At 56.3% G+C, this 57671-nt stretch carries 53 protein-coding genes and 2 pseudogenes (2 of these 55 only partly in view); 27 read left to right on the forward strand and 28 right to left on the reverse strand.

The genetic code is table 11. The annotated features are described in order from the left end of the window. Positions 1–328 carry the 3' end of a porin OmpC gene (ompC, locus tag L384_RS04830; protein WP_003857040.1) on the forward strand. 746 nt of this gene lie to the left of the window's left edge, so the window shows 328 of its 1074 coding nt (coding positions 747–1074); its start codon lies beyond the left edge, outside the window; it ends in the stop codon at positions 326–328. A 45-nt stretch (positions 329–373) separates the two neighbouring features. Here the strand turns inward: ompC and L384_RS04825 are convergent, their stop codons facing one another. After that, complete coding sequence (locus L384_RS04825; protein WP_003857038.1) at positions 374–1864, reverse strand: MFS transporter; 1491 nt, start codon at positions 1862–1864, stop codon at positions 374–376. A gap of 116 nt (positions 1865–1980) precedes the next feature. Between L384_RS04825 and L384_RS04820 the strand changes: the two genes are divergently transcribed. The 6 genes from L384_RS04820 (at position 1981) to narI (ending at position 10874) form a co-directional block, all read left to right on the forward strand. Beyond that, positions 1981–2556 (forward strand): TetR family transcriptional regulator, encoded by a 576-nt coding sequence (locus L384_RS04820; RefSeq protein ID WP_003857036.1) that lies wholly within the window; start codon positions 1981–1983, stop codon positions 2554–2556. 211 nt (positions 2557–2767) lie between these two features. Next, positions 2768–4153, forward strand: coding sequence for a NarK family nitrate/nitrite MFS transporter (locus L384_RS04815; protein WP_023324681.1), 1386 nt, complete (start codon positions 2768–2770; stop codon positions 4151–4153). Positions 4154–4220: 67 nt separating this feature from the next. Beyond that, positions 4221–7961, forward strand: a complete 3741-nt coding sequence (locus L384_RS04810) for a nitrate reductase subunit alpha (protein WP_023324682.1) — start codon at positions 4221–4223, stop codon at positions 7959–7961. Then, positions 7958–9502: a nitrate reductase subunit beta gene (gene narH / locus L384_RS04805; protein WP_022651229.1), complete on the forward strand. Its 1545-nt coding sequence runs from the start codon at positions 7958–7960 to the stop codon at positions 9500–9502. Before L384_RS04810 ends, narH begins: the two co-directional genes overlap by 4 nt. Next, a complete protein-coding gene (gene narW / locus L384_RS04800) occupies positions 9502–10197 on the forward strand; it encodes a nitrate reductase molybdenum cofactor assembly chaperone (RefSeq protein WP_023324683.1) in 696 nt (231 codons plus the stop codon). Before narH ends, narW begins: the two co-directional genes overlap by 1 nt. Beyond that, positions 10194–10874, forward strand: a complete 681-nt coding sequence (narI, locus tag L384_RS04795) for a respiratory nitrate reductase subunit gamma (RefSeq protein ID WP_003857027.1) — start codon at positions 10194–10196, stop codon at positions 10872–10874. Before narW ends, narI begins: the two co-directional genes overlap by 4 nt. Before the next feature lie 79 nt (positions 10875–10953). On the opposite strand, the gene nhoA is transcribed toward narI, so the two are convergent. Beyond that, on the reverse strand, positions 10954–11799 hold the full coding sequence (gene nhoA / locus L384_RS04790; RefSeq protein WP_003857025.1) for an N-hydroxyarylamine O-acetyltransferase: 846 nt from the start codon (positions 11797–11799) through the stop codon (positions 10954–10956). Positions 11800–11904: 105 nt separating this feature from the next. Between nhoA and L384_RS04785 the strand changes: the two genes are divergently transcribed. The 3 genes from L384_RS04785 (at position 11905) to L384_RS04775 (ending at position 13378) form a co-directional block, all read left to right on the forward strand. After that, positions 11905–12477 (forward strand): flavin reductase family protein, encoded by a 573-nt coding sequence (locus L384_RS04785; RefSeq protein ID WP_023324684.1) that lies wholly within the window; start codon positions 11905–11907, stop codon positions 12475–12477. 125 nt (positions 12478–12602) lie between these two features. Next, positions 12603–12953, forward strand: a complete 351-nt coding sequence (locus tag L384_RS22100) for a CHAP domain-containing protein (protein WP_071789851.1) — start codon at positions 12603–12605, stop codon at positions 12951–12953. Beyond that, complete coding sequence (locus L384_RS04775) at positions 12953–13378, forward strand: DUF3828 domain-containing protein (RefSeq protein WP_023324685.1); 426 nt, start codon at positions 12953–12955, stop codon at positions 13376–13378. The genes L384_RS22100 and L384_RS04775 overlap by 1 nt, the downstream gene beginning before the upstream one ends. A 67-nt stretch (positions 13379–13445) precedes the next feature. Here the strand turns inward: L384_RS04775 and fusA are convergent, their stop codons facing one another. Beyond that, positions 13446–15548, reverse strand: a complete 2103-nt coding sequence (fusA, locus tag L384_RS04770; protein WP_003857019.1) for an elongation factor G — start codon at positions 15546–15548, stop codon at positions 13446–13448. 161 nt (positions 15549–15709) lie between these two features. Here fusA and L384_RS04765 point away from each other — a divergent pair, with 161 nt between their 5' ends. Continuing rightward, a complete protein-coding gene (locus tag L384_RS04765; RefSeq protein ID WP_000612740.1) occupies positions 15710–16009 on the forward strand; it encodes an ArsR/SmtB family transcription factor in 300 nt (99 codons plus the stop codon). Here the strand turns inward: L384_RS04765 and L384_RS04760 are convergent. The 13 genes and pseudogenes from L384_RS04760 to L384_RS04695 all read right to left on the reverse strand — a co-directional run bounded on the left by L384_RS04760 (position 16002) and on the right by L384_RS04695 (position 27602). After that, on the reverse strand, positions 16002–16643 hold the full coding sequence (locus L384_RS04760) for an ECs1377 family protein (protein WP_023324686.1): 642 nt from the start codon (positions 16641–16643) through the stop codon (positions 16002–16004). The two genes, L384_RS04765 and L384_RS04760, sit on opposite strands and share 8 nt — an antisense overlap. Before the next feature lie 91 nt (positions 16644–16734). Further along, positions 16735–17736 carry a Kdo(2)-lipid IV(A) acyltransferase gene (locus tag L384_RS04755; protein ID WP_023314194.1) on the reverse strand — a complete coding sequence of 334 codons (1002 nt, stop codon included), beginning with the start codon at positions 17734–17736 and terminating at the stop codon, positions 16735–16737. Positions 17737–17922: 186 nt separating this feature from the next. Then, positions 17923–18153, reverse strand: a complete 231-nt coding sequence (pptA, locus tag L384_RS04750; RefSeq protein ID WP_003857012.1) for a tautomerase PptA — start codon at positions 18151–18153, stop codon at positions 17923–17925. 37 nt (positions 18154–18190) lie between these two features. Continuing rightward, a complete protein-coding gene (locus L384_RS04745) occupies positions 18191–18808 on the reverse strand; it encodes a glutathione S-transferase family protein (protein WP_022651235.1) in 618 nt (205 codons plus the stop codon). A 166-nt stretch (positions 18809–18974) separates the two neighbouring features. Then, the gene (locus tag L384_RS04740; RefSeq protein ID WP_023324687.1) at positions 18975–19862 is read right to left on the reverse strand and encodes a transporter substrate-binding domain-containing protein; all 888 of its coding nucleotides are present in this window, start codon (positions 19860–19862) and stop codon (positions 18975–18977) included. 9 nt (positions 19863–19871) lie between these two features. After that, on the reverse strand, positions 19872–20645 hold the full coding sequence (locus L384_RS04735; RefSeq protein ID WP_023324688.1) for an amino acid ABC transporter ATP-binding protein: 774 nt from the start codon (positions 20643–20645) through the stop codon (positions 19872–19874). Then, entirely contained in the window at positions 20629–21555 is a 927-nt protein-coding gene (locus L384_RS04730; RefSeq protein WP_023324689.1) for an amino acid ABC transporter permease, read from the reverse strand. Before L384_RS04730 ends, L384_RS04735 begins: the two co-directional genes overlap by 17 nt. A gap of 9 nt (positions 21556–21564) precedes the next feature. After that, a complete protein-coding gene (locus L384_RS04725) occupies positions 21565–22074 on the reverse strand; it encodes a GNAT family N-acetyltransferase (protein WP_023324690.1) in 510 nt (169 codons plus the stop codon). A gap of 9 nt (positions 22075–22083) precedes the next feature. Further along, positions 22084–24347, reverse strand: a pseudogene (locus tag L384_RS22805) (NtaA/DmoA family FMN-dependent monooxygenase). Between the two features lie 16 nt (positions 24348–24363). Continuing rightward, positions 24364–25485: an amidohydrolase gene (locus L384_RS04710; RefSeq protein WP_017382285.1), complete on the reverse strand. Its 1122-nt coding sequence runs from the start codon at positions 25483–25485 to the stop codon at positions 24364–24366. After that, on the reverse strand, positions 25482–26483 hold the full coding sequence (locus L384_RS04705) for an MsnO8 family LLM class oxidoreductase (RefSeq protein ID WP_023324692.1): 1002 nt from the start codon (positions 26481–26483) through the stop codon (positions 25482–25484). Before L384_RS04705 ends, L384_RS04710 begins: the two co-directional genes overlap by 4 nt. Positions 26484–26592: 109 nt before the next feature. Beyond that, positions 26593–27132, reverse strand: coding sequence for a shikimate kinase (locus tag L384_RS04700; protein WP_003856993.1), 540 nt, complete (start codon positions 27130–27132; stop codon positions 26593–26595). Between the two features lie 71 nt (positions 27133–27203). After that, the gene (locus tag L384_RS04695; RefSeq protein ID WP_023314200.1) at positions 27204–27602 is read right to left on the reverse strand and encodes a (R)-mandelonitrile lyase; all 399 of its coding nucleotides are present in this window, start codon (positions 27600–27602) and stop codon (positions 27204–27206) included. A gap of 126 nt (positions 27603–27728) precedes the next feature. On the opposite strand from L384_RS04695, the pseudogene L384_RS04690 reads away from it, so the two are divergent. Further along, positions 27729–28148, forward strand: a pseudogene (locus L384_RS04690) (LysR substrate-binding domain-containing protein); the annotation flags it as partial. 327 nt (positions 28149–28475) lie between these two features. Continuing rightward, positions 28476–29972: an L-asparagine permease gene (gene ansP / locus L384_RS04685; RefSeq protein WP_022648235.1), complete on the forward strand. Its 1497-nt coding sequence runs from the start codon at positions 28476–28478 to the stop codon at positions 29970–29972. A gap of 93 nt (positions 29973–30065) precedes the next feature. Here the strand turns inward: ansP and L384_RS04680 are convergent, their stop codons facing one another. After that, complete coding sequence (locus L384_RS04680; RefSeq protein ID WP_023324693.1) at positions 30066–31127, reverse strand: 7-bladed beta-propeller protein YncE; 1062 nt, start codon at positions 31125–31127, stop codon at positions 30066–30068. 246 nt (positions 31128–31373) lie between these two features. On the opposite strand from L384_RS04680, the gene pqqU reads away from it, so the two are divergent. Then, positions 31374–33491, forward strand: a complete 2118-nt coding sequence (pqqU, locus tag L384_RS04675; protein WP_023324694.1) for a TonB-dependent receptor PqqU — start codon at positions 31374–31376, stop codon at positions 33489–33491. Positions 33492–33614: 123 nt separating this feature from the next. On the opposite strand, the gene L384_RS04670 is transcribed toward pqqU, so the two are convergent. The 3 genes from L384_RS04670 to L384_RS04660 form a co-directional block, all read right to left on the reverse strand. Further along, a complete protein-coding gene (locus L384_RS04670; RefSeq protein ID WP_003856981.1) occupies positions 33615–34283 on the reverse strand; it encodes a GntR family transcriptional regulator in 669 nt (222 codons plus the stop codon). Between the two features lie 259 nt (positions 34284–34542). Next, complete coding sequence (locus L384_RS04665) at positions 34543–35577, reverse strand: NADP-dependent oxidoreductase (protein ID WP_023324695.1); 1035 nt, start codon at positions 35575–35577, stop codon at positions 34543–34545. Between the two features lie 66 nt (positions 35578–35643). Beyond that, positions 35644–36219 (reverse strand): helix-turn-helix domain-containing protein, encoded by a 576-nt coding sequence (locus tag L384_RS04660; RefSeq protein ID WP_003856978.1) that lies wholly within the window; start codon positions 36217–36219, stop codon positions 35644–35646. A gap of 148 nt (positions 36220–36367) precedes the next feature. Here L384_RS04660 and L384_RS04655 point away from each other — a divergent pair, with 148 nt between their 5' ends. Together L384_RS04655 and L384_RS04650 are read left to right on the forward strand one after the other, a co-directional pair. After that, on the forward strand, positions 36368–36886 hold the full coding sequence (locus L384_RS04655) for a GNAT family N-acetyltransferase (protein WP_003856975.1): 519 nt from the start codon (positions 36368–36370) through the stop codon (positions 36884–36886). Further along, the gene (locus L384_RS04650) at positions 36883–37332 is read left to right on the forward strand and encodes a DMT family transporter (protein WP_003856973.1); all 450 of its coding nucleotides are present in this window, start codon (positions 36883–36885) and stop codon (positions 37330–37332) included. The genes L384_RS04655 and L384_RS04650 overlap by 4 nt, the downstream gene beginning before the upstream one ends. 3 nt (positions 37333–37335) lie before the next feature. Here the strand turns inward: L384_RS04650 and L384_RS04645 are convergent, their stop codons facing one another. Both L384_RS04645 and L384_RS04640 read right to left on the reverse strand, forming a co-directional pair. Next, positions 37336–37569, reverse strand: coding sequence for a YdcY family protein (locus L384_RS04645; RefSeq protein ID WP_003856971.1), 234 nt, complete (start codon positions 37567–37569; stop codon positions 37336–37338). A 74-nt stretch (positions 37570–37643) separates the two neighbouring features. Further along, positions 37644–39242, reverse strand: coding sequence for an ABC transporter substrate-binding protein (locus tag L384_RS04640; protein ID WP_003856968.1), 1599 nt, complete (start codon positions 39240–39242; stop codon positions 37644–37646). Between the two features lie 282 nt (positions 39243–39524). Between L384_RS04640 and L384_RS04635 the strand changes: the two genes are divergently transcribed. Genes L384_RS04635 through L384_RS04625 form a run of 3 tightly spaced genes read left to right on the forward strand, consistent with a single transcriptional unit; the run spans position 39525 to position 46019 of the window. After that, positions 39525–40862: an SrfA family protein gene (locus tag L384_RS04635; protein ID WP_023324697.1), complete on the forward strand. Its 1338-nt coding sequence runs from the start codon at positions 39525–39527 to the stop codon at positions 40860–40862. A 4-nt stretch (positions 40863–40866) separates the two neighbouring features. After that, on the forward strand, positions 40867–43848 hold the full coding sequence (locus L384_RS04630; RefSeq protein ID WP_003856965.1) for a virulence factor SrfB: 2982 nt from the start codon (positions 40867–40869) through the stop codon (positions 43846–43848). Further along, a complete protein-coding gene (locus tag L384_RS04625) occupies positions 43845–46019 on the forward strand; it encodes a virulence factor SrfC family protein (RefSeq protein WP_023324698.1) in 2175 nt (724 codons plus the stop codon). Before L384_RS04630 ends, L384_RS04625 begins: the two co-directional genes overlap by 4 nt. Positions 46020–46052: 33 nt before the next feature. On the opposite strand, the gene L384_RS04620 is transcribed toward L384_RS04625, so the two are convergent. Then, a complete protein-coding gene (locus tag L384_RS04620; RefSeq protein WP_023324699.1) occupies positions 46053–46811 on the reverse strand; it encodes an alpha/beta fold hydrolase in 759 nt (252 codons plus the stop codon). 86 nt (positions 46812–46897) lie between these two features. Further along, positions 46898–47071, reverse strand: a complete 174-nt coding sequence (locus tag L384_RS04615) for a GhoT/OrtT family toxin (protein WP_003856960.1) — start codon at positions 47069–47071, stop codon at positions 46898–46900. A 243-nt stretch (positions 47072–47314) separates the two neighbouring features. On the opposite strand from L384_RS04615, the gene L384_RS04610 reads away from it, so the two are divergent. From L384_RS04610 to L384_RS04600, 3 genes are read left to right on the forward strand one after another with little or no spacing between them, the layout of a single operon-like run. Continuing rightward, the gene (locus L384_RS04610; protein ID WP_023303799.1) at positions 47315–47641 is read left to right on the forward strand and encodes a TehB family protein; all 327 of its coding nucleotides are present in this window, start codon (positions 47315–47317) and stop codon (positions 47639–47641) included. A 27-nt stretch (positions 47642–47668) separates the two neighbouring features. After that, the gene (locus tag L384_RS04605; RefSeq protein ID WP_003856958.1) at positions 47669–48022 is read left to right on the forward strand and encodes a TehB family protein; all 354 of its coding nucleotides are present in this window, start codon (positions 47669–47671) and stop codon (positions 48020–48022) included. A 3-nt stretch (positions 48023–48025) separates the two neighbouring features. Beyond that, a complete protein-coding gene (locus L384_RS04600; protein ID WP_003856955.1) occupies positions 48026–48208 on the forward strand; it encodes a DUF1869 domain-containing protein in 183 nt (60 codons plus the stop codon). Positions 48209–48243: 35 nt separating this feature from the next. On the opposite strand, the gene patD is transcribed toward L384_RS04600, so the two are convergent. From patD to L384_RS04585, 3 genes are all read right to left on the reverse strand, one after another. Beyond that, positions 48244–49668, reverse strand: a complete 1425-nt coding sequence (gene patD, locus L384_RS04595) for an aminobutyraldehyde dehydrogenase (protein ID WP_003856950.1) — start codon at positions 49666–49668, stop codon at positions 48244–48246. A gap of 139 nt (positions 49669–49807) precedes the next feature. Then, entirely contained in the window at positions 49808–51232 is a 1425-nt protein-coding gene (locus tag L384_RS04590; protein WP_003856948.1) for an aminotransferase-like domain-containing protein, read from the reverse strand. 82 nt (positions 51233–51314) lie between these two features. Next, positions 51315–51503, reverse strand: a complete 189-nt coding sequence (locus L384_RS04585) for a cold shock small protein YmcF (RefSeq protein ID WP_003856945.1) — start codon at positions 51501–51503, stop codon at positions 51315–51317. A 393-nt stretch (positions 51504–51896) separates the two neighbouring features. Here L384_RS04585 and L384_RS04580 point away from each other — a divergent pair, with 393 nt between their 5' ends. The 4 genes from L384_RS04580 to hslJ all read left to right on the forward strand — a co-directional run bounded on the left by L384_RS04580 (position 51897) and on the right by hslJ (position 54996). Further along, positions 51897–53291 carry a cytochrome ubiquinol oxidase subunit I gene (locus L384_RS04580; protein WP_023324700.1) on the forward strand — a complete coding sequence of 465 codons (1395 nt, stop codon included), beginning with the start codon at positions 51897–51899 and terminating at the stop codon, positions 53289–53291. A gap of 5 nt (positions 53292–53296) precedes the next feature. Continuing rightward, a complete protein-coding gene (gene cydB, locus L384_RS04575; protein WP_023324701.1) occupies positions 53297–54307 on the forward strand; it encodes a cytochrome d ubiquinol oxidase subunit II in 1011 nt (336 codons plus the stop codon). Next, positions 54307–54435, forward strand: coding sequence for a DUF2474 domain-containing protein (locus L384_RS04570; RefSeq protein WP_017693358.1), 129 nt, complete (start codon positions 54307–54309; stop codon positions 54433–54435). The genes cydB and L384_RS04570 overlap by 1 nt, the downstream gene beginning before the upstream one ends. Before the next feature lie 123 nt (positions 54436–54558). Next, positions 54559–54996, forward strand: coding sequence for a heat shock protein HslJ (gene hslJ, locus L384_RS04565; protein ID WP_003856937.1), 438 nt, complete (start codon positions 54559–54561; stop codon positions 54994–54996). A 1-nt stretch (position 54997) separates the two neighbouring features. Here hslJ and L384_RS04560 read toward each other — a convergent pair whose 3' ends face one another. Beyond that, positions 54998–55264: a putative hemolysin gene (locus L384_RS04560; RefSeq protein WP_003856935.1), complete on the reverse strand. Its 267-nt coding sequence runs from the start codon at positions 55262–55264 to the stop codon at positions 54998–55000. A 270-nt stretch (positions 55265–55534) separates the two neighbouring features. Here L384_RS04560 and nifJ point away from each other — a divergent pair, with 270 nt between their 5' ends. Further along, positions 55535–57671 carry the 5' portion of a pyruvate:ferredoxin (flavodoxin) oxidoreductase gene (gene nifJ, locus L384_RS04555; RefSeq protein WP_023324702.1) on the forward strand. It continues 1388 nt past the right edge of the window, so only the first 2137 of its 3525 coding nucleotides appear in the window; the start codon lies at positions 55535–55537; the stop codon falls past the right edge of the window.

The raw sequence follows: 57671 nt of genomic DNA on the forward strand, positions 1-57671 counted from the left end.
CTACTCTGAAACCCGCAACATGACGGCGTTCGGTAACGGTCACGTTGCCAACAAAGCGCAGAACTTCGAAGTTGTGGCGCAGTACCAGTTCGACTTCGGTCTGCGTCCATCCATCGCTTACCTGAAATCCAAAGGTAAAGACATCGGTTCTTATGGCGACCAGGATCTGGTTGAATACGTTGACGTTGGCGCGAGCTACTACTTCAACAAAAACATGTCCACCTACGTTGATTACAAAATCAACCTCGTGGATGACAGCCAGTTCACCAAAGATGCCAAAGTGGCTACCGACAACATCGTGGCTGTGGGTCTGACCTACCAGTTCTAAGATCTGTTAGTTCAAAAGGCCAGCCCTCGCGGCTGGCCTTTTTTATTACTGCTGCCCTCCGACCTTCGCCAGACTAAACCAGATCCCGACCGCCAGAATCAGCAGCATGCCTCCCGCACTGCCCAGGGCCACGCTGTGCGAGGTGATGAACGCAGTTTTCGCCGCCGTCATCACCGGCTCGGCCAGCGACGGCGTCAGCTCCTGCGCCACCTTCATCGCTTCACCGATGGACGACGAGGCTTTATCGGTCAGCGACGCGCTCAGCCCCTGCGGCAGTACAATAGACGCCGAAAAGCTGCGGGTTAACAGCAAACCGAAAATGGCGATCCCCAGACCAGCGCCCAGCTCGTAGGACATGGTTTCGATCGCGCCTGCGGCGGCCGCTTTCTCTTTCGGCGCGGCAGCCATGATCGCTGACGTCGATGCCAGCAGTGCGCTGGCGGCACTGAAGCCCAACAGCACCATCAGGCTCCACGCCTGCCACTGTTGGGTGCTGAAATCAAGCATCGACAGGCCGATAAAACTGACTGCGCTTAGCCCCATGCCTCCGGCCGCGACAATGCGCAGCCCCAGACGCCCGACCAGCACGCCCGCGATCGGCCCGCTAAATCCGCTCGCCACCATCACCGGCAGCATAAATATCCCTGCTTCAAACGGCGTAAAACCATGCACAAACTGCAACTCCTGCGCCATCAGCAGTTCAAAGCCCACCAGCGCAATCATGGCGGTCATCGCCATGACCACGCCGCTTAAAATAATGCGATGGCAAAACAGACGCATGTCGATCATCGGTACGCGCGCGCGCAGCTGGATACGGACGAAGATAAACAGCATCACCGCCCCGGTAAGCAGCGTAATGGTCACCATCCACGGCGACAGCACCCCTTTCAGGGCGGTTTTGGCGCTATAGACCAGCAGTAAAATCGCCACAATTAGCATAATGGCATGGCTGATATTGAGCGGCTGCTCGGGCCGCCCCTGCTGAGCAGGCACAAAGCGCGCAGCAAGCGAAACCACCATCAGCACGATCGGCACATTAATCAGGAAGACCGAACCCCAGTAAAAGTGCTCCAGCAGCATGCCGCCAATCAGCGGGCCAAACGCCGCGCCGCCCGACCCAACGGCAGCCCAGACGCCGAGGGCGATATTACGGTGCCGCGCATCAATAAACAGCGTGCGGATCCCTGCAAGCGTAGCCGGAATAATCATCGCCGCGCCAATCGCCAGCGACGCGCGGGCGGCAATCAGCCAGCCCGCGGACGGCGCAAAAGCCGCCGCTAACGATGACAGGCCAAACAGCACGCTGCCGATCATCAGCAGGCGCTTAAAACCTATGCGATCGCCCAGCGCGCCCATCGGCAGCACCATCCCCGCCATCACCAGCGAGTAAATATCAATAATCCACAACAATTCGTTGCCGCTGGCACCCAGCGTCATGCTCAATGTTGGCGCCGCCACGTGCAGCACCGTCGCGTCAATCGCCACCGGGATATATACCAGCACGATAATCACTAACGCTAACCACTGACGAAACATAAATTTCCTTTTCAGTTAAAAACTGGACACATGTCCAAATTGCGATCCTACGTAAAGTTGAACACTTGTCCAGCTCTTTGTTACACTCGTTTCGTTGCCATTGAGAGTGAGAAATTATGCGTTATCTGAGCAAGGACGAGCGGCGGGAAGAGATCCTCCAGGCCGCGATGCGCGTGGCGCTGACCGAAGGATTCGCTGCAATGACCGTGCGCCGCATCGCCACCGAAGCGGGCGTCGCTACCGGGCAGTTGCATCACCACTTTGCGTCGGCGGGCGAGCTTAAGTCGCTGGCGTTTGTCCGGCTAATCCGCGATTTGCTGGATGCTGAAATCGTTGGCGAAAACGCTGGCTGGCGCGAGCGCCTGCATGCCATGCTCGGCAGCGATGACGGCGGGTTTGAGCCCTACATTCGGCTGTGGCGAGAGGCGCAAATTCTCGCCAGCCGGGATAGCGATATTAAAGGCGCCTACGTTTTGACTATGGAGATGTGGCACCAGGAAACGGTTGCGATTATCAGGGCCGGGGCGGAGGCCAACGCCTTTACGCTTGCTGACCAGCCGGAAAATATCGCCTGGCGTTTAATTGGTCTGGTATGTGGCCTGGATGGCATATACGTATTAAATATGCCTGAAATGGACGACGCGGCCTTTAATAAGCATCTGGATAAACTTATCTCCCTCGAATTGTTTTAATACTCCCATCGGGGTATTAATTTCCGCAAAAAGTTACAATTAGTAACACATAAAGCGAACCCAGATTCCCATTCCAAACTCAGGGATTCGCTTTTTTATCTATCCTTTCAGATGTATCCCATAACATCCAATAATTCCTACAAGCTATCGACAGGTATCTTTCTGTTTTTATTTAATTTTTTCTCTCCACTTGGGTAAGCAAGAGGGTGATATGTCACATCAAAGCGAGAAGAGTAACCAGCATCTGTTGAGTAACTGGAAACCGGAAAATGCGCAATTTTGGGAGAATAAAGGGAAACATATCGCACGAAGAAACCTGTGGATTTCCGTGGCGTGTTTGCTCCTCGCGTTTTGTGTCTGGATGTTGTTTAGCGCTATTGCGGTAAACCTTAATAAGGTCGGATTTAATTTCAGCACCGATCAGCTTTTTATGCTAACGGCATTACCTTCTCTCTCCGGCGCGATATTGCGTGTCCCCTACTCTTTTATGGTGCCGATATTTGGCGGGCGTTACTGGACCGTGTTAAGCACCGTTATCCTGGTCGTACCCTGTGTCTGGCTTGGGATCGCCATCCAGAATACCGCCACGCCTTACTGGGTCTTTATCATCATTGCACTGCTGTGCGGTTTTGCCGGCGCCAACTTCGCTTCCAGCATGGGAAACATCAGCTTCTTCTTCCCGAAAGCCAGACAGGGCAGCGCGCTGGGCATTAACGGCGGGCTGGGTAACCTGGGTGTGAGCGTGATGCAGCTGGTTGCGCCGCTGGTGATTTTCCTGCCGATGTTTACCTTTCTCGGCGTTCATGGCGTCCCCCAGGAGGATGGCTCGACGATGTGGCTGGCGAACGCGGCGTGGATCTGGGCGCCGCTGCTGATTCTGGCCACCCTTGCGGCGTTTTTTGGCATGAACGACATCGCCAGCTCGAAAGCATCCATTGCCAGCCAGCTTCCGGTACTTAAGCGCTTTCACCTTTGGCTGCTGAGCCTGCTTTATCTGGCAACCTTCGGCTCGTTTATCGGTTTCTCGGCAGGCTTTGCCATGCTGTCGAAAACCCAGTTTCCGGACGTAAATATCCTCCACCTCGCCTTCTTTGGCCCGCTGATTGGCGCCCTGGCGCGTTCGGCTGGCGGGATGATTTCAGACAGGCTGGGCGGCGTACGGGTGACGCTGATCAACTTCGTCTTTATGGCCATCTTTAGCGCCCTGATTTTCCTGACACTCCCCGGGTCTGGTTCAGGCAGTTTTATCGCCTTCTATCTGGTCTTTATGGGCCTGTTTCTGACCGCAGGCCTGGGCAGCGGCTCGACCTTCCAGATGATCGCGATTATCTTTCGCCAAATCACCCTCGACCGCATAAAAAAACAGGGCGGGAGCGACGAACAGGCACAGCATGAAGCGGTGACCGAAACGGCTGCCGCGCTGGGCTTTATCTCTGCCATCGGTGCGGTAGGCGGGTTCTTTATTCCCAAAGCCTTTGGCACATCCCTGGCGATGACCGGATCCCCTGTGGGCGCCATGAAAGTCTTCCTCGTGTTTTACATCGTCTGCGTACTCGTCACCTGGCTGGTGTACGGCCGCAAATCCTCACAAAAATAATAACTACATCTTCGCCGGAGCGTGATGCCTCACCCTCCGGCCATGCTATCGAAGCAGGAGAAATGTCATGAGCAAACTGTTGGACCGCTTCCGTTACTTCAAAACAAAAGGCGACAGTTTCGCCGATGGGCACGGGCAGGTGTACCACACCAACCGCGACTGGGAGGACAGCTACCGTCAACGCTGGCAGTTCGATAAAATTGTGCGATCCACCCACGGCGTTAACTGCACCGGCTCCTGTAGCTGGAAGATTTATGTCAAAAATGGCCTGGTGACCTGGGAAACCCAGCAGACCGACTACCCGCGTACCCGCCCTGACCTGCCTAACCACGAACCACGCGGCTGCCCGCGCGGCGCAAGCTACTCCTGGTATCTCTACAGCGCCAACCGCCTGAAATACCCGCTGGTGCGCCGTCGGCTGATCGAACTCTGGCGCGAGGCGCTGGCGCAGCATACCGATCCGGTGCTGGCCTGGGACGCCATTCAGAACGATCCGCAGAAAGCGCAGAGCTACAGGAAGGCGCGCGGTAAAGGCGGTTTTATCCGCTCAAACTGGAAAGAGCTTAACCAGCTGATTGCTGCCGCCAACGTCTGGACCATCAAAAACTACGGCCCGGATCGGGTAGCCGGTTTTTCCCCCATCCCGGCCATGTCGATGGTCTCTTATGCCGCCGGTACGCGCTATCTCTCCCTGCTCGGCGGCACCTGCCTGAGCTTCTATGACTGGTATTGCGATCTGCCTCCGGCGTCGCCGATGACCTGGGGCGAACAGACCGACGTGCCGGAATCGGCGGACTGGTACAACTCCAGCTATATCATTGCCTGGGGCTCGAACGTGCCGCAGACGCGTACCCCGGACGCCCACTTCTTTACCGAAGTGCGTTACAAAGGCACCAAGACCGTCGCCATTACGCCGGACTTCTCGGAGGTGGCAAAGCTCAGCGACCAATGGCTGGCCCCCAAACAGGGTACCGACAGCGCCCTTGCCATGGCGATGGGGCATGTGATCCTCAAAGAGTTCCATCTTGATAACCCGAGCGATTACTTCCTCAACTATTGCCGCCGCTACACCGACATGCCGATGCTGGTTCTGCTGGATGAACAGGCTGACGGTCGCGTGGTGCCGGGCCGCATGCTGCGTGCATCGGATCTGGCCGACGGGCTGGGTGAAACCAATAATCCGGAGTGGAAAACCATCGCCTTTGACGTGGCCGGAAATCTGGTGGCGCCGAATGGTTCCATCGGCTTCCGCTGGGGTGAAAAAGGCAAATGGAACCTGGAGTCGCTGGCCGCGGGACAGGAAACCGAGCTGACGCTTTCCCTGCTCATCACCCACGACAGCGTGGCAGACGTGGCCTTCCCTTACTTCGGGGGCAACGAGAACCCGCATTTCCGCAGCGTGAAGCAGGAGCCGGTGCTGACGCGCCGAGTACCGAGTAAGACCCTGACGCTGGCCGACGGCAGCCAGAGACGCGTGGTTAGCGTGTACGATCTGGTGCTCGCAAACTACGGCCTCGATCGCGGTCTGGAAGACAGTAACGCGGCGACAAACTACGCCGAGATAAAAGCCTACACCCCGGCCTGGGGCGAACAAATTACCGGCGTCCCCGCTTATCTGATAGAAAAAATCGCCCGTGAATTTGCCGACACGGCGCATAAGACCCACGGACGGTCGATGATCATTCTCGGGGCCGGTGTGAACCACTGGTACCACATGGACATGAACTACCGCGGGATGATCAACATGCTGGTCTTCTGCGGCTGCGTCGGGCAGAGCGGCGGCGGCTGGTCGCACTATGTCGGCCAGGAAAAGCTGCGCCCGCAAACCGGCTGGCTGCCGCTGGCCTTCGCGCTGGACTGGAACCGTCCGCCGCGCCAGATGAACAGCACATCGTACTTTTACAACCACGCCAGCCAGTGGCGCTATGAGAAGCTCACCGCAAAGGAGTTGCTTTCTCCCCTTGCAGACGCATCGAAGTTTACCGGTCACCTGATTGATTTCAACGTCCGCGCCGAGCGTATGGGCTGGCTCCCTTCCGCGCCGCAGCTCAACCTCAACCCGCTGCACGTTAAAGCTCGCGCCAACGCCGCCGGGATGTCGCCGCAGGATTACACCGTGCAGGCGTTAAAATCGGGTGATATTCGCTTCGCCTGCGAACAGCCGGACAACGGCAAGAACCACCCGCGCAACCTGTTCGTCTGGCGTTCTAACCTGCTCGGTTCGTCCGGGAAAGGCCATGAATACATGCTGAAATACCTGCTTGGCACCGAGAGCGGTATTCAGGGTGAGGATTTAGGTTCAACGGACGACGTGAAGCCTGAGGAAGTAGAATGGCAAACCGCCGCCATTGAGGGCAAGCTGGATCTGCTGGTGACGCTTGATTTCCGTATGTCCAGCACCTGCCTGTTCTCGGATATCGTCCTGCCCACCGCCACCTGGTATGAAAAAGACGATATGAATACCTCGGACATGCATCCGTTTATTCACCCGCTCTCCGCCGCCGTTGACCCGGCGTGGGAGTCCCGCAGCGACTGGGAGATTTACAAGGGCATCGCTAAGGTGTTCTCTGAAGTGTGCGTAGGGCATCTCGGCACCGAAACTGACGTGGTGCTACAGCCGCTACAGCATGACTCCCCGGGGGAGCTGTCGCAGCCTTTTGATATTCTGGACTGGCGCAAAGGCGAGTGCGATCTGATCCCCGGCAAAACCGCGCCAAACATTGCAGTCGTCGAGCGCAACTATCCGGAAACCTACGAGCGCTTTACGGCGCTTGGCCAGCTGCTGGACACGCTCGGCAACGGCGGAAAAGGCATATCGTGGAACACCCAGAATGAGGTCGATTTCCTCGGCAAGCTCAACTACGTCAAGCTCGACGGCCCGGCCAAAGGCCGTCCGCGCATCGAGACCGCCATTGATGCTTCAGAGGTGATCCTCGCCCTTGCCCCGGAAACTAACGGTCAGGTCGCGGTCAAAGCCTGGGAAGCCCTCGGCGAACTGACCGGGCGCGATCACACCCATCTGGCGCTGAACAAAGAAGATGAGAAAATCCGCTTCCGCGATATTCAGGCGCAGCCGCGCAAAATTATCTCCAGCCCAACGTGGTCCGGCCTTGAGAGCGAGCACGTGTCGTATAACGCAGGCTATACCAACGTTCACGAGCTGATCCCGTGGCGCACGATTTCCGGCCGCCAGCAGCTGTATCAGGATCATGCCTGGATGCGCGCCTTCGGTGAAAGTCTGGTGGCCTATCGTCCACCGATTGATACCCGCAGCGTAACCCATATGCGCGAGATCCCGCCGAACGGCTTCCCTGAAAAAGCGCTTAACTTTCTGACGCCGCACCAGAAATGGGGCATTCACTCCACCTACAGCGAAAACCTGCTGATGCAGACCCTGTCGCGCGGCGGGCCCATCGTCTGGATCAGCGAAACCGACGCGCGCGAGTTGGGCATTGAGGACAACGACTGGATTGAAGCCTTCAACGCCAACGGCGCCCTCACCGCCCGCGCGGTGGTCAGCCAGCGCGTGCCACCGGGCATGACCATGATGTACCACGCTCAGGAGCGAATTCTGAACATTCCGGGTTCAGAAGTAACCGGACGGCGCGGCGGGATCCACAACTCGGTTACCCGCGTCTGCCCGAAACCGACCCACATGATCGGCGGCTACGCGCAGCTGGCGTACAGCTTCAACTATTACGGCACCGTCGGCTCGAACCGCGACGAGTTCATCATGATCCGCAAAATGAAAAACATTAACTGGCTGGACGGCGAAGGTCGGGATCAGGTACAGGAGGCGAAAAAATGAAAATACGCTCACAGGTTGGCATGGTACTGAATCTCGATAAATGCATTGGCTGCCACACCTGCTCGGTCACCTGTAAGAACGTCTGGACCGGGCGCGAAGGGATGGAGTACGCGTGGTTTAATAACGTCGAAACCAAACCCGGCATCGGCTATCCGAAAAACTGGGAAGATCAGGATGAGTGGCAAGGCGGCTGGATCCGCGGGATTCACGGCAAGCTGACCCCGCGCCTGGGCGGCAAAATGGGCGTGCTGTCGAAGATTTTCGCTAACCCCGTCCTGCCGCAGATTGACGATTACTATGAACCTTTCACCTTCGATTACCAGGATCTGCACCGCGCCCCGGAGGGAGACCACCTCCCCACCGCCCGCCCACGTTCGCTGATCGACGGCAAGCGAATGGATAAAATCAAATGGGGGCCCAACTGGGAGGAGCTGCTGGGCGGCGAGTTCGAAAAACGCGCCCGCGATCGAAACTTTCAGAAGATCCAGAAAGAGATGTACGGCCAGTTCGAAAACACCTTCATGATGTACCTGCCGCGCCTGTGCGAGCACTGCCTGAACCCGAGCTGCGTCGCCACCTGCCCGAGCGGTGCGATTTACAAACGCGAAGAGGACGGCATTGTGCTGATCGACCAGGACAAATGCCGCGGCTGGCGTCTGTGCATTAGCGGCTGTCCGTACAAAAAAATCTACTTCAACTGGAAAAGCGGCAAGTCAGAGAAGTGCATCTTCTGCTATCCGCGCATCGAGTCCGGCCAGCCGACTGTCTGCTCGGAAACCTGCGTCGGACGCATCCGCTATCTCGGGGTGCTGCTGTATGACGCAGACCGCATTGAAGAGGCGGCCAGCACCGAGCATGAAACCGATCTGTATGAGCGCCAGTGCGACGTGTTCCTTAACCCGAACGATCCGGCGGTGATTGAAGAAGCCCTGAAGCAGGGCATCCCGCAGAACGTCATCGACGCAGCGCAGCGTTCCCCGGTTTACAAAATGGCGATGGACTGGAAGCTCGCCCTGCCGCTACACCCGGAATACCGCACCCTGCCGATGGTCTGGTATGTGCCGCCGCTGTCACCGATTCAGTCCTACGCGGACGCGGGTGGTCTGCCGCAGAGCGACGGCGTACTGCCTGCGGTAGAAAGCCTGCGCATCCCGGTGCAATACCTGGCAAACATGCTCAGCGCGGGCGATACCGGCCCGGTGCTGCGCGCCCTGAAGCGCATGATGGCAATGCGTCACTACAAGCGCTCCCAGACCGTGGAAGGCGTGACCGATACCCGCGCCATTGAAGAGGTCGGCCTGACCGAAGCGCAGGTTGAAGAGATGTACCGCTATCTGGCGATTGCCAACTACGAAGACCGCTTCGTGATCCCCACCAGCCACCGCGAAATGGCACGCGACGCTTTCCCGGAGAAAAACGGCTGCGGCTTCACCTTCGGCGACGGCTGTCACGGCTCCGACACAAAATTCAACCTCTTCAACAGCAGCCGCATCGACGCGATCAACATCACCGAAGTGCGCGATCACGGGGAGGGAGAGTAATGCAAATCCTCAAAATCATCGCGCTGCTCATTGAGTATCCCGATGAGCTGCTGTGGGAAAACCGTGACGAAGCGCTTTCCCTGGTGGAACAGGATGCGCCCATGCTGCTGCCGTTTGCGCAGCAGCACCTGAGCGCCCCGCTGCTGGATAAGCAGGCCGAATGGTGTGAAGTCTTCGAGCGGGGACGCGCAACGTCGCTGCTGCTGTTCGAGCACGTTCACGCCGAGTCGCGCGATCGCGGTCAGGCGATGGTCGACCTGATGAGCCAGTATGAGAAAGCCGGGCTGGAGCTGGATTGCCGCGAGCTGCCGGACTATCTGCCGCTCTATCTGGAATATCTCAGTATCGTCAGCGACGACGAGGCACGTGAAGGGCTGCAAAACGTCGCGCCTATACTGGCGCTGATTGGAGGCCGCCTGAAACAGCGCGAGGTCGCGCATTACCAGCTGTTTGACGCCCTGCTGTCGCTGGCGGAAACACGGCTTTCCAGCGACAGCGTGGCGAAACAGGTGTCCGGTGAAATACGGGATGATACCCGTCAGGCGCTGGACGCCGTGTGGGAAGAGGAACAGGTCAAGTTTATCGAAGACAACGCCACATCGTGCGACAGTTCGCCGATGCAGCAATATCAACGACGCTTTAGCCAGGACGTCGCGCCGCAGTACGTGGACGTCAGCGCCGGAGGCCCAAAATGACTCATTACCTGAACGTGTTTTTCTATGACATTTATCCGTACATCTGCGCCACCGTCTTTTTCCTTGGCAGCTGGCTGCGCTACGATTACGGGCAGTACACCTGGCGCGCCTCATCAAGCCAGATGCTCAGCAAGCGCGGGATGAACTGGGCTTCGAACCTGTTTCATATCGGCATTCTGGGGATCTTCTTCGGGCACCTGTTCGGCATGTTAACCCCGCACTGGATGTACGCCTGGTTTTTACCCATCGCGGTTAAACAGCAGTTAGCCATGATTGCGGGGGGCATTTGCGGGGTGCTAACGCTGATTGGCGGCTCTATGCTGCTGATCCGCCGCCTGTTCAACCAGCGGGTGCGCGCCACGTCCACCACGCCGGATATTATCATCATGAGTATCCTGCTGCTTCAGTGCATCCTTGGGCTGTCGACCATTCCTTTCTCCGCCCAGTATCCTGACGGAAGCGAGATGATGAAGCTGGTCGGCTGGGCGCAGGGGATCGTGACGTTCAAGGGAGGCTCGTCGGAAATGCTGAGCGGCGTCGCGCCGATCTTCCGCGTGCATCTGGTGCTGGGGATGACGATCTTCCTTATCTTCCCGTTCACCCGCCTGGTGCACGTGTGGAGCGCGCCGTTTGAGTATTTTACCCGTCGCTATCAGGTTGTGAGATCGCGCCGTTGATTTTGTCGGGTGGCGGCTACGCCTTATTCCACCTACGTTCACACTCCCGTAGGCCCGGTAAGGCGTAGCCGCCACCGGGCTATTTCCCCGCCTGCGGATGCGTATCAAACCCCGCCATCACGGCCGTCAGCTCTGCCAGGGTAAAGCCGTGCTTCGGGTCATCAACGCCCAGGCCAAACCGCGCCTGCATCAGCTGATACAGCGCCTCCGCATCCGGCAAATGGATCTGCTCTTCCACATGACCGTTCTGCCAGTGGGTAAAATTAAAGTTGGTCAGCGTTAGCTTGCCCCCGTCCGGCAGGTGGCGACACATCAGCAGGTGATGACGGAAATGGGACTGCGGCCAGTGCGCCGACCAGAAGTTTCCCATCACGTAATCGTTGAAGTACTGGGTCGCCAGGTCAAAATGATACATCGACTGCCAGTGGTCGTGATGGCGGAATTGCAGTATCCAGTCGTTACCCTCGCTCAGCAAACGATAACGCCCGTGCGGGGTTTCCTGTTCCTCGTTGGCGATCAAACGAATCGGCGCCGTCAGCGTTTGTCCGCCAAATCCCACATCGGCGATCCAGCGCTCGCCGTTCAGCTCAACCAGTAGCAACCGGTGCGTACGCGGCGGCATCTGCGACGGATTGGCCAGCACAACCCGCCCCAGCACGCTGCGCACCGTAAACCCGACTTCGCGCAATACCCGCTCAAACAAGCCGTTTTGCTCGAAGCAATACCCCCCTCGACGTGCGGTGACCAGTTTATCCACCAGACACCCGTCGTCCAGATGGATTTCCCGCGGCAAAACGACGTCGATATTTTCGAAGGGGATCGCGCAGTTATGGTGTAAATGCAGCCCCCGCAGGGTATCGATATTAACCTGTACGGGCTGCTGCCAGCCCGTGCGGGCAAAATAAGCACTCAGAAATGGGGACATGATTTGCTCCAGGAGGTGATATCCCCTGTTTATAAACTATTTTCCCTTTTGCATATGCGTAAAAGTGCTTTTTCGTCATACTCATCGTGTACACGAGGAGATCCTATGAGCCACTTTCGCCCTGTTGAATTACGTCACGCCAGCCGCCTTCTGAATCACGGTCCAACCGTGCTCATCACCAGCCGGGATGAGACCATCGATCGTCGCAATGTCATGGCCGCCGCATGGTCTATGCCGGTGGAATTTGAATCCCCGTGTATCGCGATTGTGGTAGACAAAAGCGCGTGGTCACGGGAGTTGATCGAACGCAGCGGGAAATTCGGCATTGTGACCCCCGGCGTGGCGGCAGCCAACTGGACCTGGGCGGTCGGCAGCGTCAGCGGGCGCGACGAGGATAAATTTAACTGCTACGGGATCCCGGTTATTTATGGCCCTGAGCTTGACCTGCCGGTTATAGAAGAGAAATGTCTGGCTTGGATGGAGTGCCGGTTATTACCTGTCACCTCTGCGGCAGAGAAATATGACACTCTGTTTGGCGAAGTGGTTTCCGCCGCGGCGGATGAACGCGCATTTGTCGCCGGACGCTGGCAGTTTGACGGGGATAAGCTGAATACGCTGCATCATCTGGGAGCGGGTACGTTTGTCGCGAGCGGGAAAATGGTGAAGGCGCTGGAATGATTTTTTAATTATACCCATATGAATTATATAAAATTTCTATGGCATTTTATGTTTATCATGACGATGTTAAACGGAGGATATTTCAGAAGCTGTTGTATAAACAATCTTTCGTAAAGGAAATATCCATGTCATGGAACAAAGATGGCGCAATATCATATGCGAAATCACACGCGCAGCCCAGCAGCACGGGTAATTGTGCTCGTTCGATCAGAGCGGGTGGTCGATTAAAACTCCCCAACACGCGTCTGGCAAAAGATATGGGGCGCACATTAGTCAATGCAGGCTTTCACCTGGTATATGATCAACCCCATGCTGGTGACGTCGCAGTTATCCAAAATATAGTTGGTCATGATAGCGGTCACGTTTGTATATACGATGGTCAACAGTGGATCAGCGATTTTGTGCAACGCACCATGTATCCTGGGCAGGCTTACCGCAACATACAACCTCATTACGAACTGTTCAGGCATGATTAATGAAACCACTCTACTTTTTAATTTTCGCCCTGTCTCCGCTCGCGGCCGCAGAAAATATTTATGCACCGGGTCAGGCGGCACTTAAATTCAATCAATGGTATATAGCGCAGTTAGATCAGAACAAACCACCCGTACTCAATCCAGACATTATGAACGAGTACGTAGCCTCAGGGACCATTGCAGCAATTAAAGAAATGTACTCTGGCGACAGTAACGATAAAGATATGCCCGATGCGGATATGTTTATCAAAGCGCAGGACTGGGATGATGACTGGAATCAGATAACCGTCTTACATTCTGATTTTGACGCCGTATGCACAAACGTCTATGTCGCATTTGGTAAGAAGCAAGATCATGTTATTGCAGATTGTCTCGTTGAAGAGCAAGGAAAATGGAAAGTGCGATCGGCGACGCTAATTAAGTAACAGGCATAAACTCCCTGTCGCGATAATAAAGACACATGGTAGCCAAATGACTACCATGTGCAATTAATTAACTCTTCACACGCTTCGCAATAATCTCATCCGCCACATTCCGCGGAGCTTCCGCAAAATGATGGAATTCCATCGTATACGTCGCGCGCCCCTGGGACATCGAGCGCAGCGTGGTGGCATAACCAAACATCTCAGCCAGCGGGACGTCAGCGCGAATAATCTGGCTGCCGTACTGCTCTGCCATCCCCTGCACCAGGCCGCGACGGGAGGAGAGATCGCCCATAATGTTCCCGGCATACTCTTCCGGCGTTTCCACCTCAACGTGCATGACCGGCTCAAGAATAACCGGGTCCGCCCGCCGTGCGCCCTCTTTGAAGCCGAGGATCGCCGCCATGCGGAAGGCCATCTCCGAGGAGTCAACGTCATGGTAAGAACCAAACGTCAGGGTCGCTTTCACATCCACCACCGGATAGCCCGCCAGCACACCCGTATTCATGGCTTCTCGCAACCCTTTTTCCACCGACGGGATGTACTCCCGCGGCACCACCCCGCCTTTGGTGGCATCTTCAAACACAAAACCACTCCCGGCTGCTAACGGCTCAAGGCTCAGGACCACATGACCGTACTGCCCTTTCCCGCCGGACTGTCGGACAAATTTACCTTCAATATCCTTCACCGCTTTACGCAGGGTTTCACGGTAGGTGACCTGCGGACGACCAATGTTCGCCTCAACGCCAAACTCGCGCTTCATGCGGTCGACGATGATCTCCAGATGCAGCTCGCCCATCCCGGAGATAATCGTCTGACCGGACTCTTCGTCCGTGTGCAGGCGGAACGACGGATCTTCCGCCGCCAGGCGCTGTAGGGCGATCCCCATTTTCTCCTGATCGGCCTTGGTTTTCGGCTCAATCGCCAACGAAATAACCGGATCCGGGAACTCCATCCGTTCAAGGGTGATCACCGCATTCGGGTCGGTCAGCGTGTCACCGGTGGTGACGTCTTTCAGCCCGACACAGGCTGCGATATCCCCTGCGCGCAGCTCGTCCACCTCATGGCGATCGTTGGCATGCATCAGCACGATGCGCCCGATACGCTCTTTCTTGCCCTTCACCGGATTGTACACCGCGTCGCCTTTACGCAGTATGCCGGAATAGACGCGGATGAAGGTCAGCTGGCCGACGTACGGATCGCTCATCAGCTTGAAGGCCAGCGCCGAGAACGGTTCATCATCGCTTGGGTGGCGCTCGGCGTGCTGTCCGTCTTCGTCTACCCCATCAATAGCGGGCACGTCCAGTGGAGACGGCATCAATTCAATCACCGCGTCGAGCATGCGCTGCACGCCCTTGTTCTTGAAAGCGCTGCCGCACAGCATGGGCTGTATTTCACCGGAGATAGTCCGGATCCGCAGTCCTTTGATGATTTCCGCTTCATCCAGTTCGCCCGTCTCAAGATACTTATCCATAAGCTCATCGCTGGCTTCTGCCGCAGACGAGACCATTTTTTCTCGCCACGTCTGGGCGGTACTCAGCAGATCGTCAGGCACCGGCGCGTAGCTAAATGCCATGCCCTGCGTCGCATCGTCCCACAGAATGGTGCGCATCTTGATGAGATCCACCACGCCGGTGAAGTGTTCTTCTGCCCCCACGGGGATCACAATCGGGACAGGATTGGCTTTCAGCCGCTCCTGCATCATCCGCACCACGCGGAAGAAATCTGCGCCCGGGCGGTCCATTTTGTTGACGAATGCCAGACGCGGAACATGATATTTATTCGCCTGACGCCAGACGGTTTCCGACTGCGGCTGCACGCCACCGACGGAGTCATAGACCATTACCGCGCCGTCGAGCACACGCATGGAACGTTCCACCTCAATGGTGAAATCCACGTGCCCGGGGGTGTCGATAATATTGATGCGGTGCGGTTCAAAGCCTCTGTCCATACCAGGCCAGAAACAGCTTACCGCCGCCGACGTAATGGTGATCCCGCGCTCCTGCTCCTGCGCCATCCAGTCGGTGGTTGCCGCGCCATCGTGTACTTCACCCAGCTTGTGGCTCATCCCGGTGTAAAACAGGATGCGCTCAGTGGTGGTTGTTTTGCCGGCATCGATATGCGCGGAGATACCGATGTTGCGATAACGTTCGAGTGGAATGGGTCGGGGCATGATATTTCCTTAAGTCTTCAAGACTGGTTTGTGACGACCGGGATGGTCGCGTATTCGTTCGTTTGTTATAATAGTCCCATTGTACGAGTATTATCGAACTATTTTTTAACGGTTGACCTATTGTTGATATAGCTCAATCTCACGCGAGACGCAGGAAAACGATGATCCCAAACCACCCGGAACCTGAACAAATAGTGTTGGAAAATGTGCTGTTCGCCCTCGGCAACCCGCTGCGATTAGCGATTATTCGCAGGCTGGCCGACGGCAGCGAACTGAGCTGTAACGCGCTGCGCCCGGAAGAGGTGGTGAAATCCACTATGACTCACCACTGGCGCGTGCTGCGCGACAGCGGCGTGATCTGGCAGCGCCCGCAGGGGCGCGAGAATATGATTTCACTGAGAAGAGAGGATCTGGACGCCCGCTTTCCGGGACTGCTGGCGATCCTGCTCCAGGCTAAGTAGCGGCAGCGTCCTCAAGACGATAAACCGGAATGCGCCGTGTTGTTCCGGTAAGGGTGTCGAACACCTCCGTATCGGACGTCACTATTCTCATCCCCGTCTTCCTTAACCGCTGCACGTCGGCGGCTATGCGCTGGAGGCCAAACCAGAAAAGCCCGTCAAGCGCGGTGACCGCAAGCCCCTGTTCCAGCGCCAGCTGGAGGCGCTCGCGGGGGGCTTTCACCTGCTGAGCGATTTGCCGGTAAGGCACTTCCGAACCGCCGGAGGCATCGATCCGCTGAATACGGGTCTTCAGGTGGTAGGTAAATTCATCTGGAATGCCCTTCAAATCCTGTTTAAGGCTGTAAACGCAGCCAAACCGCTTGCCGTTGAACAGGACATTTTTTTGACTGAGCTGGAACTCATTTCTGATGCCATCAATCAGCTGCGGTGCACGGGTAAGAAGTAACCGGAAGGGAAGCTCAAAGCTGGTCACATAATCCACGTTCAGCAGCGCGAGACGCAGCCGCTCTTCTGCCCCGGATTTCTGGTCATGACACTCGCGCATCACCTCGGCCCACTGGCGCGTCAAACGTTCGGGCTCGCCGGCTTCGGTAAGGAGGTATTTTTCAAGATGATAATCGACTCTTCCGGTCATGTGGGGCATCCCGTCAATGTGGATGCGGTAATTCTATCCAGCGCGGCAGGATTTATAAAGGGCGGAGCGCACCGGCATCCGCCCTGACCGACTACTGCTGGATACTCGACCGGTCCGAAATATCGCTGGCAGATAAGGTTCTTGCAGTAGACGCGACCTGTTTTTTGCGTTTATACCGGTCCGGCTGGCCTTCAGGGCGGGTTTTGAACCGGCGATGCAGCCACATATATTGCTCAGGCGCCATCATCACGGCGCGCTCAATCGCTCTGTTCATTTGCGTGGCCACCGACGCTTTATCGCCTCCCTGCAAGGTATCGCTGATATCTTCCAGAATAAGCAGCTCATACCCTGTGCCATCTGCTTTTCGGCGCGGTACAAACGGGATCACGGCCGGTCTGGCACTTTTCACCAGCATGTAGCTCCCGGCAGTTGTCGCGGCGTCCGGGACGGCAAAAAACGGCACAAACACGCTATTCGTTTTGCCATAGTCGTGGTCCGGGGCATACCACAGGATCTCGTTTTGCTTCAGTGCGCGGATCATGCCCTTCAGGTCATAGCGGTCAAGCATGGTTTTATTGGAACGCAGACGACCGCGCGTTTGCAGCCAGTCGAGCAACGCATTATTGTTGGGACGATACACACCAATACCCGCGTTGAGCATGCCAAAGATGCGTGCGCCTAATTCCAGGGTGAGAAAATGCATGCCAATGAGCACCACGCCCCTACCTTGCGCCCGCGCCTGTTCCATATGTTCGTAGCCGGTCACGCTGAAGTGTTTCCGCACGCGCCAGTTAGGCCAGAACCACGCTATCCCGGTTTCGATGACGCCCATTCCAACCGATTCAAAATTACGCTCAAGTAAACGCTCGCGCTCGTCCTCTTTCATATCAGGAAAGCAAAGCTCAAGATTTCGTCTGGCGATCTCCACGCGGCGTGGAAGCAGGCGCATAGCCAGACGCCCAAGCCTGTGACCTGTTTTCAACAGCAGCGGGTACGGAAGCTGAACCGTGCACCAGAGCGCGGCAATGCCTGCCCAGCTGAGCCAGTAACGAGGATGAATAAAGGCGAGTGAAAACTGAGGTAATTTTGTCATGGAAAAATTATCCTTTTACTAATTTGTACTTAATCTGGTGCAGTTGCAGTGCTTACCTGCTGATTTAACGAATATTGTTCGGAAGGATGAATTGTAGCGGAATCGTTATGGTTTTTATTATCGATTTTTGCGAAAGGGAATAAAAGTGGGGATCGCCGGGTGATATTGCACCACCCGGCAGGCAAGTTACATCGAATAGCCGGGCTTCTTAATCAGTTCATCCAGTTTCGGGCCGATCTCGGTATCCCAGACCTGCGCCTTCCAGTCAGCTTCCTGAACCTCCTGAAGCGCCACGGAGATTGAGCGATCTTTGCTGTTCAAGTGGCGGGCGATCGCTTCGGCGATATCCGCCGCCAGGGCCGTTTTTTGTTCGTCAGTCAGATCGCGTGGAAAACATTTGATATCAACGTGTGGCATGGGCAGGGCTCCTTTTATAGGTGAGCGTTCCACGTTATCAGATTATATCGTTAGCTTTTAGCACCTTGTGCAGTTCCGGCAGCGCGCAGACGGCATCCGCGACGGCGGTAAAATTAGGCGTGTTGGTGGCAAACCACTCATGGCGTGGACCCCAGGTACGCGCAACGGCAATATAGACGTCAAGCAGCGTCAGCTGTTTGCCAAACGCAAACGGCGAGGCGCTGAGCTGGCTGTCGAACCACAGATAAAGCGATTTTCGGTACTCAATGCAGTTTTTCTTCAACTGTTCCGGGGCATCAGGAACCCAGCGTTCCGGGTAATCTGCATACGTAAAGGTGGGATAGACGTTCGCCACAAACCAGATGAGCAGGCGCTGAAACTGCTGGCGCTCGGCCTGCCCAACGGGCGGCGCGAGGTCGGGACGTCTGTCGAGCACCATCAGGGCGATCGCCGCGGTTTCCGTCACGATCGCCCCGTTTTCCAGCTCCAGCGTCGGCACCTGGCACAGCGGGTTCAGTTTCAACAGCAATTCGCGCTGCGGGCCGGGCTGGTCAAACCCGTCCACGTTGACGAACTGATACGGGATGTCTGCCAGAGTCAGCATCACTTCACTGATTGCCGATCCCCAGCCAGGTACGCCATAGAGTTTGATCATGTTGCCCCCTCAGGGATGAAAACCCTAAGTGTATACCCGTCATACTTCAAGTTGCAGGTGCGTTGGCTGCATTCACTCACCCCAGTCACGTACTTATGTACGCTCCCGGGGATTCGTTCCCTTGCCGCCTTCCTGTAACTCGAATTATTTAGGGTATAGAGCACCATTAGTAGGTTATCCCGGGCGGATTAACGTCTGAAGACGTCACCGCTTCGCCCGCTTCCCCCCAGCGCGCCAGCACCTTTTGATACTCCCCGCGCTTAATCGCACCGTCCAGCGCAGCCTGCAACGCATACACCAGCCCATTATCTTTTTTGGTTGTGGTGGCGACATAGGCTTTCTTCGGGCCTAAACCCACGACGCGGGTTTTGTCGGTTAACGCGGCTTTATAGGCCGAAACGGACTGCGGTCCAAAGAACACATCCGCCCTGCCGGACTGAATATAAAGATTGCCTGAGGCGTCGTCGGTCAGGTAAACCGGCAACGCAGGCTCGCGCCCGGCCTTTTTATTCTCTTCGTTCCAGCCCAGCAGAATACGCTCCTGATTGGTGCCAGACCCGACAATCACCTTTTTCCCGGCCAGATCTTTCGCACTGGTGATCGACTGTACGTTGCTGGTGGATTTCACCGAGAAGGCCAGGGAATCGACGCGATAGGTCGCAAAATCGAACTTCTCCTTACGTTGCTCGGTGACGGCGATATTCACCAACGCCACGTCATAGCGCCCGGAAGTGATCCCCAGCGGCCAGTCTTCCCACGCCGTTGGCACCAGCTTCAGCTTCAGCCCCAGACTGCCCGCCAGCAACCGGGCGATATCCGGGTCGCTGCCAATACGGGTGCGGTTATCACTGGCCAGCAGCGCAAGCGGCGGAGAATTCAGGGCTGAAATCGCCACCGTGAGGGTACCCGGCTCAACAAATTTATAGTTCGCCGGGATTTTCGCCACTGCCTGTTGATCAACCGTCACCGGCAGCGGCTGTTCGTTGGCTTTTAAATCAATGCTGGCGTGGCTCGCCGTCGTGAAGACCAGCCCCGCCAGGAGTCCATATTTCATCTGCGCTCCTTACAGCACTTTTGAGAGGAACTGGCGCGTTCGCGGATGAGACGGTCGGTTTAAAACGTCATCGCTGCTGCCCTGCTCCACAATTTTACCGTCGACCATAAATACCACCTGGTCCGCCACTTCCCGGGCAAAGCCGATCTCATGGGTGACCACCACCAGCGTAGTGCCGGAACGGGCGAGTTTTTTAATCACGTCCAGCACTTCGCCAACCAGTTCCGGATCCAGCGCCGAGGTTGGTTCATCAAACAGCATCACGCGCGGGCGCAGCGCCAGCGCGCGGGCAATGGCGATACGCTGCTGCTGGCCGCCGGAGAGGTGACGCGACCAGGCATCGGCTTTATCGCGCAGTCCTACCACATCCAGCAGGCTGTAGGCGTTTTCAACAGCCTCTTTTTTACTGAACTTTTTATGCGCGATGGGTGCTTCAATCAGGTTTTCCAGCACCGTGAGATGCGGAAAAAGATTGAAGTTCTGAAACACGTACCCAACGTTGACGCGCTGTTTGAGGATCTCTTTCTCTTTGAGTTCGTAGAGTTTGTCACCCTGACGGCGATAGCCGATGTAATCCCCGTCAATCTGAATAAAGCCTTCGTCTACGCGCTCCAGATGGTTAATGGCGCGCAGCAGCGTCGATTTTCCCGATCCAGAGGGGCCGAGGATCACCGTCACGGAGCCCGGCGGGATCTCAAGCGTGACGTTATCGAGCGCTTTATGTCGGCCAAAAAACTTACTGACGCCGGTAATGGAAATGTGACCTTCAGGAGAGGCTTGCATGAACAGGCTCCTGTGCTGGCGAAGTGGTGACCGAACGCGAGCGACTCGCCGCCCGGTTCTGGTTTACGGCGGAGCGGCGCTCGCTGCGGGCGAGTCCACGCTCAATAACATGCTGGATGGCAGACAGTACGGTGGTGATCACCAGATACCAGACGGCCCCCACCATCAACAGCGGGATCACCTCCTGGGTGCGGTTGTAGATCATCTGGATCGTGTAGAACAGTTCCGGCATCGCCAGCACGTACACCATCGCCGTCCCTTTGGCGAGGCTGATAATTTCGTTAAACCCGGACGGCAGGATGGTGCGCAGTGCCTGCGGGAGAATTATGCGCACGGTGCGACGCCACGCCGGCAGACCTAGCGCAGCGGCCGCCTCATACTGACCGTGGTCGACCCCAAGGAAGCCCCCGCGAATGATCTCCGCAGTATAGGCGCTCTGCACCAGCGTCAGCCCCACGATGGCGGTAGAAAACTGCCCGAGAACGTTGATGGTTTCAAAGCTGCCCCAGGTAATGTCGGTAAAAGGCACGCCGAGAGAGAGCGTGTCGTAGAGATAGGAGAAGTTATAGAGGATAATCAGCACCACGATCAGCGGCAGCGATCGGAACAGCCAGATGTAACCCCACGCCAGGCTGCTCAACAGCCATGATGACGAGAGCCGCGCCAGCGCCAGCATGCCGCCAATCACCACGCTCAGTACAGTGCTTATCAACGTCAGCAGCAGCGTCTGGCCGACGCCTTCGAGGATCACCGGGTCGAAGAACCAGCGGGCAAATACCGCCCACTCCCAGCGCGGATTAAAGGCCACGGACTGGATCACGACCGCCAGCACAAACAGCGCCACCACGGCGCCAGCAGCGCGCAGCGGATAACGTGCCGGGACCACTTTTATGGTTTCAACGTTGCTCATCGTCGCTCCTTATGCGGTTTTGCTGAGCGCTTCGCGGATCAGCGTCTTGGTGAAACGCAGCCGACCGTCGAACGGCGGCTGGCTGTACTCTTCCGGGTCGCGGTTGAGATCGAACTGCGGCTGATACCCCTGGCTGAGATAGAGCCGCACCGCCTCCGGCTGACGAAACCCCGTGGTCAGGTAGATGTGGCTGTAGCCCGCCAGCACCGCCCGGCGCTCCAGCTCCTGTATCACGCGCGCGGCCAGCCCCTGCTGGCGCAGCGTTTTATTCGTCCAGATACGTTTGATCTCTGCGGTATGTTCGTCGAAGGGCTTATACGCCCCGGTGGCGATGATCTCGCCATCGCGCTCCAGAACGATAAACAGCCCCTGCGGCGCCAGGTACCACTCTGTCAGCTCGACTTCCGCATCCTTTGAAAAGTAGTCGCCGTAACGAGCGGCGTATTCACCAAAAAGCCCCTCGATAATGGGCTGAAGATCGGCATCTTCCGGCGAAACGTCACGAAATTGTTCGCGCATAGCGCCTCCTTAATCGCCCAGACCCGCCGGGTTAACTTCGGAACTGGGGATACGCTCCACGCCTTCCCCCCAGCGGTTCAGCACCTTGTCGTAATCTCCGTTCTTGATCGCGCCGTTCAGCGCGGTTTGAACCGGTTCGACCAGGCCGCTGCCTTTTTTCAGCGTCACCGCGATATGCGCCGCCTTCGGCCAGCCGCCGTCGACGCTGCCGACCAGTTTGGTTTTACCGTTAAGCGCCGCTTTCCAGGCACCGATCACGTTCGGGCCAAAGTAGGCGTCCGCGCGTCCGGACTGAAGCGCCAGCGTTTGGGCCGCGTCGTCTTTGGTGTATATCGGCGTAAAGGGTTTAAGCCCTTTTTTGAGGTTCTCTTCGTTCCATGCCAGCAGGATGGCCTCCTGGTTGGTGCCGGAACCTACGATGATGCGCAGCCCGGCGATATCCTCTGCCTTCACAAGCGAGTTGATCGGACTGGTGGATTTCACGTAGAAGCCAAGTGAATCCTTGCGGTAGGTGGCGAAGTCGAACTTCTCTTTGCGCGCTTTAGTGACGGTGATGTTGCTAATAGCCGCGTCGTATTTCCCGGAGGCAACCCCCAGCGGCCAGTCCTCCCAGGAGGTGGGCACCACGTTCAGCTCCAGTCCGAGGCTGTCCGATACCAGACGCGCAATGTCGACCTCACTTCCCAGCAGAGTTTTGTTGTCGTCGGAAAAGACCGTCAGCGGCGGTTGATTCAGTCCCGCCACCGCCACGGTAAATTTCCCCGGCACGGCAAAGCGATAGTCTTTCGGCAGTTGCGCGATCGCATCGCTGTTTTTGGCGGTATTGATCGGCGTTTTATTGGCCTCAATGCTCACGCCGGTGCCGTTAATATTGACGTTCTCTGCCCAGACGGCAGGGGTAAAGGCCAGCGCAAGCGCCAGAATAAGCGATGATTTCTGCATAGCGTTTTTCTCTTTTATTGTTGTGTGAACTGATTTTTGGGCTCGTCTAAGCCCAGACTTTCGCGCAGCGTGGTGCCGGGATAGTCGGTGCGGAACAGGCCGCGCGCCTGTAAAACAGGCACCACCTGGTCGACAAAGCGCGGGAAGGTGTCCGGCGTGCCGCCCTGAATGATGAAGCCATCCGCCGCCTTCTCTTCGAACCAGGCCTGTAAACCATCGGCCACCTGCTCCGGTGTGCCGGAAAAACGCGGGCGCGGCGATGCGGCTTCCAGCGCGACCTGACGCAGAGTTAAGTTGCGCTCACGGGCGTTACGCTTGATTTCATCGGTGGTGCTGCGAAAGCTGTTTTTGCCCAAATCGCCAATATCCGGGAACGGCGCGTCGAGGGGATACTGGCTGAAGTCGTGATGCTCGAAATATCGTCCGAGGTAATTCAGCGCATCATTAATGGAGACCAGTGCCGCCGTAGTTTGATACTGGTTTTCTACGTCATCGGCGTCGTTTCCAACAATCACGCTGACGCCCTGGAATATATGTAAATCCCCTGCGCGACGGCCGTGACTTTCCAGCTGCTGTTTAACATCGCGGTAAAAAGCCTGGGCTTCTTCCCGCGTGTCATGGTGGGTAAAGATGGCGTCAGCGTGTTTTGCCGCCAGCTTTTTACCGTCGTCGGACGCGCCAGCCTGAAAGACAATCGGACGTCCCTGCGGCGTGCGGCCAATATTCAGCGGGCCGGAAACCTGGAAGAAATCACCGTGGTGATCCAGAGTATGCAGTTTCGACGCATCAAAGAACTGTCCGCTCTCTTTATTGCGGATAAAGGCATCCCCTTCCCAGGAATCCCACAGTCCTTTCACCACGTCGAGATACTCATCGGCAATGCGGTAGCGCAGCGCATGCTCCGGGTGTTTTTCACGTGAGAAGTTCTTCGCTGACCCTTCCAGCGGTGAGGTCACCACGTTCCAGCCCGCGCGTCCGTTGCTCAGGTGATCGAGGCTGGCGAACTGGCGTGCAACGGTGAAGGGCTCGCTGTAGGAGGTGGACAACGTGCCGACCAGTCCCAGGCGCGAGGTGATACTCGCCAGCGCGGACAACACCGTCAGCGGCTCAAAGCGGTTTAAAAAATGCGGAATGGATTTCTCGTTAATATAAAGGCCGTCGGCCACAAATATAAAGTCGAGCTTGCCCTCTTCTGCTTTTAAAGCCGTTTCTTTAACGAAATCAAAATTAATGCTGGCATCCGCGACCGCCGCGGGATGGCGCCAGGCAGACATATTACCGGATGCACCATGCAAAATGGTCCCCAGCCGCAATTGACGATGTGCAGTCATATTCACCTCAAATTAATTAAACGTGTTGCAGGGCTTTTTCCGCGAGCTGAGCAAAATAGCGGGCAGCGGGTTCGATTAATGCTTCGTCCGGGTTAAATGCCGGGTGATGTAACCCAAACGGACTGTTGCTGCCAATGCTGACAAACGCGCCGGGTATGTTTTGCAGATAGACCGCGAAATCCTCCCCGCCCATGTGCAGTTCCGCATGCCGGGTTTCATATCCCGCTTCGCGCGCGACCGAGGTGGCAAACCCGGCCCAGTGCTCATCGTTCACCAGCGCGGTGGGCCCGGCGTACCAGGTGATGTTGATCTGCGCGCTAAAGGCGCTGGCAAATCCAGCGGCGATTTCACCGACGCGCGCTTTCACGTTCTGCTGCACTTCCGTGCGGTGCGTGCGCAGCGTGCCCTCCAGCTCAACGCTTTCCGGCAGCACATTCCAGGTATTCCCCCCGGCGATGCGCGTCACACTCAGAACAACCGAATCCAGCGTGTTGACGTTACGGCTGGCTACGCTTTGCAGCGCTGTTACCAGCTGGCTTGCCAGCACGATGGCGTCGTTGCCTTCATGGGGACGTGCGGCATGCGCGCCTTTGCCGGTCACGTGAATAACGAAGCGATCGACGTTGGCATAGAACGGGCCGCCGCGCGTGGCAAACTCGCCGACCGGCAGTGACGGCTCGTTATGCATCCCGAAAATCGCGCGTACGTCGCGTAACGCCCCGGCACGCACCATGCTTTTCGCTCCGCCGAAATTTTCTTCCGCAGGCTGGAACAGGATCCGCACGCGACCGTTGAGCGAGGCTTCCCGCTCTTTCAGCTTTAGCGCGGCGCCGAGGATCACGCTGGTGTGAATGTCGTGTCCGCAGGCATGCATCACCCCGGCACGCCGGGAGCTAAACGGCACCCCGCTGCGCTCGTCGATGGGTAACGCGTCGATATCGGCGCGCAGCGCAACCAGTGCGTTGCCCGTGCCGATCTCCGCAACCAGCCCGGTCTGGAGATCGTAAGGCAGCGGTGCAATCCCGGCTGCCGTCAGCCACTCGCGCAGGCGGGCCGTTGTTTCGACCTCCTGACCGGAGAGTTCAGGGTTCTGGTGCAGCTCACGGCGCCAGGCAATCAGTTGTTCGCTAAAGCTCATACGGTAACCTCCCTGTTAAGACGCGCCTCGGCCAGCAGTCGCAGGGACTGCACGCGCGTTGCGCCATCAGCGACCGGCGTGTCGATGATAAATTCGTCAATCCCCCACTGCTGATGCAGCGCATTGAGCTGTTCAAGCACCGACGCCGCCGTTCCGGCCAGCAGAGACTGCGCCCGACGCGCAATGCGCACCGGTTCACTCCCCGCCTGCCGCGCAAAGGCGTAGGCCTGTTCTTCGCTGGCGACGGTGACGCGCTGTCCGTTTGCCAGCTCCACACCCCACACTTCAACCTTCTGCGCCAGCGCATCGGCCTCAGCCTGGGTTGGGGCAACAATGACCTGCACGGCCACAATCACCTCCCGGACGCTGTGTTGACGCCAGGCTGTGACGACCTCGCGCAGCAGCTCAGGATCACCATTCAGATGGGCGGCAAAGACAAAATGCCAGTCGAGGGAGGCCGCCAGCAGCGCGCTTTCGGTACTGGCGCCCAGCAGGAATCCCCGGGCAGGCGCCGGTGGCAGCGGCGTGGCGCGAACGTCCTCCTCCGCTGACTGATTTTCAGGGCGGATCCAGCGATCAAGCTGCGTCAGTTGGTCCGCAAAGCTGCCTTTTTCCTGCGGATTTAGGCCGTACTGCAAGGCGCGGGTAGAGAGCGGCAGACCGCCGGGCGCTTTGCCAACGCCCAGATCAACCCGGCCCGGCGCAATGGCGGCCAGTACGTTAAAATTTTCGGCGACTTTGTAGGGGCTGTAATGTTGCAGCATGACGCCGCCTGAGCCCACGCGAATACGCTTTGTTTGCCCGAGGATCCAGGCAATCAGCAGCTCCGGCGAGGGGCTGGCAAGCTGCGGGGTATTGTGGTGTTCGGCAATCCAGAAGCGGTGATAACCCAGCGTTTCTGCCTGCTGCGCCAGTGCTAAGGTTCGCGCCAGCGCATCGGCGGCTGTTTCGTGTTCTGCGACGGGGCTTTTATCCAGAATGCTGATTCGCCATGACATGTTGCGTTCTCGTTTGACTTAACATGTCGTCATTATTAAAGGCGGATTTCACCTCTGAGAAACAATTAATTTACATTTGGATTGCCGGAAAACGGCAATAGAGAGTCTGTCATCGGCGTGATTTAAGCGAGGCAATGAGTCTTTCGGCATCCTGCCGTCGGGTAATGCGGAGAAAGCGAATGTGTTTGTACTGCGGGTTTTGCATATCCGCTTGATAGCGTTTGCGGTTGCTGCGCCAGGTTTTGATCGTCCAGATGATAATAGAGTCCTTGCTAAGGAACGACCGACGAAAGCTTTCGCGGTTCCCCGTGCCGGGCCAGAGCTCCTGTTTGTGCCAGGCGCGTCTGGAGGCCCGCGTCACCGCTTGCCAGAGCGTGCGGATAAACCCACGATCTATCCACACCACCAGATCGACGTCGCGCCACTTAACGTCGCGTGTGCGGTTGTAATTCCCGTCTAGGACCCAGTCAGGCGAGGCGGCGAGCGCTTTTTCCAGGGTTGCAAGAAACTCATCGTCCGGTGTTCCCTGCCAGTTCGCTCGCCAGTAAAGCCTGTCCATCTCAATGTAAGGGATAGCCAGCGCCTCCGCGATTCGCCTGCCAAACGTGCTTTTCCCACTTCCGCTGGTACCTATGATATTGATTTTCACCGTTCCGCCTGCAAATGCTGAAGAAAACGGATCGAATCATAACGTTAATAATTTGTTTACGAAACGCCAGACTACTCGTTCGGATACTGCTCGTCGGTGACCTTCTCCAGCCACGCCACCGGACTCCCGTCGACCGCTTCTGCGATGGCGATATGGGTCATCGCCGTCTGCGCGCTTGCGCCGTGCCAGTGCTTCACGCCGGGTGGGATCCAGGCGATATCCCCCTGATTCAGCGGTTCCGCCTCTTTCCCCCACTCCTGTAACCAGCCGCGCCCCTGCGTCACGATCAGCGTTTGTCCAAGAGGATGCGTATGCCAGGCGGTACGTGCGCCGGGTTCAAAGGTGACGGTCGCGCCACCGACTTTTGCCGGTTCAGTCGCCTGGAAAGGCGCGTCAATGCGCACGCTGCCGGTAAACCAGGCCTCTGGACCCTGAACGGAAGGTAACGAACCGCTACGGATAATTTTCATGATTTACTCCACGTTTGCTGTTGCGTTAACAGTAGCGTAAAGCCATGGGGAGCATTAGAGTGCATAATCAGAAAGGAACCATGAGTTCAATTCATAAATCGAGTAAGCCGCCATGTTAAAAGACCGGTACGTATTGCGCCGGACATGCGCATGGCGGTTGTCGGGTCAGCAGAGTATTTGCAACGTTTCGGCATACCGAAAACGCCGGAGCAGCTCGATCAGCACCGCTGCATTAATATGCGCCTGCCCACACGCGGCGGATTATATGCCTGGGAATTTGAACGGGACGGACGTGAGCTGCGCGTGCGGGTTGACGGCCAGCTGATCCTCAACAGCCTGCCGCAGCGCATCGATGCCGCCGAAAACGGTCTGGGGCTGGCGTATGTTCCGCAAGATGCGGTTCAGGACGCCCTTGCTAAGGGCCGGTTAGTGGGTGTGCTTGAAGCCTGGTGTCCGGCTTTTACGGGATACCATCTGTATTATCCGAGCCGCCGCCAGCACACTACCGCCTTTGCATTACTCATTGCAGCCCTGCGGCATACATAGTCTCTACCTATAAGTAACTATTAAGTAAACCTGATGATTAAATCAGCATTCGCAGACCTTTTTGCCTAAAAAAACGCCACGATTCAGCGCGTTGTGATCCCCGTCTGCTCTGACCACACGATTTCCTTCGACGTGCATCACTTTCGGCACGGTTATATTTTGCGTCGCTTATCAATTGCGGGTAGGATGCCTCGCCATGTTTTGCCTTATCCATACACAGAATGACTGGAAAGGCAGCATGTGTCTGCGCAGAAGCAATCGTTTGTTTCGGCATCTGCCAGGCAGGACTATCACGTTAATGGTTCAGACAGGCAAACAGGTAACTCAATGAAAACAAGCAATAAAAGCGCAGCCGATCATCATGCTGCGAAACGTCGCTGGTTGAACTCTCATGAAGAGGGCTATCACAAGGCGATGGGCAACCGTCAGGTGCAGATGATCGCCATCGGCGGCGCTATCGGTACAGGTCTGTTTTTAGGTGCAGGCGCACGTCTGCAAATGGCTGGCCCCGCTCTCGCCCTGGTCTATCTGGTGTGCGGGATCTTCTCTTTCTTCATCCTTCGTGCGCTCGGCGAACTGGTACTCCACCGCCCTTCCAGCGGCAGCTTTGTCTCTTACGCCCGCGAGTTTCTTGGTGAAAAAGCCGCGTATGTCGCGGGCTGGATGTACTTCGTTAACTGGGCAATGACCGGTATTGTCGATATCACCGCCGTTGCGCTGTATATGCACTACTGGGGCGCGTTTGGCGATGTGCCGCAGTGGGTGTTCGCCCTCGGAGCGCTGGCAATTGTCGGGACCATGAACATGATCGGCGTGAAATGGTTCGCCGAAATGGAGTTCTGGTTCGCGCTGGTTAAGGTGCTGGCCATTGTGATCTTCCTGGTGGTCGGGACCGTATTCCTCGGCACCGGTAAACCGCTGGACGGTAACGCAACCGGCTTCCACCTGATTACCGATAACGGTGGTTTCTTCCCGCACGGCCTGCTGCCAGCGCTGGTTCTGGTGCAGGGGGTGGTGTTCGCCTTTGCCTCCATCGAACTGGTCGGTACGGCGGCAGGTGAATGCAAAGATCCGCAGACGATGGTGCCAAAAGCCATCAACAGCGTGATCTGGCGTATCGGCCTGTTCTATGTGGGCTCCGTGGTGCTGCTGGTTCTGCTGCTGCCGTGGAACGCATACCAGGCGGGCCAAAGCCCGTTTGTAACCTTCTTCTCTAAGCTGGGCGTGCCGTACGTGGGCAGCATCATGAACATCGTGGTACTGACCGCCGCGCTCTCCAGCCTGAACTCCGGACTCTATTCGACGGGCCGTATCCTGCGCTCCATGTCGATGGGGGGCTCTGCGCCGAAGTTTATGTCGAAGATGAGCAAGCAGCAGGTGCCTTACGCGGGTATTCTGGCCACTCTGGTGGTGTATATCTTTGGCGTGTTCCTGAACTATCTGGTGCCGTCTCAGGTGTTTGAGATCGTGCTGAACGTCGCTGCACTGGGCATTATTGCCTCCTGGGCCTTTATTGTGGTGTGTCAGATGCGTCTGCGCAAAGCGATCAAAGAAGGAAAAGCGGCTGACGTCAGCTTCAAGCTGCCGGGCGCACCGGTGACCTCCTGGCTTACCCTGCTGTTCCTGCTGAGCGTGCTGGTGCTGATGGCCTTCGACTACCCGAACGGTACCTACACCATCGCCACAATACCGCTGCTGGCGGTGCTGTTGATTGCTGGCTGGTTTGGCGTTCGTAAACGCGTGAATGAAATCCACAGTACCGCACCGGTTCATCCTGGAGATGACAAACAGGACGGTCCGCTGGTGGAAGAGACGTCGCGTTAATAAAAAAGCCGGGTGGCGGCTTCGCCTTACCCGGCCTGCATTTCATGTTTTTTTTATGCCCGGTAAGCGCACCACAACCGGGCAAATCCCACATCAGAGCGCGATACGAATCACATCGTCAGGCTGGGTCGCTTCCTGCTGACGGGTTGATTTCTGTTTCACCGTTACGTACAGCGTTTTACCGTCCGCAGACAGCGCCAGGCTGTTCGGGTAAACCGGGGTATCGTAGGTCTTGGTCACTTTGTAGGTTTTGGCGTCAATCACGCTCACCTTGCCCGCCTCGCGGTGCGTCACATAGGCTTCGTTACGCGCCGGGTTAAACAGTACGGCCAGCGATTCTGGCGCGGCGATTTTCTGCATCACGCTGCCATCTTTCAGATTCACCACCAGCACTTCTGGCTGTTTTGAATCCGTCACAAACGCACGCTGGCCGACAGTGTCCAGGCTCAGGTTCAGGTAGAAGTGCTCTTTTCCGTCATCCTGCACTTTTTTACGGCTGAGGATTTTGTTGGTTGCCGTATCAATGGTCACCAGCTCGCCGTCCGCATTGGTGGTATACAGGCGTTTTGCCTTCGCATCCAGCGCCAGTCCGGTGCTGAACGTGCCGGTGTTCGTGATAGTGTCCTTCAGCTTCAGCGTTGCGCCATCAACAACCCAGATCACGCTCTCCTTGCCGATGCCGGTAATGTACACCGTATTGGTCGTGTCATCGGCCACCAGCTGGCGCGGCTGAAGCGGCTTCACCGTGTCGCTACGCTTGCGATCGTCCAGCACCAGGCGCCCTTTAACCTCGCTCGTTTTGGCGTCAATCGCCGTCACGGCGCTGTTGACGGTGTTACCGAACCACAGCGTCTGGGTGGCGTTATCGATCGTGGCGCCAAACGGCTTGAGATCGTTATGAATCGCCTGCGTCACTTCCAGCGTGACCGGATCCAGACGATAAACCACGCCGCCCTTATCGGTTTTGCGGCTTTGTGACGTCGCAACCCACAGCGCGTTTTCCTGCTGGCTGACGGCCATTTCATACGCGCCCTTGCCGACCGCTTTGCGCAACATCTCTTCAGCGGCATGAACCTGGAACGTACCGGCAAACAGTAAAGAGCCCAACAGCAGAGACCCACGCAGGCGCGGCGAGCACAGATGACGTAAAGACATAACAATTCCTTTTTAAATGAGGAGATTTACCGCTGACATCACTTCCGGTGGGCAAAGTCATCGCTTTGCCGTTATTTTAATGAGAATAGTAATCATTAATCAGTTGAATGTGGAGTATTTCTTTCCTTCAAAGCCTTACATTCACGAAATGTGCGGTTATAGTTTTCATAACATTTACAAAGGATTTAACATATATACACAGGTTCCAGTTGATTTGGTTCGAATTTTTCTTAACCGGTTTACTCCATGAAAATTATTACTGCCCGCAAGGCATCACTACCCCTGCTGTTCGCTCCCGTCATTTTTGGCCCGCTGAGTGCGATGGCCGCGGATGAACAGACCCTGATCGTCAGCGCCACGCCGCAAACTGTCTCCGAACTGGACACCCCGGCCGCAGTCAGCGTGGTGAGCGGCGAGGATATGCGACATGCCACACCGCGCATCAACCTTTCTGAATCCCTTGGGAGCGTGCCTGGCCTGCAAATCCAGAACCGCCAGAACTATGCTCAGGATCTGCAACTTTCCGTTCGCGGATTCGGCGCGCGTTCAACCTTCGGCGTACGCGGGATCCGCATGTACGTGGACGGCATTCCGGCAACCATGCCCGACGGCCAGGGGCAGACGTCAAACATAGACCTCAACAGCATTGAGAGCGTCGACGTGCTGCGCGGCCCCTTCTCTGCCCTGTACGGCAATGCCTCCGGCGGCGTAATCAACATCAACACCCAGACCGGACAACAGCCAGCCACAATTGAAGCCAGCAGCTATTACGGCAGTTACGGCACCTGGCGTTACGGCATGAAGGCCACCGGTGCGGTGGGCGACGGGACTCAGGCGGGGGATGTGGACTATGCGGTATCCACAACCCGCTTCACCACCCATGGCTATCGCGACCACAGCGGCGCACGGAAAAACCTCGCCAATGCGAAACTGGGCGTACGCATTGATGATGTCAGCAAGCTAACGCTGATTTTTAACAGCGTGGACATGAAAGCCAACGATCCGGGCGGACTGAGTTATCAGGAGTGGCAGAACAACCCACGCCAGTCACCCCGTGGCGATCAGTACAACATGCGTAAAACCATTAAGCAGACCCAGGCCGGGATCCGCTACGACCGTCAGTTGAGCGAACAGGACGACCTCAGCGTGATGATGTACGCCGGTGAGCGTGAAATGACCCAGTACCAGTCCATTCCGGATACCGCGCAGACTGAAAATCCTGCGCATTCGGGTGGCGTAATTGATATGCAGCGCCACTATCAGGGTATTGATACCCGCTGGACCCACCGCGGTGAGCTGCTGGTGCCGGTAACGTTTACCACCGGCCTGAACTACGAAAATATGAGTGAAAATCGCCGCGGGTATGAAAACTTCGTGATGAACAACGGCGTGCCGGATTTTGGCGTGAAGGGTAACAAACGCCGTGACGAACGTAACCTGATGTGGAACCTTGATCCCTACCTGCAAACCCAATGGCAGCTCACGCAAAAGCTGTCCGTTGAGGCGGGCGTGCGTTACAGCTCCGTCTGGTTTGACTCCAACGATCATTACATTACCCCGCAAAACGGCGATGACAGCGGTGACGCCAGCTACCATAAATGGCTCCCGGCTGGTGCGGTGAAATACGCCGTGACCGACGCCTGGAACCTGTATGCCGCGGCGGGACGGGGATTTGAGACCCCTACCATCAACGAACTCTCATACCGTTCTGATGGCAAAGGCGGCCTCAATATCAACCTGCAACCGTCAACCAACAACACCTATGAGATTGGCAGCAAAACCCGCATCGGCAATGGCATCCTGACGGCGGCGCTGTTCCGCACGGATACCGACAACGAGATCGTGGTAGACGAAAACAAAGATGGTCGCACTACCTACAAAAATGCGGGGAAAACGCGCCGTCAGGGTGTGGAAATTGCGCTCGACCAGCAGTTTGCCGAAAACTGGAAGCTGAAAATGGCGTGGACATATCTCGATGCGACCTACCGTACCAACGTCTGTAGCAATGCAGACTGTAGCGGCAACCGGATGCCGGGGATTGCCCGTAACATGGGGTATGCGTCGTTTGGCTGGGAGCCTGAGGAAGGCTGGTACGCGGGGGCAGATGCCCGCTACATGAGCGACGTGATGGCAAACGACACCAATACCGCCAAAGCGCCCACTTATACCGTGGTCGGTCTGAATACCGGGTATAAACTCAATTACGGCAAATGGGGAATGGACATCTTTGGTCGCGTCGATAACCTGTTCGATAAAGAGTACGTCGGCTCAGAGATTGTAAACGCAGGCTACAATCGCTATTACGAACCCGCCCCTGGCCGTAACTATGGCGTGGGCCTGTCGGCCTCTTATCGCTTTGAGTAAAACATTTTCCGGCAGCGCACGTTGCCGGTAAAAAAATAACATCATTCCCGGTAGCCTTAAGCGCCGGGAATATACTCAGGGAAGTTTAAAACGAATAAAAAAATAAGTGCGCCAGTGCGATCCTTAACTGTAGTATTGCCGTTGCAGGAGGATATTGGCTTCATCAATGGCTCGGTCGATCGCTTCCCGACTGGCCGTCACGTCCCTTTGCTCAAGCGCAGAAAGCAGATCGGCATAATGGTAAGTCGTGGCAGGGATATCTTTCATCTCTTCGTGCAGGTAGTTGATACACGGACCAATCCGTACCCATAGCTGCTCAATCAGCGAGTTCAGGGTCGGCATTTCGGCATACTGATAGAGCGTAAACCGGAACACGCGGTTGGCATGGATCGCCTTCTGCACGTCGCCCTGATGCATGGCGGTGCTGAAGTTATCTGACAGCGCGCGTAATGCATCCAGTTTGGTCTCGGTCATATTCTGACACGCCGCCGCAACGGCCATCGGCTCAAGCTGTTTTCGGATGGCGTTAATTTCGTTATAACGCTCCAGCGTAACCTCTGGCACCAAAAACGCCTGAGCAGGCGTGGCCTGTAATGCGCCTGCCGACACCAGACGCAGCAGGGCTTCGCGCACTGGTGTGATGCTGGTGCCTAATTTATCCGCAATCTCTTTCGTGATGAGTCGAGCCCCAGGTTTTAATGAGCCCGTAATTAACGCTCCCTTTAAACTGTTCTCAACTTGCATCGTCAGACTGATTCTTTGTGCTTTTTCCAGGTTTTCCAAATCAAGCATGTTTAATTCCCGTAGCCAAAACAAAATGCCATTTTCAGCGACTGTTTAAAAAAACATCGCCGGTTTGATATATCCTGTATCGTCATGCCTGGTATGAAGGGCGCGCGTTAAAATAAAAATTGTTCAATTACTATTACGTTTACCACTTCTGGCTCAGCTGGGCCGATGGCGCGCAATGCTTATGGATTAATTAAAGACAATATATCGTATCTTCACAAATAATTATGGCGGACTTTGCCCGCCATAACCGATGCTCTGTTTAGTCCGCCGCCACGCGGATCACGACCTTGCCGAAGTTTTTCCCTTCCAGCAGCCCAATCAGCGCCTCCGGCGCCGCGTTCAGCCCTTCGGTGACCTGCTCGCGATAGTGAATTTTGCCTTCCTGCACCCAGCGTCCCATTTCCTGCTGGAACTCGCCGATACGATGACCATAGTCCTGAGCGATGATAAAGCCCTGCATGCGGATGCGTTTTTTCAGGATGGTCCCCATCAGCAGCGGCAAGCGATCCGGCCCCTCCGGCAGGTTGGTCGCGTTGTAGCCGCTGACCAGTCCGCAAACCGGCACGCGCGCGGAGGTATTCAGGAGCGGCAGTACGGCGTCAAAGACTTTACCGCCGACGTTTTCATAATACACGTCAATGCCCTGCGGGCAGGCTTTCGCCAGCTGTTCGGCAAAATCATCCGCATGGTGATCCAGACAGGCGTCGAAACCGAGCACGTCGACCGCATGACGGCATTTCTCCTCCCCGCCAGCCACGCCGATGACCCGGCACCCTTTGATTTTTCCGATCTGCCCCACCGTTGCGCCAACCGGCCCCGTGGCCGCCGCCACGACGAGGGTTTCCCCTGCCTGAGGCTGGCCGATATCAAGCAGCCCCATATACGCGGTGAAGCCCGGCATCCCGAGCACGCCGAGTGCCCATGAAGGGTGCGACGGGTTTTCGCCCAGCCTGACCAGCCCTTTCCCGTTGGAAAGTTCATACTCCTGCCAGCCGCTGTAGCCCAGAACCCACTCGCCCTCTTTATAATCCGGATGGCGGGAGGTCTCGACGCGGCTTACCGTGCCGCCCACCATCACCGCGCCAATCTCGACAGGAGGTGAATAGGATGGGGCATCGCTCATACGGCCACGCATGTACGGATCAAGCGAGAGCCATACGGTGCGTAATAACACCTGTCCCTCTGCGGGCGTGGGGATCGGCTGCTCTTCCAGGCGGAAATTTTCGGCAACCGGCGCGCCGTGTGGACGGGAAGCCAGTACCCAGCGTCGGTTTTGCGTAGTTGATTGATTCATTCTTCGCTCCTTACTGCTGAAAATGTCATTCAAGTCTGGCACGTTATCCTGCGGATCGCCTTTGCATTATGAGCCGGACTGATTAAGCCGCACGACCAGATAGAGGCACGATTCATCCGTTTCGTTGATAAACCGGCAGTCGTTCGGCGGCCCGAGTTCCAGACAATCTCCGGCCTTCATTTCATGGCGGGTATCCCCCTCCAGAAAGACCAGTTCACCTGCCTGCAACCAAATCAGCTGTCGCGCCAGCGCGTAAGAGGAAGCGGGCATCGGCACATCGCTGCCTGCGGGTAGCTCCACCTGGACGAGGTCGATAGGCATATCGGTGCGCGGCGACACATGGCGACGCAAATAGTGGGTTTGCGGATCGCGCCAGACGGGCTGGTTCGCCAGACGTAACAGTTTGCCCTCCTGCATTTCCGCGCGCGCAATGAGCGTAGACATGCTAATACCGAAGGCACCGGATAACCGCGCAAGCAGCGTCGCCGTTGGGCTACTGTCACCCCGTTCAATCTTATGGATCATGGCGCGTGAGATACCTGCCCGTTCGGCCAGTTCGCTTAATGACCAGCCACGCGACTCGCGTTCAAGGCGTATGCGGGCGCTAATGCGTTGATTCATATTGTCTGTCATTGTATTCATGACGTCATACTATAGTGTACGGATGGTTTTTCGGGGCAGTTTTGTGACAAAAAAACAGGGATTTTGTCGTAGCGATGGAATACATGAACTGTGTAATATTGTGAGAAAATCATACTACTATAGTGAACAACACAGCCAGAGGTTAACCATGATTGTTCGTCATGCCTGCAAAGAAGATTGTGCCGCTATCGGTGAAATTTATAACCATGCGGTGCTGCACACCGCCGCAATCTGGAACGATACAACTGTCGATACCGATAACCGTATTGCATGGTTTGAGGCGCGCACGCTGTTGGGTTATCCGGTGCTGGTCAGTGAAGAAGAAGGTGTAGTGACGGGATACGCCTCATTTGGCGACTGGCGAGCATTCGACGGTTTTCGCCATACGGTGGAGCACTCGGTTTACGTTCATCCCGATCATCAGGGCAAAGGCATTGGTCGACTGCTAATGACGGAATTAATTAAGGAAGCCCGCCAGATTGGTAAACATGTGATGGTTGCCGGTATTGAGGCGCAGAACCAGGCGTCGATTCATCTGCATGAAACCCTGGGCTTTATTACCACCGGAAATATGCCGCAGGTAGGAACCAAATTCGGTCGCTGGCTGGATTTAACCTTTATGCAACTCCAGCTCGATGAGCGCAGCGATCCGGATGCTCTGCCATGAATCAATCGTTGACGTTAGCATTCCTGGTGGCCGCCGGGATTGGGCTGGTGGTACAAAACACCCTTATGGTGCGCATTACGCAATCCTCTTCCACCATTCTTATCGCCATGCTGCTGAACTCGCTGGTGGGGATTGTGTTGTTTGTCAGCATGTTGCTGGTGAAAAATGGCATGGCGGGGTTTAACGAACTGGCGTCAACGGTGCGCTGGTGGACACTGATCCCCGGCCTGCTGGGGTCATTTTTTGTCTTTGCCAGTATTAGCGGATATCAGAATGTGGGCGCGGCAACGACCATTGCCGTACTGGTGGCAAGCCAGCTGATTGGCGGTCTGGTGATGGACATCCTCAAGAGCAACGGCGTTCCCCTGCGCGCGCTGGTTGGCCCGGTCTGCGGCGCAGTGATGCTGGTGGTTGGCGCCTGGCTGGTGGCACGGCGCCAGTTTTAACCCTTACAGGATAGTCCCACCCTGCGTGAGGTGGGCATGGCGTGCCTCCGCCTCTTCTTTATGTTGCTTGCCATGATGCGCAATCGCGGTACGCAGGCGCTGCTGCTGGGTATAACGATCTTCACGGCTGAGCTCTGCATCGTCGCTTAATTCGATCAGCAGTTCGTTCATGTGGGTAATCACGCTCTCTTCGATGGTGGCATCGACGCGGGCGATAACTTTGTTTAAATGTGACATTGTCACTCCTTATCACGTGCCGGGTGCTAACTGTAGGCCGGGTAAGGCATAGCCGCCCCCCGGCAAGAATACGATCAGTTCAGCTTCGCTTTCGAGAAGTCACTGCCCATCAGACTCACGCTGTACCCGGTCACGTTGCTGCGGGTCGCGTAGAACGTTTTGCCGTTAGCTAACGCAATCCACGGTGCCTGCTGATAGAAAATCTCCTGTGCCTGTCCATACAGCTTCGCACGTTCGTCCGGGTTGCTGGTCAGTTTGGCCTTTTGCACCAGCTCATCATACCCCTTATCACACCAGCGCGCGGCGTTAGATCCGGTTTTGATGCTGTTACAACCCAGCAGCACATCGGCGAAGTTGTCCGGATCGCCATTATCAGACATCCAGCCGAACAGCGCGGAATCATGCTCGCCTTTACGCATGCCGGAGAGGTACTCACCCCACTCGTAAGAGACGATTTTCGCCTTCACACCCACTTTCGCCCAGTCAGCCTGGATCATCTCCGCAATGCGTCGTGAGTTCGGGTTGTACGGACGCTGAACCGGCATGGACCAGAGGGTCACTTCCGCGCCCTTTTCCAGACCCGCCTGCTTCAGCAGCGCTTTCGCTTTTTCCGGATCGTAGCCGTAATCCTTCAGGTCTTTATTAAAGCCGAGCATGTTCGGCGGGATCGGCGATTTAGCGACCGTACCAGACCCCATAAAGACCGCGTTCACAATGGCCTTTTTGTCCGTCGCGTAATTCAGAGCCTGGCGCACCAGCACGTTATCAAACGGTTTTTTCTCCGTGTTGAACGCCAGGTACCCCACGTTCAGCGCATCCACCGAGTGCAGGGTCAGGTCTTTGTTTTTCTTGATCGCTTCAAACTGCACCGGCGACGGCGCAGGAATGATCTGACACTCGTTCGTTTGCAGCTTCGCCAGACGCGTCTCAACGTTTGGCGTGATGGAGAAGATCAGGTGTTTGGTCGGCACCTCACCGTCCCAGTAGTTCGGATTGGCGACGTAGCGGATCAGCGAATCCACCTTGTACTGCTGAAGCACATACGGGCCGGTGCCGATTGGCCAGGTGTCCACATTTTCAGGTGTCCCCTTTTTCAGCATCGCGTCCGCGTACTCGGCAGAGAGGATCGAGGCGAAGTCCATTCCCCAGTCGGCCAGGAACGCCGCGTTGGGTTCGCTCAGCGTGAACTGGACGTGATAATCGTCGATCTTTTTCACATCCTGAATGAGCTTGTCGAGGCCCACGTCATTAAAGTATTCGTAATTACCCTGGGAAACATTGTGATAGGGATGCTTAGGGTCTTTCTGACGCATAACGGAGAAAATAACGTCATCAGCGTTAAAATCACGGGTAGGTTTGAAGTATTTATTGCTGTTGAATTTTACCCCTTTACGCAGGGTAAACGTGTATGTTTTGCCGTCTGGCGAAATGGTCCACGACTCGGCCAGGGAAGGCACCGGCGTGTTTTTTACCGGGTCGAAGTTAATCAGACGGTTATACAGCGTTTGCGAGCTGGCGACAAACGAAGGTCCAGAGCTGGCGATCTGCGGGTTAAACGACTCCGGCGACGCCTCGGAGCAGTAGATAATGGTGTCTTTATTTGCCGCCCATGCGGCGCTTGCCGGTAGCAGCGCGCTCAGCGCGAGGGCGAGCACGGTTTTCCCTGTAGACATGGTTATTACCCTTTCGGTTTTATTATAGTGAACAGTAATAACAGCACAGACGTATTGGCCTGACAAATAACGAATCACTATCAGGTTATTCTTAAGCCGTACATTTCGCTGGTTTTAGCATCACCCCGCAGAAACCGATTTGCCTTAAGGTTCATTATTCGTCAAGCACAACCATCACGATCAATGCCGCAAGAAATCGTCCCTTTTATCGTCTCCTCCGCCGTTTGCTTGCTTAGCTGTTTCGTTAAAGTAATGGCGTGAAGAAGTCTACAGGACCAAATCGTGGCAAAAACACTTTTACGCAGCGGTAATCTGGATGATTTTCAGGCCGTTGGTGGCGGCGGACAGGCCGTTTTTGAATCAGCGCTGCAAATCCGCGAAGCGCTTCGGTTGCGCAAACAACAGGCTATCGTCGATTGTCTGGCCATCCCCCAGGTCTACGACGGCGGCGATCGCGTTGACTGGTACTCCCCGGTTGAGGGAACCGTCTCCAGCTGGAAGGCGGCGGATGAAGATGATCGTTATCGCGCCCTACGCTATCTGGAAAACACGCTCGCCAGCGTGGAGTCGCTGAGTAAAAAATGCCTTCAGTCACCGAAAACGGCGCAGCAACTGTTTGGCTCTCTGCTCTCAAAAGCCTTTCAGTTTCCCGGTGAAAACTTTGTTTTCCTGGTGGATGGCAAACCGGTGATCTGCTTCTGGGGTTTCGTCAATCTTAACGAGAACGCGCGCGACGACGTGCTGGACTGCCTGCGCGAATCGTTGGTCCCTGAACCTGAGCCAGTGGTGATTAACGAGCCTGAACCTGAACAGGAGCAAGAACCGGCCCCGGTAGTGACCTTTGAGCAGGCCGACGCGCCGCTTATCACGCCTGTGGCTTCCGTCCGTATCACCGAAGATGAACTGTATACGCCAGAGCCGGTGCGCATGAACGCCGCGCCGCCAGAGCCCGCACCGGCGGCCATGCAGAAAAAACGTCGCTCCCCCCTGTGGTTGCTGCCGGTTGCCGCCGTCATTATTGCGGCCATTGCCACCCCGCTGCTTTGGCCAAAACAGGCCCCGACCGCAGCGCCTGTTGCCACACCAGCGCCAGTGCCTGTCGCCATTGCTCCGGCCCCCGTAAAGACGGTCGAGCCGCTTGAGCTGAAACTCCCGCTGCACCAGGCCGAAGTGGTAGAGCCGAAGGTGAAAACGCCTGCACCGGCAGCCGAACCAGTGGTCATTACCGCGATACCGAAAGATGCGATGGTGATGGAGGCAAACCAGGTCAAAGCGGGGTTAACGCGCTTCCTGAATGGCACCTGGCGCGCGTTTCTCGATGTGCAGGATCCGCTCACCGGCAAACCGCCGTCGCTGCGCTATCAGATCCAGAACAATAAAGGTTTCGCCCGGGTTGTGCATGGCGACAACATTGTCTGCCGGGTAGACGTCTTTTCCGGATTACACAGCAACGGCGAGCTGTTGATCAAAACGCGCGGAAACGCTCGTTGCACCGACGGTTCACGCTATCCGATGCCGGAAGTGACCTGTAAGGCAGGTGCCAGCGACGTGGCGGAATGCACCGCACGTTACGATGCCAACACCATCGTTCCTCTGACGTTCAAGAAAGCAGGTGTCTGATCCTATGCTGGTTAATCTTTGCGACTATAAACAGAGCGTGACGCTGATTGCTAACAGCGGCGTGCAGTTTCTCGATTTTGGCTTGACTCCGCAGGACACTGCCAGCAACGGGCGTTTCGTGCGTAAAACGGCAAATGGCCCGCTGTTGCGCCTGGATTTTGATCTGGTTAACGGCCGGTACACGCTGCCTGCCACCGATGGCGGGCAGCCGGAAGTGGTCAAGCCTGAAAGCACCATTCCACTGCATAACTCCCTGAACGTGCTGGACGGCGTCTGGCTGCCGCTCCCTTTCCTGCGCTTTAACCCGCCGCGGACGTTTGTTGATGGCCCGGATAACTGGGCGCGCGTCCAGGTACGAAAGCTTTCCACGCCCGACGCGGCTGGCAATACGCACCGGGTCACCGTCGCGCTCGACAGCCAGATTGCAGAGCATGCGACGTCTGCGCTGTCGCCGGTTGAAAACGATATCCTTAACGGCACGCGTTTCGCGCTCGCCTGGCGCGACAGTGAGGTTGAGAGTTTCCTTGACCAGACCTGGATTGACGGCTGGCTGCGCGAAGCCTTTACGCAGTTTGCCGACGGGGTTGAAAAACGCTCCGAGCGGGAGCTGCATCAGGCCATGCGCAGCTTTGAATATCAGGCACACTGGCTCAACCTGCTCTCCATGCTCGGGGAACAACTCACCGTGCCGGAAGTGAAGTTTGTCACCCATACCCTGAGCACCCCTGCTATTCCTGTCGATCTGATCCTTGACGTAGGCAACACCCACACCTGCGGCGTGATTATTGAAGATCATGGTGATGCCAACGACGGCCTGCGCCAGACGGCTGAACTTCAGGTACGATCTCTGAGTGAGCCACAGTTCCTGAATGAGCCGCTGTTTACCAGCCGTCTTGAATTTTCCGAAGCGCGTTTTGGCAAGCAGCACTTCTCGGTGGAAAGCGGCCGGGAGGATGCATTCGTCTGGCCGTCCATTGTCCGCGTGGGTGATGAAGCGCGTAAGCTGGCAATGCAGCGTCTGGGCACGGAAGGCAACAGTGGAATTTCCAGCCCGCGTCGCTATCTGTGGGACGAGACGCCGGTAGTGCAGGACTGGCGCTTTAGCCAGATGAACAGCAAAACCCAGCGCGAACCGCTGGCAACTGCGTTTCCGCTGATGAACCTGATGAACGACGACGGGGAACCACTCTTTACGCTGCCGCAGGATGAGCGTCTGCCGGTGTTCTCTCCGCAGTACAGCCGCAGCACCCTGATGACGCACATGCTCTGCGAGCTGCTGGCTCAGGCGCTTGGCCAGATTAACAGCGTGGCCACCCGCTTGCGGCTCGGCTTCCCGGCCTCTCCCCGCCAGCTGCGGACGCTGATCCTCACCCTGCCTTCAGCAATGCCGAAACAGGAGCGCGAGATTTTCCGTCGCCGCATGTTCGAAGCCATCGCCATCGTCTGGAAAGCGATGGGCTGGCACCCGCAGGATGAAGATTTTGCCAGCCGCAAGCAGCAGGAAAAAAGCGTGGTGCCGGTCCCTGAGATCCAGATGGAGTGGGACGAGGCCAGCTGCGGCCAGCTGGTGTGGCTGTATAACGAAGCCATTTCCCATTTCGGTGGCCAGACCGAGGCCTTTTTCGCCTCCCTCGCCCGTCCGGATCGCGCGCCTGAGCCTGGCGTCCTGCCGGGGCGTGCGCTGCGCGTGGCCTCGATTGATATCGGCGGCGGCACGACGGATATGGCCATCACGCACTATCAGTTAGATGATGGTTCCGGAAATAACGTCAAAATCACCCCGCAGCTGCTGTTCCGCGAAGGGTTCAAGGTCGCTGGCGATGATACGCTGCTGGACGTGATCCAGCGCTACGTTCTGCCCGCGCTGCAAACCCAGCTTCAGAAATCCGGCATAGCCGATGCCTCCCAACTGATGGCATCCCTGTTCGGTGATTCCGGGCGGATCGATACCCAGGCGGTCCTGCGCCAGCAGACGGCGCTTCAGCTTTTTATGCCGATAGGTCACGCGATCCTGGCGGCGTGGGAATCGAGCGATGTTGACGATCCGCTGGCCGGGCTGCATGCCACCTTTGGCGACCTGCTTACGCAAAAACCGACGCGCAACGTGATGAATTATCTCCAGCAGGCGATTGACCATGCGTTGCCTGCCGGCTCAGAACACTTTGATCTGTTCAGCGTACCGCTGCACGTCAGCTTTCGGGAGATGCGGGACGCCATGCTGGCGGGTCAGTTCACGCTTGCCGCCCCGCTTCATGCGGTATGTGAGGCGATCTCTCACTACAGCTGCGATATCCTGCTGATCACGGGACGGCCGGGCTGCCTGCCGGGCGTTCAGGCCCTGATTCGCCACCTGCAACCGGTGCCCGTCAACCGCATCGTCTGGCTGGATAAATATCAGGTTCATGAATGGTATCCGTTCAGCCAGCAGGGACGGATCGGCAACCCGAAATCCACCGCTGCGGTAGGAGCGATGCTCTGTAGCCTGGCGCTGGATCTTCGTCTGCCGCGTTTTAACTTTAAAGCAGCGGATATCGGCGCGTACTCTACGGTGCGCTATCTGGGCGTGCTGGATAACACGATCAATACCCTGCGGGACGAGAACGTCTGGTATCACGATATCGACCTCGATAAACCCGGCGCGAAACTGGACGCCCGTCTGCACTTCCCGCTGCGCGGCAACGTTACGCTCGGCTTCCGGCAGCTGGCCAATGCCCGCTGGCCCGCGACACCGCTCTATACCCTGAGCATCAACTCTGCCGAGCTGGCGAAAGCCATTGCGGGCGACGGCGTACTGAACGTGCGCCTGAAGCTGCGTGGCGGCACTAAGCAGGAAGGTCCGGAATCTTTCGAGCTGAGTGATGCCTGGCTACAGGACGGCACGCCAGTGCCGCCGGATGCCCTGACCTTTAAACTGAATACTCTGGCCGATCGCCGACACAGCGGCAGCCACTACTGGATCGACAGCGGGAGCGTATACCTCAAATGACTGCGACGACTGCCACCACTCAGGCCTTAATCGGGTGGATCAACGAGACGCGACAGCACGCCCCGATGCTGGATAACGAAGCCGACGCCCTGCTTGCCCGCCTTAACGCACTAAGCGCGCGTGAAGAGGCGCTCGATCGCGCCCTTGTCAGCCAGGGCAGTATCGGCCTATATGGCCACTCGCAGGCCGCGAAAGCGCACCTGCTGGCTGCCCTGTGCGGCAGCGGGGACGAACGGCTGAACGTAACGCCGGGTCAACGCACGTTTGATTACTTCTCGCATATTAACCCCGGGCATGCACCGACCAACATGGCCGTGCGTTTCAGCAGAGCGTCCCGCGAGGTCGCAGACGACGCGTTTCCCCTGCGCCTGCGCCTGGTAACGGAGGCCGAGCTGGTGCAGCTGTTTATCGCGCGCACCACGCTGGATCCGCAGATCCGCGCGGTGGATAAATCGGTGATTGAAGCCCGGCTTGAGAAGTGGCGGGTGCTGCGTCAACCGCAGAGCGTGCCGGGAATGACGGCGCGGGAAGTCGCGACCATTGCCCGGTTCTGGCAAAGCGTAGTACCCGGCGCTAAGCAGCATATTGATGATGCCCTGTGGCACCAGTTTGCTCTGCTGGTTCCGTCGCTTGATCTCAGCACCCGCGCCAGCGTCTGGTCTCTGCTGTGGGGTGAGCAGCAGGAGTTAACCCAGCAGTGGCTTAAATTCGCCCAGGTGCTGCATCAAACCAGCCATGCCAGCGCACTTGCGGCGCCGTTGAGTCTGCTGGTGGACAGCTTTGGTCTACCCTGCGAAGGCTTTCTTACTCACGGGGCGTTTACCGTGCCGGAAGCACAGGAAACACTGCTTCATCCGGTAAAAAACGGCGAGCTGCTTAACGCCATTAGCCTGCCAGTTGATGTACTGGCATCTCTGACCCGCGAAGTTGTGCTGCCCGTTGAGAACTGCGTGCTGGATACCGTTGACGTCATTGATATTCCGGCCATTTCTGAGGAAAACACGCCGCTGATGATGCAGGCAAAATGCCTGTGGTTGCTGGAGCATTATCGTCAGCACATTCAGCCGGATGTCCTAGTTATCTGCAATGCAACGGCGCACCACCAGCAGACCGCGAAAACGGCAAGGCTCCTGCAAAACTGGGTCAAAGAGACGCAGCCGGTTGAAGAATCCGCGTTGCCGGGGCTGGTCTGGGCCATTACCCCTCATGATGCGCGGTTTACCACAAAGCAGAATCTGGACGAAGCGGTGCAGCAATTGCTGGGCCAGCCGGGTCTGCGCTGGGGCACGCTTCAGGCGCTCGATAGCCACAGCATGCAGCGAGTGATTGAGTGGCTGTCGCAGGCTACCCTGCCGGCACAGCGCCAGAAGCGTCTCCGCGCGCTGAAAAGGCTGTTACTAGAGTCGCTGTCAACGCTGATGCGCCCATATGTCTCGCCTCTCACTCAGGAGCCAGGCGCAGGGCGGGCAATGGCCGAAAAAATGGTCCGAACGCTGCAAGGCAGTGCCGCTCGTCATGGTGAACTGCTTGAGGGGCTTCTGCCGCCGTTAAACGCGTTTGAGACGCTGCTGACCGTTCACCAGCCTCGTGAGGAACAGGTCAACGGCCTGTTTAACGATGTTATCGATCTGTTTGCGGAAGAGACGCAGGAAAATCCAGGCGCGTTGCAGACCAAAGACAAAGCGCGGCTGGCCCATAACGTGTGGGTTAACCATCTTCGTCAGTGGAGTCGCAACGACGCGGCGGCTGCCCGTCTGGGCCTGGACGCAGAGGTATTACAGCAGATTGCGGATGTGCTGATCGTTACCAGCTACCGGCTGGATCTGCCGCTGCAACTGCAACGCATTGCAGAAAAAGATAAAAGCAGCGCCGCGCAGCTGCATGCCGCGACAGGCAATTTCATTAGCTGGCTTGGCTATGAACTGACACCCGTCTCTGAACGGCCTGCAAGCCGGATCCGCAAAGGTGAGCCAATTTTTGTGACGCCCGTTGTGAGCAGCGCCTCACCCCGTCTTACCCGACTTGGCGAGCAGCCTGTCCATGCGGCGACAGCCTATGTTTATGACTGGTTGGTTGCGCTCTACACCCGCGCGATTGAGAACGTGGATTATCAGTGTCCGTATGACGTTCAGCCTGCGGCACGGAAAGCCTTGTCTGCCTTGCTGTCTTAATCATTCCAGCCCGCAACAATGCGGGCTGCCCATTCATGAGCCGTTTATGAAGCCAGACAAAGCCTGAGCCAACGCTGACGGGTTTTCCCAGGACATTGAATGGCCCGCATCAGGGATAATTTTTACAGCAACGCCGTTTTGTTGCAGACGATTAAAATCGTCATCAGGTAGGGATCGCTCACCAAAAACTAACATTACCGCGCAGCGCAATGACAAGAACAGGTGTTCCCAGTCAGGTTTAACGCCCTCGACCAGGCTTGTTGCGCCGCGCCAGACGGCCCAGGGGGCATTACTTTGAAGGCTTCCAGTCCACGGCGACGTTTCCGCCCGCAGCATGTCATCATAGCCCTGAGCCAGAAAATGTTGTTCCGTTTGGGCCGCAATTGCCCGGCTGAACATCCCGCCACCCGCATGAAAATTGGGTTCAGACACTATCAGGCCCTTAACGCGCGACGTTAACAGCGTTGCCGTTTCGATCGCGATACTCCCCCCCATGCTATGACCATAGAGCCATAGACTATCCAGGCCGAGATGGTTTAACAGTTCAACCACCACCTGCGCCTGTTCGCTCGTGCGATAACGGTAGATGTCAGGTTTGTCACTGTAACCGCTACCGGGAAGATCGATCAGAATGGCTCTGCGCCCCCCGAAACGGGTATCACAGACAATACGAGGATATTCATACGACGATGCACAGCCCAACCCGTGGATAAACACAACCGGGTCACCGAAACCGGGAAGATCCTGCCAGCGCACAGTGCAGCCTGCTTGCTGCGAATAGAAACTGTTCATAAGCACTCCATGTATGACAAACTGTATATTTATACAGCCTCAATGTATGGAATGCTATGTCTGGATGCCGATTCTGGAAGCGTGCTTCAGAAAAGAGAGATCAACAGGGCAACAGGAAAGCTCATCGGCCAGGTGGAACCCACCAGGAATGCGCTCAACAGGCGAATACGTTTACGATCTTTAGACAGGAACCAGGTGATTAATGCGCAGATGGAGGCCATGATTGCGTAGAACACCAACATCTTTTGATACAACGTCATTCTGTTTACCTGAGCCGAAAAATAACCGCACGCAATATGCGTCATATGTTGACACAGATCAAGTTTTTTCGTTACATCATAACCACTTAAATACTATGGATAATAACAACTGAGTACCTTGTGTAACAACGCCGGGTAAAGCAAAACGGTTATTATTGATAACATGCAAATTAAATGCACTTTTTGATAAATCCATCCCCTCAGAAAGCAGTTTAATAACAGCAGGCTTTTAAGGGAGGAAACATGCTACGCATTCCGCAGAGTTGCATTCACACCCGTTCCACGCCTTTCTGGAACAAAGAAACGGCCCCCGCCGGCATTTTTAAACGTCACCTTGATACGGGCACGCGTCCGGGCGTTTACCCTCGCCTGTCGGTGATGCGTGGCGCAGTGCGTTATCTGGGCTATGCTGATGAATTTACCTCTGAGCCTGACAGCGAGCTCGTCATTGAAGCGGGTCGTTTCGGCGTTTTCCCGCCAGAGAGATGGCACCACATTGAGGTGATGACCGACGACACCCTGTTCAATATTGAATTCTTTGTTGAACCTGAGGTGCTTAAGTCCCTTTAAGCACCCGCCAACATGAAGGAAACTATGATGTTACGTATTCCTGAAAACTTTGTTCATACCCGCTCGACGCCGTTCTGGAATAAAGAGACCGCCCCAAAAGCGCTTTTTACCCATCACAACACCAAAGCCGGCGTGTACGGTCGGTTGTCCGTCATGCAGGGTGCGGTGCGTTACTTTGGCTTTGCCGATGGCGACGCCACCGAGCCCGATCTGGAAGTGGTCATTGAGGCCGGTTCTTTTGGCATCTCCCCACCGCAAAAATGGCACCGCATTGAGCTTCTGACCGACGACACCTATTTTAATATCGACTTTTTCGCGGATCCTGCCGTCACGCTCAGCGGTGCGGGCATCGGTAAAGTGGTCAACACGCATAAGGAGTAAATAATGGGTAAGGCTACCTATACCGTGACCGTCACCAACAACAGCAACGGCGTGTCAGTGGATTATGAAACAGAAGCGCCAATGGAGCTGTTGATCCCGGACGTCGCGGCAGATGTCGTGAAGGATCTGGTGAACACCGTTCGCGCCTACGATACGGAAAATGAACACGAGGTATGTGGCTGGTAAGCTGAATCGCCCGGCACTGCGCCGGGCATGAGGGTTTAGTGTTTAAACATGACATGTCGGACTACCGTGTAATCCTCAAGTCCGTAGACCGACATATCTTTTCCGTAACCGGATAACTTCATCCCGCCGTGCGGCATTTCGCTCACCAGCATAAAATGGGTATTGACCCAGGTGCAGCCATACTGCAACCGTGCGCTGAGGCGATGGGCGCGTCCGACGTCTTTTGTCCAGACGGACGAGGCCAGGCCGTATTGCGAATCGTTAGCCCAGTTCAGCACCTGCGCTTCATCCTCAAATTCTGTCACGCTGACCACCGGGCCAAACACTTCTCGCTGGACGATCGCATCTTCCTGCTTCGCCCCGGCCAGCAGCGTTGGCTGGAAGTAATATCCTGCCCCCTCTTTTTTACTGCCACCGGTGACGACGCGGATATGTCCAAGGGTTTTGGCTTCGTCCACGGCAGCACAAACGCGGGAAAGATGCGCTGCGGAGCTGAGCGGGCCCAGCTCGGTTGAAGCATCGTCCGGCGCGCCCATTTTCAGGCTGGCAACGGCTGCGCCCAGCTTTTCGACCAGCGCGGGGTAAATCCCCTTCTGGGCATAGATACGACAGGCTGCGGTACAATCCTGACCAGCATTGTAGAAACCAAACGTACGCACGCCTTCAACCACGGCATCCAAATCTGCATCGTCAAAGACAATGACCGGCGCTTTTCCGCCCAATTCCATATGGGTACGTTTAACTGAAGATGCGGTATGCCCGATAATATGTTCTCCGGTAGCAATAGAGCCGGTGAGAGAAACCATACGGACTTTTTCGTGACCGGTCAGCGGATCTCCTACGGTTTTGCCGCGACCAAACAGCACGTTCAACACGCCTGGCGGGAAGATATCTTTCGCCAGTTCCGCCAGCTTCAGCGCCGTCAACGGGGTGATTTCAGACGGCTTGATGACGACACAATTTCCCGCCGCCAGCGCGGGCGCCAGCTTCCACGCCGCCATCATCAGAGGATAGTTCCAGGGCGCAATAGAGGCGACAACGCCAACCGGGTCGCGGCGGATCATCGAAGTATGTCCTTCGAGGTATTCTCCGGCAGCCAGCCCGTTCAGGCAGCGGGCGGCCCCGGCAAAGAAGCGAAACACATCGACCACGGCCGGGATCTCGTCCCCCTGGACACAGTGCAGCGGTTTCCCGCAGTTAAGGGATTCCAGATTTGCGAACGCGTCAGCGTTGGCTTCTATCACATCAGCCAGTTTCAACAGACATTCGGCGCGCGTTTTCGGCGTCGTTTGTCCCCACTCTGTGAACGCGCGATCGGCAGCCTGGACGGCAGCGTCCACCTGTGCTTCCGACGCTTCAGCAATCTCCAGCAGCACTTCACCCGTGGCAGGATTATAAACCGCCTGCTTCTCACCTTCGCCGGCCACCAGTTCACCATTAATCAGCAATTGATTTTGCATAGCATCGTCCTGTTGAAATCGACATTGTTTTCGCTGTCAGCACACGTTCTGGCGGACATGTACGTGACAACGTCACGTCACCAATCCGCACTCCCTTACTAAAGGTAGACCGCGCGTCATGTCGCTTCAGGAATTTTCATCAAGGTGTGACTGGGTGCAGCATCATTTCGCGGATTACCCCCGCCAGCTGGACGACCGCCTGCTCCTCCCGCTCGCCCCATCCCCATGAGGTATTGAAACGGAAAAACGGTGTCCAGATATTGGAGGTGGAAAACATCTTGCCGGGCGCAATGCTGATTTGATGGGTTAACGCCTTCTCACTCAACCGCCCCGCATCCAGCTGTTCAGGCAGTTCCAGCCATAAAAAGTAGCCGCTGTCGTTATGATGGATTTTGACGCCGGCAGGCATATGGCGCAAAAGCGATTGCCAGGCCTGCTGTTTGCGTTCAGCAAGCGTGCGTCGCAGGCGGCGAAGGTGGGCGTCGTAACGTTTGGTCGCCAGGTAATCCACCAGCGCCAGCTGCATGGGAGAACTGGTGGATAACGTACTCATCAGCTGCAACTGCTGAATACGGCGCGCATGTTTTCCCGCCGCCACCCAGCCAATACGAAAACCAGCCACCAGACACTTGGAGAATGAGGAGCAGTGCAACGTCATATCCTGCTTATCCCAGGCCTTTGCCGGAAGCGGCTTTTCGCGGCCAAAGTAGAGTTCGCTGTAAACATCGTCTTCAATCAGCGTGACGTTATGCCGGGTTAATAACGCCACCAGCTGAGCTTTCTTCTCTGCACTCAGCGTGAAGCCGAGCGGGTTCTGACTGTTGGTCATCAGCCAGCAGGCTTTCACCGGATAATCATTTAATGCCTGCTCAAGGGCACTGAGATCGATGCCCTCACGCACGTCAGTGGCAACCGACAGCGCTTTCAGTTTCAGACGTTCAAGCGCCTGGAGTGCGCCATAAAAACAGGGATTTTCAACGATAACCCAGTCCCCTGGTTCAGTCACAGCCTGCAAACTGAGGTTGAGCGCCTCAAGCGCACCCGCGGTGATCACAATTTCATCCGGGGAGATATTCATTCCCTGCTGAGCGTAGCGACGGGCAATGGCATGACGTAAGTCGACGTTACCCGGCGGCAGGTTTTCAATCACGCTCATGGCGGTAGCCGTTTTGCTGACGTTAGCCAGCGATCGGTTGAGTTGCTGAAGCGGGAAAAGGCGCGGATCGGGAAACGCCGAGGCAAAAGGGACAACGGAGGGGTCGCGGCTGGCCTGTAGCACGTCGAAGATATAGGTGTTAATGTCGACCACCTCATCGCGCATCACCTGCGCGGGCGGTGCAGGCTGGTGTGTGGTCGGGCGGGCGGCAACGTAATAGCCTGACTGCGGTCTGGCAACAATGCGCCCCTGACTTTCCAGCATCTGATACGCGTGGCCCACGGTCATAAAACTCATGCCGCTGCTTGCCACCTGCTCTCGCAGAGAAGGCAGCTTATCGCCCGGCAACCATACGCCAAGCTCAATCTGCGAGATAATTTGTTGCGCCAGACGCTGGTATTTTTTCATCAGATTCTCCTTATTGCTGACAGTGTATATCAGCAGGAGAAAAAGAGAAGATTTTGCTAACTGTTATGGGAAACGCGGCAGATTACTTGCGGTACTCAGTAATGTGATTCTGAGCCGAACGCGCTGCGGCCAGGTGGTCGAGCGTGATCATTGGCGATTTGCAGAAAATGCATTTCGCGCCGAACGGATTTTTGTCAGACACATCAAAAGCTGAGGTGCGGTACTGCGAGCCATGACAGCATGGGCAGCGGAAATGGATATAAGAAGTCATAGGATTCTCCTGTAAACGTAAAAACGTAAATTACTCATGAGCCGATCAGGCAAAAAATGGTTCGATACAAAACTAATCGGAATGTAGATAAAGACCCAAGAGAGGCTGCGGAGAGGCACAACGTGATGAGAACTGCTTTATAAAACTACGTCAGATATTTATTTGGATTCAAAACCAGAAATCCATTAACGCATGTTGCTGGCGACAAAGCAAGCTGTTTAATGCGTAATAATCATAAAAAGAAATTTTTTATTCTTACTTGTTAGCTATATCAGCCAGATAAAGTTCACCTTTTCACACAACTGTTATAGGTAAATTATCAATTTCTGCTTCTGATATCTCATTCCCCCCCTCTTTATCATAACAGTACACCGTTTAACATTGAGGCAATGCATGTTTGGTCCAGATGCGTTTCATCTTGCGCGAATACAGTTCGCCTTTACCGTATCCTTTCATATTATTTTTCCGGCGATAACCATTGGCCTGGCGAGCTATCTCGCCGTGCTGGAAGGGCTGTGGCTGAGAACAAAAAATCCCGTCTGGCGATCGCTGTACCATTTCTGGTCAAAGATCTTCGCCGTCAACTTTGGGATGGGCGTGGTCTCCGGCCTGGTGATGGCTTATCAGTTTGGCACCAACTGGAGCGGGTTTTCGCAGTTCGCGGGCGGTATTACCGGCCCCCTGCTGACCTATGAAGTGCTTACCGCGTTCTTCCTTGAGGCGGGGTTCCTCGGGGTGATGTTGTTTGGCTGGAATAAGGTCGGGCCGGGGCTGCACTTCTTTTCGACCTGCATGGTCGCCCTGGGGACCCTCATGTCTACGTTCTGGATCCTCTCGTCAAACAGCTGGATGCAGACACCGCAAGGGTATGAAATCATCAACGGTCAGGTCGTTCCGGTGGACTGGTTTGCCGTGGTGTTTAACCCCTCCTTCCCTTACCGCCTGCTGCACATGTCGATAGCGGCATTTCTCAGCAGCGCACTGTTTGTTGGTGCCTCCGCGGCCTGGCATTTGCTGCGCGGAAACAATACCCCCGCTATTCGCACTATGTTCTCCATGGCGTTGTGGATGACGTTAATCGTGGCCCCAGTCCAGGCGCTGGTGGGGGATATGCACGGGCTTAATACCTTAAAACACCAGCCAGCGAAAATAGCCGCCATCGAAGGTCACTGGGAGAATCCGCCGGGTGAGCCTACTCCACTGCTGCTGTTTGGCTGGCCGGATATGGAGCAGGAACGGACCCGTTTTGGCCTGGAAATTCCCGCTCTCGGCAGCCTGATCCTGACCCACAGTCTCGATAAACAGGTTCCGGCATTGAAGGAGTTCCCAAAAGAAGATCGCCCGAACGCCACCATTGTCTTCTGGTCTTTCCGCATCATGGCCGGCCTGGGGATGTTGATGCTGCTCCTGGGCGTGACGGCAATCTGGCTGCGTTACAAACAGCGCCTTTATACATCACGTTCCTTCCTGTGGTTTGCCCTGCTGATGGGACCGTCCGGGCTGATCGCGATCCTCGCCGGATGGGTAACAACGGAGGTCGGCCGCCAGCCGTGGGTCGTCTATGGACTACAGCGTACGAAGGATGCGGTTTCCGCGCATGGCGATCTGCACATGAGCATCAGTTTGCTGGCCTTCTTCGTGGTTTATACCGCGGTATTCGGCGTGGGTTACAGCTATATGGTGCGTCTGATTAAAAAAGGGCCGCAGCCCCATGAATCCTTCGCGACTGAATCCGATGGCCGCCCTGCTAGTCCGCTTTCTGCCGTCACCACTGAATTTAAGGAGTAACCGTAATGGGTATCGATCTTTCCATTATCTGGTTCGTGATTATCGTTTTCGCCACGTTGATGTATATCGTGATGGACGGTTTTGATCTGGGGATAGGCATCCTGTTTCCGGCAACGCCGAATGCGGACGACCGCGACGTGATGGTCAACAGCGTGGCTCCCGTCTGGGATGGCAACGAAACCTGGCTGGTGCTTGGCGGTGCGGCCCTGTTTGGCGCCTTTCCTCTCGCCTATGCGGTTATCATCGACGCGCTAACCATTCCACTGACAATAATGCTGATCGGGCTTATATTTCGTGGGGTCGCCTTCGAATTTCGCTTCAAGGCCACTCCGGCGCACCGCCCGTTCTGGGATAAGGCCTTTATTGGCGGGTCAATTGTGGCGACCTTCAGCCAGGGCATCACCGTCGGTGCGGTCATCCAGGGGTTCAGCGTCACCGGTCGAGCTTACAGCGGTGGTCCGTTTGACTGGTTTACCGCGTTCAATTTTTTCTGCGGTGCGGGTCTTGTAGTGGCTTACGCGCTGCTAGGATCAACGTGGCTGGTAATGAAAAGCGAAAATGCCCTGCAAAAGCGGATGCGTCAGGTATCGAAAGTGCTTCTGCTCCTGCTTCTGGTATTCATTGCAGTAATCAGTATCTGGACCCCTCTCGCCCAACCAGCTATTGCTGCGCGCTGGTTTACGCTGCCGAATCTGTTTTATCTGCTGCCTGTTCCTGCGCTGGTTGCGATCCTGAGTCTGTGCCAGTGGCGCTGCCTGCACGATCCTGCGAGCCATACCCTGCCGTTTATCATGACGTTAGGGCTGGTTTTTCTTGGCTTTAGCGGGCTTGGGATCAGCATCTGGCCGCATATCATCCCGCCGGACATTACCCTCTGGCAGGCCGCTGCGCCAGCCCAAAGCCAGGGCTTTATGTTAGTGGGTGCACTGTTGATCATTCCCGTGATTCTGGTCTACACCTTCTGGAGTTATTACGTTTTTCGCGGAAAAGTACAGCATGAGGAGGGTTATCACTGATGCAACAACCTGTATGGAAACGTTTGATGTGGCTTGCCATCATCTGGGGCGGCAGCGTCCTGGCGCTGGCCTGCGTAAGTATGCTCTTTAAAATGCTGATGGCCGCAGCTGGATTTAAATCGCACTAACTCGCTGACCGGGCGCGCCGCCGCCCGGTCCCTTCCCGCACTTTCAGATAAACCCCATTAACACCCAGGAGGGTATGGTTACACTGAAAAAATATTTACAGCATTGATAGTTTGAGTAGAAAAATGAAAAAGCTCGCGGCAGTAAGTTTAATCAGCCTTGTACTGGCTGGATGCGTTAATCCTGGTAAAGCCTCCGTTCAGACCGATCAGTTAGAGAATCACCGTTTCGTTCTTGAAAATGTGGATGGCAAAGCAGTCAAAGGCGGGAAAACGCAGCCTGACATTCGCTTCAGTGCGCAACCCAATATCAGCCTGATCAACAACATTGTCGTCTCCGGCACAATGTGCAACGGCTTCAACGGCCAGGGTAAACTGTCCGAAGGAGAGTTGACGGTCAAAACGCTGGCAATGACGCGGAAACTCTGCACCGAGCCGCAGCTAAATGAACTGGATCAGACCATCGCCGATATGCTACGCACAGGCGCACAGGTAGACCTGACCGAAGACCAGTTAACGCTGGCGACAGCCAATAAGACATTGATGTTTAAGCGAGTTGAATAACTCAGTAGCTTCCGCACGAACCAACGGCAAGCGACTGCTCACTACAGCGTTTGCCATTTGGCAACGCGCACATGCCGATGGCTGAGCCGTCGAGCTGACGGGCAACGGAGAGTGAACCGCCGATCATTGCGCAGTTGGCCTGACCTGAACTGGACATAGCCGCTCGCATACCCGGCGTAACGTGTGCCGCTGTCGCCTGCTGTACTGGTTCATTGCTGCATGCCGACAACAGTAACGCGGCACATCCGACCCAAAATGCTGAACGCATACCTTCCTCCCCATAATTAACGCGAAACCTATGCATAATAGGCATCACGCGCCGCATCGTCGAGAGCGGATGTGCGTATTTATGCGCCCTGGTAACAATTTCTCGCAATTTTTTAACGCGAATAGCCTTCGAGTCATTGATACAGCGCATACCAAGGACACAAAAGCGAAAATCGTAAAACCTGAGCTTTGCTAAAATACACAGATAATATTCAGGGTCTGTCGTCGTTTTACAGACCCCTCTTTTTGCGCAATGTAAGGGTGTTGTCCTATGCAAACTATTGACGGCAATGGTGCAGTCGCGTCTGTTGCGTTTCGTACCAGCGAAGTGATCGCCATCTACCCCATCACTCCCAGCTCCACGATGGCTGAACAGGCTGACGCCTGGGCTGGTAATGGGATAAAAAACGTCTGGGGCGATGTCCCGCGGGTTGTTGAGATGCAGTCCGAAGCCGGGGCCATTGCCACCGTGCATGGTGCGTTGCAGACCGGTGCCCTGTCGACCTCGTTTACGTCGTCTCAGGGGCTGCTGTTGATGATCCCCACGCTTTACAAGCTGGCAGGGCAATTAACGCCGTTTGTGTTGCACGTTGCCGCACGCACCGTAGCCACTCACGCTCTCTCTATTTTTGGCGACCACTCAGACGTGATGGCCGTGCGTCAGACCGGCTGCGCTATGCTCTGCGCCAGCAGCGTACAGGAAGCACAGGACTTCGCGCTGATATCGCATATCGCTACGCTGAAAAGCCGAGTGCCATTTATTCATTTCTTCGATGGTTTTCGCACGTCCCACGAGATCAACAAAATCGTTCCACTGCCGGACGACACCATTCTGAATCTGCTGCCGCAGGCTGACATCGATGCGCATCGCGCTCGCGCCCTCAATCCTGAACATCCGGTGATCCGGGGTACCTCTGCGAACCCGGATACCTATTTCCAGTCCCGCGAGGCGACAAACCCGTGGTACAACGCGGTGTATGAGCACGTTGAACAGGCGATGGACGATTTTGCCGCTGCGACGGGCCGCGAATATAAGCCGTTTGAATATTACGGTCATCCGCAGGCCGAGCGCGTGATCGTCCTGATGGGCTCTGCCATCGGCACCTGCGAAGAGGTGGTCGATGAGCTGCTGACGCGTGGTGAAAAAGTTGGCGTGCTCAAAGTTCGCCTCTACCGTCCCTTCTCAGCGAAACACCTGCTCGCAGCCCTCCCGGACAGCGCGCGTGCCGTGGCAGTACTGGACCGCACCAAAGAACCTGGCGCACAGGCTGAGCCACTTTATCTGGATGTGATGACCGCACTGGCTGAGGCGTTTAACCGCGGTGAGCGCGAAACGCTGCCGCGCGTCATTGGCGGGCGTTATGGATTGTCTTCAAAAGAGTTCGGGCCGGAGTGCGTCCTTGCGGTATTTGCTGAACTGCGCGAGGCAAAACCGAAGCCGCGCTTTACGGTCGGCATTTATGATGACGTGACTAACCTTTCTCTCCCTTTGCCGGAAAACACCCTGCCCTCGAATGCGAAACTGGAAGCGCTGTTCTACGGTCTGGGCAGCGACGGCAGCGTCTCGGCGACCAAGAACAACATCAAAATTATCGGCAACTCTACGCCGTGGTATGCGCAAGGATATTTCGTCTACGACTCCAAAAAAGCGGGCGGACTTACCGTCTCCCACCTGCGCGTCAGCGAACACCCGATCCGCTCGGCATACCTGATTTCTCAGGCGGATTTTGTTGGCTGTCACCAGCTCCAGTTCATTGATAAATATCAGATGGCCGAGCGCCTGAAGCCCGGCGGTATTTTCCTGATCAACACCCCTTACAGCGCCGACGAGGTCTGGGCACGCCTGCCCCAGGAAGTGCAGGCAGTGCTTAACCAGAAACAGGCGCGCCTGTATGTCATTAACGCCGCGAAGATCGCCCGCGAATGCGGCCTGGCGGCGCGCATCAATACGGTTATGCAGATGGCGTTCTTCCACCTGACCAATATTCTGCCGGGCGACAGCGCGCTGATGGAACTCCAGGGGGCGATCGCCAAAAGCTACAGCAGCAAAGGTCAGGAACTGGTTGAGCGCAACTGGCAGGCGCTGGCGCTGGCCCGCGAATCGCTGTTCGAGGTGCCGTTGCAGCCGGTCAATGCCAGCAGTCCGAACCGGCCGCCAGTGGTGTCTGACGCCGCCCCGGATTTCGTCAAAACCGTCACGGCGGCGATGCTTGCCGGACTGGGAGATACCCTTCCCGTCTCTGCGCTTCCGCCTGACGGCACCTGGCCGATGGGCACGACCCGCTGGGAAAAACGCAACATTGCCGAAGCGATCCCTATCTGGAAAGAAGAGCTGTGCACCCAGTGCAACCACTGCGTGGCGGCCTGCCCACACTCGGCTATTCGCGCCAAAGTGGTGTCACCAGAAG

It is taken from the genome of Enterobacter sp. MGH 38 (assembly GCF_000492855.1).
Taxonomy (GTDB): Bacteria; Pseudomonadota; Gammaproteobacteria; order Enterobacterales; family Enterobacteriaceae; genus Enterobacter; species Enterobacter hormaechei_C.

What these genes read in the sequence shown, in the direction of transcription:
- L384_RS04665 (WP_023324695.1), bottom strand. Translation starts at nt 35,577, where the DNA reads ATGAATCAATCAACTACGCAAAACCGACGCTGGGTACTGGCTTCCCGT.
- L384_RS04755 (WP_023314194.1), bottom strand. Translation starts at nt 17,736, where the DNA reads ATGACAAAATTACCTCAGTTTTCACTCGCCTTTATTCATCCTCGTTAC.
- fusA (WP_003857019.1), bottom strand. Translation starts at nt 15,548, where the DNA reads ATGCCCCGACCCATTCCACTCGAACGTTATCGCAACATCGGTATCTCC.
- L384_RS04560 (WP_003856935.1), bottom strand. Translation starts at nt 55,264, where the DNA reads ATGCGTTCAGCATTTTGGGTCGGATGTGCCGCGTTACTGTTGTCGGCA.
- L384_RS04655 (WP_003856975.1), top strand. Translation starts at nt 36,368, where the DNA reads ATGATTGTTCGTCATGCCTGCAAAGAAGATTGTGCCGCTATCGGTGAA.
- L384_RS04725 (WP_023324690.1), bottom strand. Translation starts at nt 22,074, where the DNA reads ATGCGCGAACAATTTCGTGACGTTTCGCCGGAAGATGCCGATCTTCAG.
- L384_RS04605 (WP_003856958.1), top strand. Translation starts at nt 47,669, where the DNA reads ATGTTACGTATTCCTGAAAACTTTGTTCATACCCGCTCGACGCCGTTC.
- pptA (WP_003857012.1), bottom strand. Translation starts at nt 18,153, where the DNA reads ATGCCACACGTTGATATCAAATGTTTTCCACGCGATCTGACTGACGAA.
- cydB (WP_023324701.1), top strand. Translation starts at nt 53,297, where the DNA reads ATGGGTATCGATCTTTCCATTATCTGGTTCGTGATTATCGTTTTCGCC.
- L384_RS04740 (WP_023324687.1), bottom strand. Translation starts at nt 19,862, where the DNA reads ATGAAATATGGACTCCTGGCGGGGCTGGTCTTCACGACGGCGAGCCAC.
- L384_RS04765 (WP_000612740.1), top strand. Translation starts at nt 15,710, where the DNA reads ATGATCCCAAACCACCCGGAACCTGAACAAATAGTGTTGGAAAATGTG.
- L384_RS04710 (WP_017382285.1), bottom strand. Translation starts at nt 25,485, where the DNA reads ATGAGCTTTAGCGAACAACTGATTGCCTGGCGCCGTGAGCTGCACCAG.
- L384_RS22100 (WP_071789851.1), top strand. Translation starts at nt 12,603, where the DNA reads ATGTCATGGAACAAAGATGGCGCAATATCATATGCGAAATCACACGCG.
- L384_RS04785 (WP_023324684.1), top strand. Translation starts at nt 11,905, where the DNA reads ATGAGCCACTTTCGCCCTGTTGAATTACGTCACGCCAGCCGCCTTCTG.
- L384_RS04775 (WP_023324685.1), top strand. Translation starts at nt 12,953, where the DNA reads ATGAAACCACTCTACTTTTTAATTTTCGCCCTGTCTCCGCTCGCGGCC.
- L384_RS04820 (WP_003857036.1), top strand. Translation starts at nt 1,981, where the DNA reads ATGCGTTATCTGAGCAAGGACGAGCGGCGGGAAGAGATCCTCCAGGCC.
- L384_RS04660 (WP_003856978.1), bottom strand. Translation starts at nt 36,219, where the DNA reads ATGAATACAATGACAGACAATATGAATCAACGCATTAGCGCCCGCATA.
- L384_RS04600 (WP_003856955.1), top strand. Translation starts at nt 48,026, where the DNA reads ATGGGTAAGGCTACCTATACCGTGACCGTCACCAACAACAGCAACGGC.
- L384_RS04815 (WP_023324681.1), top strand. Translation starts at nt 2,768, where the DNA reads ATGTCACATCAAAGCGAGAAGAGTAACCAGCATCTGTTGAGTAACTGG.
- L384_RS04570 (WP_017693358.1), top strand. Translation starts at nt 54,307, where the DNA reads ATGCAACAACCTGTATGGAAACGTTTGATGTGGCTTGCCATCATCTGG.
- L384_RS04680 (WP_023324693.1), bottom strand. Translation starts at nt 31,127, where the DNA reads ATGTCTTTACGTCATCTGTGCTCGCCGCGCCTGCGTGGGTCTCTGCTG.
- L384_RS04620 (WP_023324699.1), bottom strand. Translation starts at nt 46,811, where the DNA reads ATGAACAGTTTCTATTCGCAGCAAGCAGGCTGCACTGTGCGCTGGCAG.
- patD (WP_003856950.1), bottom strand. Translation starts at nt 49,668, where the DNA reads ATGCAAAATCAATTGCTGATTAATGGTGAACTGGTGGCCGGCGAAGGT.
- L384_RS04705 (WP_023324692.1), bottom strand. Translation starts at nt 26,483, where the DNA reads ATGTCATGGCGAATCAGCATTCTGGATAAAAGCCCCGTCGCAGAACAC.
- L384_RS04580 (WP_023324700.1), top strand. Translation starts at nt 51,897, where the DNA reads ATGTTTGGTCCAGATGCGTTTCATCTTGCGCGAATACAGTTCGCCTTT.
- L384_RS04810 (WP_023324682.1), top strand. Translation starts at nt 4,221, where the DNA reads ATGAGCAAACTGTTGGACCGCTTCCGTTACTTCAAAACAAAAGGCGAC.
- narH (WP_022651229.1), top strand. Translation starts at nt 7,958, where the DNA reads ATGAAAATACGCTCACAGGTTGGCATGGTACTGAATCTCGATAAATGC.
- ansP (WP_022648235.1), top strand. Translation starts at nt 28,476, where the DNA reads ATGAAAACAAGCAATAAAAGCGCAGCCGATCATCATGCTGCGAAACGT.
- L384_RS04730 (WP_023324689.1), bottom strand. Translation starts at nt 21,555, where the DNA reads ATGAGCAACGTTGAAACCATAAAAGTGGTCCCGGCACGTTATCCGCTG.
- L384_RS04645 (WP_003856971.1), bottom strand. Translation starts at nt 37,569, where the DNA reads ATGTCACATTTAAACAAAGTTATCGCCCGCGTCGATGCCACCATCGAA.
- pqqU (WP_023324694.1), top strand. Translation starts at nt 31,374, where the DNA reads ATGAAAATTATTACTGCCCGCAAGGCATCACTACCCCTGCTGTTCGCT.
- L384_RS04745 (WP_022651235.1), bottom strand. Translation starts at nt 18,808, where the DNA reads ATGATCAAACTCTATGGCGTACCTGGCTGGGGATCGGCAATCAGTGAA.
- L384_RS04695 (WP_023314200.1), bottom strand. Translation starts at nt 27,602, where the DNA reads ATGAAAATTATCCGTAGCGGTTCGTTACCTTCCGTTCAGGGTCCAGAG.
- L384_RS04610 (WP_023303799.1), top strand. Translation starts at nt 47,315, where the DNA reads ATGCTACGCATTCCGCAGAGTTGCATTCACACCCGTTCCACGCCTTTC.
- L384_RS04640 (WP_003856968.1), bottom strand. Translation starts at nt 39,242, where the DNA reads ATGTCTACAGGGAAAACCGTGCTCGCCCTCGCGCTGAGCGCGCTGCTA.
- nhoA (WP_003857025.1), bottom strand. Translation starts at nt 11,799, where the DNA reads ATGTCCCCATTTCTGAGTGCTTATTTTGCCCGCACGGGCTGGCAGCAG.
- L384_RS04735 (WP_023324688.1), bottom strand. Translation starts at nt 20,645, where the DNA reads ATGCAAGCCTCTCCTGAAGGTCACATTTCCATTACCGGCGTCAGTAAG.
- L384_RS04585 (WP_003856945.1), bottom strand. Translation starts at nt 51,503, where the DNA reads ATGACTTCTTATATCCATTTCCGCTGCCCATGCTGTCATGGCTCGCAG.
- narI (WP_003857027.1), top strand. Translation starts at nt 10,194, where the DNA reads ATGACTCATTACCTGAACGTGTTTTTCTATGACATTTATCCGTACATC.
- hslJ (WP_003856937.1), top strand. Translation starts at nt 54,559, where the DNA reads ATGAAAAAGCTCGCGGCAGTAAGTTTAATCAGCCTTGTACTGGCTGGA.
- L384_RS04650 (WP_003856973.1), top strand. Translation starts at nt 36,883, where the DNA reads ATGAATCAATCGTTGACGTTAGCATTCCTGGTGGCCGCCGGGATTGGG.
- L384_RS04590 (WP_003856948.1), bottom strand. Translation starts at nt 51,232, where the DNA reads ATGAAAAAATACCAGCGTCTGGCGCAACAAATTATCTCGCAGATTGAG.
- narW (WP_023324683.1), top strand. Translation starts at nt 9,502, where the DNA reads ATGCAAATCCTCAAAATCATCGCGCTGCTCATTGAGTATCCCGATGAG.
- L384_RS04825 (WP_003857038.1), bottom strand. Translation starts at nt 1,864, where the DNA reads ATGTTTCGTCAGTGGTTAGCGTTAGTGATTATCGTGCTGGTATATATC.
- L384_RS04760 (WP_023324686.1), bottom strand. Translation starts at nt 16,643, where the DNA reads ATGACCGGAAGAGTCGATTATCATCTTGAAAAATACCTCCTTACCGAA.
- L384_RS04615 (WP_003856960.1), bottom strand. Translation starts at nt 47,071, where the DNA reads ATGACGTTGTATCAAAAGATGTTGGTGTTCTACGCAATCATGGCCTCC.
- L384_RS04670 (WP_003856981.1), bottom strand. Translation starts at nt 34,283, where the DNA reads ATGCTTGATTTGGAAAACCTGGAAAAAGCACAAAGAATCAGTCTGACG.
- L384_RS04630 (WP_003856965.1), top strand. Translation starts at nt 40,867, where the DNA reads ATGCTGGTTAATCTTTGCGACTATAAACAGAGCGTGACGCTGATTGCT.
- L384_RS04625 (WP_023324698.1), top strand. Translation starts at nt 43,845, where the DNA reads ATGACTGCGACGACTGCCACCACTCAGGCCTTAATCGGGTGGATCAAC.